Here is a 57,351-nt window from a genome sequence, read left to right on the forward strand (position 1 = left end):
TAAAGAAATCCCATCAGAAACCGGATATATGGCTGCACCTACCCGTTTTATTACTGAACTGAAGAAAGCATTGCATTCCGGGAGCGTCCATATACGCTGCCTCGGCCCGACCCGAAGCCTGAAGGGATAAGTCGAAGGAACCACGAAGTGGCGATTTTGGCGGCCAGAGCCCGGGAGTACAGAGGGCGGCGGCGACTGGCCGCCCCCTGTGCGCTCCCTGCGCCAGGAGAGACATAACGCGGAAGACATTTCGGGAGCGCAATGTGCTCTGTATTAATACAAAACTTTTCCCCGCAACTACTGATAATTAACGATAACCTGATTGGCAATCGCCCGCAGGGGCGGGTTTAACGGCCCGCGGGTCTGTACGGAATAGACAAAACGCAGCGGCCCTTCTGCCGCCTCGCTGGCCAACGCGTGGCTGGTGCCGCTGGCGCTGGTCAGCGGAATACAGCGATTCAGGCTACACAAATGCACCTGCAGACCCGCCGGCTCCGCTGACAGCAGACGATAGCGCCAGCTAACGGTCTCGATGCGCGCATTGCCGCCAGGCAGCGTATTGGGCGGCAGCAGCGCGGCGGAAGAATCACTCATCCCGCCCTGTTCAAGAGTGACGCCGGGCCCTTCGGCAATCCATGAGCCCGACGCCGCGCCGGCGGCAACCGGCAATAAAAGGCACAATAAAGGAAGAAAGCGCGTCATCAGGCCGCTCCAATGGTTGAGGTCATGCGAATCTGGCGATCGTCGTTGATCTCCAGGTTGGAAAGCACCGCCATCTGCGGCAGGCTACGACGCAGGAAACGCGCCAGCAGCGGGCGCAGCGCGTGGTTAACCAGCAGCACCGGCGGCGCGCTAAGCATCTCCTGGCGCTGCAGCACCTGCCGCGCCTGCTCCAGCAGGCGGTCGGCAAGGCCCGGTTCGAGACCACCGCCGCCCTGCAGCGCCTGTAGCAGCAGTCGTTCCAGTTGGGTATCCAGGCCGATAACCTGAATTTCGCCATTGCCGGGGAACCACTGCTGGGCAATCGCCCGCCCCAGCGCCACGCGCACGACGGTGGTCAGTTCGTAGGGATCGCTTTGCGTCGGCGCATGCTCCGCCAGCGTCTCGATAATGGTACGCATATCGCGGATCGATACCCGCTCGGCCAGCAGATTCTGCAACACCTTATGCAACGTGGTCAGCGACACCACGCCCGGTACGAAATCTTCGGTCAGCTTCGGCATCTCCTGCGACACGCGATCGAGCAGTTGCTGCGTCTCCTGGCGGCCAAACAGTTCGCTGGCGAACTGACCGATGAGATGGTTGAGATGGGTCGCCACCACCGTACTGGCCTCCACTACCGTATAGCCCTGGATTTGCGCCTGCTCGCGCAATGCGCTATCGATCCACACCGCCTCCAGACCGAAGGCCGGATCGATGGTTTTATCTCCCGCCAGTTCGCCGATAGCGTTGCCGGGGTTAATCGCCAGCCAGCGCCCCGGCTGCGCTTCGCCGCTGCCGATTTCCACTCCTTTCATCAGAATGCGGTAGCGGGCGGGCGCCAGTTCAAGGTTATCGCGAATATGCACCACCGGCGGCAGATAGCCCATCTCCTGGGCGAATTTCTTGCGGATCCCGCGGATACGCCCAAGCAGCTCGCCATTTTGCTGAAAATCGACCATCGGGATCAGCCGGTAGCCCACTTCCATGCCCAGCGGATCTTCCAACTGGACATCAGCCCAGCTGGCTTCCGCGGCCTGGGTATTCTCCTGCACGATGGGTTCGTCGGCGGCTTTCGGCGTCTGTTTTTCGCGCCCGCGCAGCCACCAGGCCAGCCCGAGCAGCGCGGCGGTAAACAGCAGGAAGACCAGGTTCGGCATCCCCGGCACCAGCCCCAGCAGCCCAAGTACCGCGGCACACAGCAGCATGACCTTTGGGTTATTGAATAACTGGCCGACCATCTGTTCGCCGACATCCTGATCGGTCGCCACCCGGGTCACGATGACCCCGGCGGCGGTAGAGATCACCAGCGCCGGGATTTGCGCCACCAGCCCGTCGCCGATGGTCAGCAAGGTGTAGCTTTCCGCCGCCGCGCCCAGCTCCATACCGTGCTGCACCACGCCGACCAGCAGTCCGCCGACCACGTTAATCACCATAATCATTAGCCCGGCGATGGCATCACCGCGGACAAATTTACTGGCGCCGTCCATCGAGCCGTAGAAATCGGCTTCCTGCGTGACTTCCGCGCGGCGTTTTTTCGCCTCTTCTTCACCGATAAGCCCGGCGTTCATGTCGGCATCGATCGCCATCTGTTTACCCGGCATGCCGTCGAGCACGAAACGCGCCCCCACCTCGGCGATACGCCCGGCACCTTTGGTGATAACCATGAAGTTGATCAACACGAGGATAATAAACACCACGATACCGATGGCGAAATTACCGCCGACCAGGAAGTGGCCGAAGGCCTCCACGACCCGTCCCGCGGCGGCGGCCCCGGTGTGCCCTTCCATCAAAATGATGCGCGTCGAGGCGACGTTGAGCGACAGGCGCAGCAGCGTCGAGAACAGCAGAATGGTTGGAAACGCGGCGAAGTCCAGCGTGCGCTGGGTAAACATCGCCACCAGCAGCACCATGATCGACAATGCGATATTGAAGGTGAAAAGCAGGTCGAGAATAAACGCCGGCAGCGGCAGCACCATCATCGACAAAATCAGCAGGATCAAGATTGGGCCGGCCAGCACCTGCCATTGTGTATCTTTAAAATTCCCCGGCAAACGCAGCAGGGAGGCCAAATTAGCCATCAGAGTCACTCTCTTTTGCAAAATCCAGTGCTTCCGGCACCGGTAAACGTTGAGGTTTTTTCGGGATCAAGCCGCCCTCGCGCCGCCAGCGGCGCAGTTGATAAACCCAGGCCAGCACTTCGGCGACCGCGGCATAGAGGGTGGCGGGAATATGCTGGCCGATCTCGCTATGGCGATAGAGCGCGCGGGCCAGCGGCGGCGCTTCGAGCATCGGGATACGGTGTTGCGCCCCCAGTTCGCGAATGCGCAGCGCAATCTCCCCCGCCCCTTTAGCCAGCACCTTCGGCGCGCTCATTTTTTTATCGTTGTACTGCAACGCCACGGCATAGTGGGTCGGGTTAGTGACGATCACGTCCGCTTTCGGCACATCGGCCATCATCCGCCGCTGGGCAATCGCCCGCTGCTGTTGGCGGATCCGCCCTTTAACGTGCGGGTCGCCTTCCTGGTCTTTGAATTCGTCGCGGATATCCTGTTTGGTCATCTTCAGCTTTTTGAGGTGGCTCCACAGCTGATAAAAAACGTCAAACGCCACCATCGGCGTCAACCCGAGCACCACCAGAAAACCGCAGTAGAGGATCATCTGCAGCGCATTGGCCAACGCGTCGAGCGGCTGTTGGGTCATCAGATGCAGCATCGCCGCCCAGTTGTGCCACAGGTACAGCCCGGTTACCCAGCCGACCAGCGTGGCTTTGAGGATCCCTTTTAACAACTCCGCCAGCACCTGAGTGGAGAACATACGTTTTAGGCCGGAAAGCGGATTCAGCCGTTTAAGATCGAATTTGAGCGACTTGGTGCTGAATAAAATGCCGCCAAGCAGCATTGGCGCGGCCAGCGCCACCAGCACCAGCCCGGCCATTACCGGCAGCAATGCCAGTACCGCCTGACGCAGCAGCATTCCTAGCTGGCGCAGCATTTGTTTGTCATTGCTGACCATTCCGTGGTCAAAGTGCAGGCCCTGCGTCAGCATCTCCGCCAGTTGGCGAGTGATATTGCTGCCGGACATCAGGATAATGGCGAGCCCGGCCACCAGCATCAGCACCGATGTCAGCTCGCGCGAGCGCGGGATCTGGCCCTCTTCACGCGCCTTCTCCAACCGGTGGGCGGTGGGGGCCTCGCTTTTTTCCAGATCGCTGTCTTCCGCCAAGCCTGCAGTTCCTGTGTCGGGAGGGTAAAGAATGGCGGTCAGCATGCCAAAAAATTGGCGAAGTCATTGGCGGAACAACGGCGAAAAAGAGGGGTTATTTCACGGATGAGGGAAAGGCGGCAGGGGCGCAGCAACTGCGCCCCGTGATATTCAGAAACCGAGACTATCGAGCAGATCGTCAACCTGCGCCTGGTTGGCGATAACGCCGACGCCGTTCTGATCAAGCTGCGGGCCGTTGAGCAGGCTATCGTTGGCCCGTTTCTCTTTCACCGGCGGTTCCGGCATGTTTTCCATCAGCACCATCAGCAGCTGTTTTTCAATTTCCTGCACCACGTCCATCATGCGCTTGATAACCTGACCGGTCAGGTCCTGGAAATCCTGAGCCATCATGATTTCCATCAGTTGGGCGTTGGTAAAGGATGTATGGCCCGGCACCTGATCCAGATACTCACGGGTATCGGTCACCAGCGCGCGCGCGTCGTCCAGTTCGATCGGATTGGCGAACCACTCATCCCAGCGCGATTTTAGCGCGCTGGCGCCGGACTCCAGTTCGGCCTGGCGCGGCTGCGCCGCCTCCACGCAGCTCAACGCCCGTTCCGCCGCCTGCGCCGTCATGGTGACAACGTAATCAAGGCGGTCGCGGGCATCCGGGATCGCCTCGGCCGCCTGGGCAATCGCCTGATCGAGCCCCAGCTCGCGCATGCTGTCGCGCAGCATGCGGGTGAGCTGGCCGATACGGGAGATTATCTCTCCCGCGGTCGCTGCATCGCTGGCAGGCATTGGAATCTCTCTCATCGCCCTCTCCTTACATGCCCAATTTTTCGAAAATCTTGTTGAGCTTTTCTTCCAGCGTCGCCGCCGTAAAAGGTTTCACCACATAACCGCTGGCGCCTGCCTGCGCGGCGGCAATAATATTTTCTTTTTTCGCTTCCGCCGTCACCATTAGTACCGGCATCGCCGCCAGCGCGGCATCGGCACGAATGGTCTGCAGCAGCTCCAGACCGTCGACGTTGGGCATGTTCCAGTCGGAGACCACGAAATCAAAGCTGCTGGCCCGCAGCTTATTTAGCGCGTCCGCGCCATCTTCCGCCTCTTCGACGTTGTTGAAGCCGAGCTCTTTAAGCAAATTTCTGATGATTCGACGCATGGTGGAAAAGTCGTCGACGACCAGAAAACGGAGATTCTTATCTGCCATTACTACCCCTGAACAGTGTCATTTTTAACTCACTTCACACCACGCCGCCGGGACTCCTGGCGGCGTGAATTTAAATTCGCAGCGCCTGGCCGCCGGCTATCTGCGCCAGCATGCGTTGGCTCATGCGCTCCAGTTCAACCACTTCGCTGACCCCGCCGCTGGCGATGGCCTCGCGCGGCATGCCGAACACCACGCAGCTCGCTTCGCTCTGCGCCAGGGTATAGGCCCCGGCGCGATGCATCTCCAGCATCCCCTGCGCGCCGTCGTTGCCCATGCCGGTGAGGATCACCCCCACCGCATTGCGCCCGGCGTGGCGGGCCACCGAGCGAAACAGCACATCCACCGAGGGACGATGGCGATTCACCGCCGGGCCGTCGTGCAGCTTGACCTGATAGTTAGCGCCGCTACGCGCCAGCTCCAGATGGCGATCCCCAGGCGCGATATAGGCGTGTCCCGGCAGCACGCGTTCGCCCTCTTCCGCCTCTTTCACCGTGATCTGGCATAGCTTATTCAGCCGTTCGGCGAACGAGCGGGTAAATCCCGGCGGCATATGCTGGGTGATCAGCAGCGCCGGGCTGGTGGCCGGCAACGGTTGAAGCACCTGACGAATCGCTTCGGTGCCGCCGGTGGAAGCGCCAATGGCGATCAGCTTCTCGCTGCTCAGCAGCGGTCCGTGGCTTAAAATAGCCGGCGGCTGGCCATTGGCGCGCTGCGGCAGCCGCGCCCGCGCGGCGGTGCGGATCTTTTCGCCGATCAGTTCGCTGTAGGCCAGCATGCCTTCGCGGATCCCGAGCTGCGGTTTGGTGACGAAATCCACCGCCCCCAACTCCAGCGCGCGCAGGGTAATTTCCGAACCTTTACCGGTCAGCGACGAAACCATCACCACCGGCATCGGCCGCAGGCGCATCAGCTTTTCGAGGAAATCGAGGCCGTCCATGCGCGGCATTTCGACGTCCAGCGTCAGCACCTGTGGGTTAAATTTTTTGATCAGATCCCGTGCGACCAGCGGGTCCGGGGCCACCGCCACCATCTCCATATCGGCGTGGCCGTTGACGATCTCGGTCATCAGCTGGCGCATCAGGGCCGAATCATCAACACATAACACTCTGATTTTACTCATCACTTCTCCTTGGTCAGCCCATACACGGTCTGTCCACGCAGGTAGAAATCCCGGCTGATCTGGCTGAAATTCTCGGAGTGACCGGCAAACAGCAGCCCCCCCGGTTTAAGCAAGGGGACAAAGCGGCGCAGGATGCGCTCCTGCGTCGGCTTATCGAAATAGATCATCACGTTGCGGCAAAAAATCGCGTCGAACGGCCCCGGCAGCGCCCACTCTGGCGCCAGCAGATTCAGCGGCTGGAAGTTGACCCGCGCCGCCAGCTCCTGACGCACGCGCACCAGCCCCTGATGCGGCCCGGTGCCACGCAGAAAATAGCGCTGCATCTGCCCGGCCGACAGGGTACGCAGATCTTCATGGCGATAAATCCCCGCTTCGGCTTTCTCCAGCACCTGGGTATCAATGTCGCTGGCCCAGACCTGGCAACCGCTGGCGCGCTCCCCCAGCGCATCGCCGAGCGTGATGGCAATGGAGTAAGGTTCTTCGCCTGTCGAAGCGGCGGTACTCCACACGCTATAGCCGCCCGGACGCGAGCGCGCATGCTCCGCCAGAATCGGAAAGTGGTGCGCCTCGCGAAAAAAGGCCGTCAGGTTGGTGGTCAGCGCATTGATAAACGCCTGCCACTCGGCGCTGTGCGGGTCGCTTTCCAGCAGCGCCAGGTAGTCGCCGAAATCATGAATGCCCAGCAGACGTAAGCGGCGCACCAGCCGGTTGTACACCATCTCGCGCTTATGCGCCGCCAGCACGATCCCGGCGCGCTGATAGATAAGCTGGCTGATGCGGCGAAAATGCGCGTCGGAGAGCGGCAGACGCTGGGCCATCTGCGCCAGCGCCGAGCCGCTTTCGCGCGGCGCGGTTGATGTTGTCTGCTTCATGCCGGCTCACCGGCAAAAAACGAGCGGTTTATGCGGTTTGACAATCCAGGGTCTCCTTTACCGTGGATGAGGTTTCCGGCGCGATGAAGTTGTCATCCGCCAGACGGAATACCGCCACTGCATCGGCGAGGGTAATCGCCTGCTCTTCCAGCGCAGCGGCGGCGGAAGCGGATTCCACCACCAGGGCGGCGTTCTGTTGCGTCACCTGATCCATCTGGGTTACCGCCTGCGTCACCTGCTCAATGCCGCGGCTCTGCTCATCGGAGGCGGAGGCGATTTCGCCCATGATGTCGGTGACCCGGGTTACCGAGCGCACGATGTCCTGCATAGTGGCGCCGGAATTTTCCACCAGCACCGAGCCGTGTTTGACGCGGCTAACGGATTCGTCGATCAGCAGCTTAATTTCTTTTGCCGCCTGGGCGCTGCGGCTGGCCAGGTTGCGCACCTCACCGGCCACCACCGCAAAGCCGCGCCCCTGCTCACCGGCGCGCGCCGCCTCCACCGCCGCGTTGAGCGCCAGAATATTGGTCTGGAAGGCGATGCCGTCGATGACGCTGGTAATCGCGCCGATTTTTTGCGAACTGTTGGCGATGTCGTGCATCGTGGTGACCACATCATCCGCCAGCTCGCCGCCTTTGGCGGCGGTTGAAGAAGCATCACGCGCCAGCTGCGATGCCTGGCGGGCGTTATCGGCATTCTGTTTTACCGTCGCCGTTAGCTGCTCCATACTGGCGGCGGTCTCTTCCAGCGAAGCCGCCTGCTGTTCGGTGCGCGAGGAGAGATCGTTGTTGCCTTCTGAAATCTCCTGCAGGCCGATAAGAATCGACTCCGCACCGTCGCGCACCGCGCCGACGGTACCAATCAGCGACTGTTGCATGCGCTGCAGGCTGGCAAATAGCTGGCTGATTTCGTTGCGGCCATAGACCGCAATCGGCGCCGAAAGATCGCCGCTGGCGATACGTTCAAAGTGGCCGCGAATAATATTCAGCGGCTGCACCAGCATGGTTCGCAGCCACCACATCGCGCTGAGGGTGACCACCAAGAGCATCAGCACCGCCCCGGCAACCAACCAGATTGACCAGCCGTAGGCCCGCTGGCTGGAGGCGCTGGCTTCATCGGTCGTCGCCTTCGCCAGCTGCAGATATTGCACAAAGTCGGCCTCGAAGCGGTCCTGTATTTTCTGCGTCGGCTGGTCCATAAAGGCCTGCAGGTTGCGATTTTCGAGGAACACGATCAGCTCGCGCAGCGCGCCGCGCAGATTCTCGTAGCTGTCGCGCGTGGCATCGGCCAACTGCTGCTCCTGCTCATCCACGCGAGGCGTGTCGAGGAACTGGTTAAAGTAGAGATCGGCTTTTTGCAGCGAGCTGCGGGCGCCGCCCATCAGCGCATCCACCTGCTCCTGCGGCACCTTCAGCGCCGCGCGGGTACCGGCGCGGTTAAGGGTATTTCGCGCCTGCAGCAGCGATACCCAGCTCAGGCTAAGCGCATCGCGCTGCTGGCTACTGACGGTAATACGTTCAAGATTGTGGTTGTCGGCGCGCAGCGCGACGTAAGAGAGCCCGGTGCTGATCAGTTGCATGATGCAAAAGGAGATCAGCAGCAGGAAAAGACTGGTAGAGATACGGATTCGGTTAAACATAGCAATCTCCTTGGTAGCCGGTCTCGGCCGGCTTACAACGGAAGAGAGGCCGCCGCGTGTAGGGATGCGGCGGCCGGTACCCGTTAGAACGTCTCCCAGTTATCCTGGTAGTCGCTGGCGCTGGTTTTTTTATGCGTAGCGATGGCGGCAGGCACGGTTTTATTGCTGACCGGCGCTTTATACTCTTCCTGCCCTTCCGACTTCAGACGGAAGACGGCAACCGACTGCGTCAGCAGGCTGGCCTGCTCTTCCAGCGCGGCGGCGGCGGAGGCCGACTCTTCCACCAGCGAGGCGTTCTGCTGGGTGACGCGATCCATTTCCGCTACCGCCTGGCCGACCTGGTCGATGCCGCGGCTCTGCTCATCGGAAGCAGAGGCGATTTCGCCCATGATGTCGGTCACGCGGGTGACCGCATTGACGATATCGCCCATGGTGTCGCCGGCGCTTTCCACCAGCACCGAGCCCATATCCACGCGGTTGACCGAGTCCTCGATCAGCGCTTTGATCTCTTTGGCCGCCTGGGCGCTGCGCTGCGCCAGGTTGCGGACTTCGCCCGCCACGACCGCGAAGCCGCGGCCCTGTTCACCGGCGCGCGCCGCTTCTACCGCGGCGTTAAGCGCCAGGATGTTGGTCTGGAAGGCGATACCATCGATAACGCCGGTGATATCGGCAATTTTCTGCGAGCTGCTGGCGATGTCGTGCATGGTTTCCACCACGTTGGCCACCACTTTGCCGCCCTTCTGCGCGGTTTCGGAGGCGCTCAGCGCCAGCTGGCTGGCCTGACGCGCGTTTTCGGCGTTCTGTTTCACCGTCGCCGTCAGCTGTTCCATACTGGCGGCGGTCTCTTCCAGCGATGCCGCCTGCTGTTCGGTGCGCGATGAGAGATCGTTATTCCCGGCGGCGATTTCCGACGCGCCGCTATAGATGGCATCCGCCCCCTGACGCACGCCGCTCACCGTTTCGATAAGCTCGTTCTGCATGTGCTTGAGGCTGGCGGCCAGCACGCCGATTTCATTACGGCTGGTCACCGGGATAGGCTGGGTCAGGTCGCCGGAGGCAATACGTTTGATGTGTTCAATCATGCGGTTCAGCGGGCGCACCAGGATATGGTGGATACCCATCCACACGCCGACGATCGCCGCCAGCACCACGATGATGACCACAATTAAGGTCCAGATCGCCGAGCTATAAGAGCTGTTGCTACCGTCAACGGCGATTTGGTACAGCTTGCCATTTTGCTGCAGATAGGCGTTATAAGTCTGCTCGAAATCGTCCTGGTATTTTTGCGTCGGCTGGTCGAAGAAGGCGTTGATTTTACCCTCGCCCAGCAGCTGGATAAGCTCCGACAGCGCGCCGTACAGGATGCCATACTGCTGCTTAAGCTTTTCCGTCGCCTGCGGATCCTGACGCGGGTCCTGCGGGATTTTTTCATAGGCGGCATAGTTGCGCTCGGCGCGGGCCAGCTCTTCTTTCGCTTTCGCCAGCAGCTCGTCGATAGTCGCGCCGCTGCCGATTTTGTTGGTATCCATCATGTAGCGGATCCCTGCGCGGTTCAGGGAGTTACGCGCCTGCAGCAGATCGACCCGGCTTTCACTTAGCAGCAACTGCTGCTGACGGATGGTTTGCAGGACGGTGAAGTTCTCTTTATCGCTTTTCAGCGACGAAAAAAACAGACCGCCCGAAATCAGCTGCAATGCGCCAAATAGCACCAGCACTAACAAGAGACTGGTGACGACCTTAATACGATTAAACATGTTTCCCCTTCCTGGAAGCCTGAACGGCCAGGCTTTACGTATGTGACTGAAAGGGTTATCGGCGCGCGGGAGGGGAACTTTATGCCAGGCGGGGACTATTTTTACCGGGCGCGACAGAGCGCGCCCCGTTGCTTAGTGGCTTTTGGCGACGTTATCGACCAGCGCCATCTCTTCGCTGCTGAGCAGCTTTTCGATATCGACGAGAATCAACATGCGTTCGCCGAGCGCGCCAAGACCGGTGAGATACTCGGTCGCCAGCGTTACCGCGAATTCCGGCGCCGGGCGGATCTGCTCAGCGGTGAGCGACAGCACGTCGGAGACGCCGTCGACCACGATCCCCACCACCCGCTGGCCGAAGTTAAGCACGATAACCACCGTGTTTTCATCATAAGAGACGCCCTGCTGGGCGAATTTTACCCGCAGGTCGATAATCGGCACGATCACCCCGCGCAGATTGGTGACGCCTTTGATGAAATCCGGGGTGTTGGCGATACGCGTCACCTGGTCATAGCCGCGGATCTCCTGCACTTTCAGAATATCGATGCCGTATTCTTCATTGCCGAGGGTAAAAATTAAAAACTCCTGACCTACCGTTTCGCCAGCCAGTTTGCTGACGGTTGCTAATCCTGCCATGGTCTGCACCTGTTAATTTTATGAGATGAGTCGTTACGCGGCCGCTGCGCTCAGCAGCTTTTCCCGGTTGAGCATTTGCAGCGCCGACACGTCGACGATCAGCGCCACGCTGCCGTCGCCGAGGATCGTCGCCGCGGAAATTCCCGGCACTTTGCGATAATTGCTTTCCAGGTTTTTTACCACTACCTGATGCTGGCCGATCAGCTGATCCACCAGTAGCGCATAGCGGCGGCCGGCGCTTTGCAGAATCACCACAATGCCCTGGGTGGCCTCGGTTTTCGCCCCGGCGACATCAAACACCCGGTATAGCTCCACCAGCGGCAGATACTCGCCGCGGACCTGCAGCATCCGCTCGCCGCCGGCCATCGGATGCAGGTCTTCAGCCTGCGGCTGCAGCGATTCCATGACCGCATTGAGCGGCAGAATAAAGACCTCTTCATTGACCTTGACCGACATGCCGTCGAGGATGGCGAGCGTTAGCGGCAACAAAATACGAATCGAGGTCCCTTTGCCCGCCCGGGAATGGATTTCTACGTGACCGCCCATCTCCTGAATATTCCGTTTCACGACGTCCATGCCGACGCCGCGGCCAGAGACGTCGGTCACCTGTTCCGCGGTCGAAAAGCCCGGCGCGAAAATGAGCATTCCGACCTCTTCATCACTCATGCTGTCGCTGACCGCCAGCCCCTGCGCCGCCGCTTTGGCGAGAATTTTTTCACGATTAAGCCCGGCGCCGTCATCGATCACTTCGATGCAGATATTGCCGCCCTGATGTTCAGCGGAAAGAATCAGATTGCCCACCTCGGACTTACCTGCCGCCAGACGGGTTTGCGGATCTTCAATACCGTGGTCGAGGCTATTGCGCACCAGGTGGGTCAACGGGTCGATAATGCGCTCGATCAGGCTCTTATCAAGTTCGGTAGAGCTGCCCTGTAGCGTCAGTTCCACCTGCTTATTGAGCTTGCCGGCCAGGTCGCGCACCAGCCGCGGGTAGCGGCTGAATACATATTCCATCGGCATCATGCGAATCGACATCACCGATTCCTGCAGGTCGCGGGCATTACGTTCCAGCTGGCTCATGCTGTTGAGCAGATCGCCATGGGTTACCGGATCCAGATTGCCAGAGCGCTGCGCCAGCATTGACTGGGTGATCACCAGTTCGCCGACGAGGTTAATCAACTGGTCAACTTTCTCTACCGCCACGCGAATGCTGGTCGATTCGCTGGCCTTCGCTCTCGGCGCTTTGGGCGGCTCGACGGCAGCAGGCTGCGGCTGGGCGACAGGCGGCGGCACAACTTCGGCCGACGCCAATGGCTTAGCGGCAGTCGTTGGCGGCGTGGTAAAGCTGATTTGTTCCGGCTCAAGGACGAAACAGAGCACCGCGCAGATGTCTTCTTCGCTGGCGGTGGTCAGCAGGGTCACCTCAAGGCTATTGTCAGTTTGCAGCGGATCCTGTACCTCGCCGAGATTGCCAAGCTCTTCCAGCATCAGCGGAATTTCATTGGCTTTTAGCCCGGTTAAGCTTACGCGCATACCGCCGGCGACGGCCGTCGGCGCAGGCTGAGCCACGACGGGCGGCGCGGCTGGCGCGTCCTGCTGCTGTGCTTCCAGCGCCAGCTGCCGCAGCGCCTGGCAGATATAGTCAAAGCTCTCAGCGTCAGGCTGCTGCGAGGTTTTATAGGCGTCCAGTTGCTCCTGCATAATATCTTTGGTTTCCAGAAACAGATTGATAATTTCGGTGCTCAAGCGCATCTCTTCGCGCCGGGCGCCGTCGAGCAGGTTCTCCAGCAGATGGGTGGTTTCCTGCAATACGGAAAAGCCAAACGTCGCCGCGCCGCCTTTGATCGAGTGCGCCGCGCGAAAAATCGCGTTCAGCGGTTCGATATCGGGGGCCTGCGGATCCAGCTCCAGCAGGTGTTGCTCCATGTCTGCCAGCAGCTCGTCTGCTTCATCAAAAAAAGTCTGATAAAAAGCGCTAATATCCATGCTCATGGGGTCACCTCTGGGTGTGAATCACGGTTAACCGGCGCGGGCGCGACCAGCTTTGGCAGCGCATCCGGCTGGCTAATCTCCAGCGCATTGCTTTCGCCATTTTCATGCTCAATGCTCTGCTGGGTCTCTTTGTTAAGCACCAGTACGGTAATGCGGCGGTTGATGGCATCATCAGCGCCGTGCTGTTTCAGGCTCATGGTCGCCGCCATACCGACCACCCGCAGCACCTTCCCTTCCGCCAGGCCGCCGGCAATCAGCTCGCGGCGCGAGGCGTTGGCGCGATCCGCCGACAGTTCCCAGTTACTGTAACCGCGTTCGCCGCTGGCGTAGGGGATGTCATCGGTGTGGCCGGAGAGGCTTATCTTGTTCGGCAAATCATTGAGGATTGGCGCTATCGCCCGCAGGATATCGCGCATATAGCTTTCCACCTGGGCGCTACCGGTTTTAAACATCGGGCGATTCTGGCTATCGATAATCTGAATGCGCAGGCCTTCGTCCATCATGTTGATCAGCAGATGCGGACGTAGCGCCTTCAGGCGCGGGTCTGACTCAATCAACTGATCGAGCTTGTCACGCAGTTTGTTAAGCCGTAGCTCTTCGGCGCGTTTATCCGCGGTATTAATCTGTTTGCTGACCAGCCCGACTTCACGGGTCGGGTCTTCGCCGCCGCCGGGGATCGGGCTGCTTTCCGAGCTGCTTTTATCGCCGCTGGTCAGCGCCACTTTCAGCGGCGTGCGAAAATATTCGGCAATCTGCGTCAGCTCCTGCGGGCTGGCGATCGCCAGCAGCCACATGACCAGGAAGAAAGCCATCATTGCCGTCATAAAATCGGCATAGGCAATCTTCCATGAACCGCCGTGATGGGCGGGCTGGTGCGATTTGCGTTTTCTGACCAGTACCACCGGGTGATTATGTTTCATGCTTCTTCGCTTTCCGTCGCCTGCGCGGCGGGCGCTTTCACCTGGCGCACGTGCTCTTCGAGCTCAACAAACGACGGGCGCTCGGTGGTATACAGCGTTTTGCGGCCGAATTCGACGGCGATTTGCGGCGCGTAGCCGTTGAGGCTGGAGAGCAATGTCACCTTGATGCACTGCATCATCTTGACCGTCTCGGCGCTTTTTTGCCGCAGCAGCGTCGACAGCGGCGAGATAAATCCATAGGCCAGCAGAATGCCGAGGAAAGTCCCCACCATCGCGTTGGCGATAAGCGCCCCGAGCTCTGCCGCCGGACGGTCCGCCGAGGCCAGCGCGTGCACCACCCCCATTACCGCCGCGACAATACCAAATGCCGGCAGAGAGTCGCCGACCATCGCCAGGCTGCCGGCGGGCACTTCGCTCTCCTGTTCGAAGGTTTCGATCTCTTCGTCCATCAGCGCTTCAATTTCAAAAGCATTCATGTTGCCGCTCACCATCAGGCGTAAATAATCGGTTATGAACTCCACCAGATGGTTATCGGCAAGGATGCGCGGATAATTAGCGAAAATTTCACTTTCCTGAGGATTGTCGATATCGAACTCAAGCGACAGCATTCCCTGTTGACGAGATTTAGCGAGCAGCAGGAACAGCAGCGCCATCAGATCCATATACAGCGCCTTGCTGTATTTGGAACGACGTACCATTTTGGGCAACGCCCGCAGCGTGGATTTGATGGCCTTTCCGTTGTTGCCGACGATAAACGCGCCGATGCCGGCGCCGCCGATAATCAGGAATTCCGCCGGTTGGTACAGCGCGCCCAGGTGGCCCCCCACCAGCAAATAGCCGCCAAATACCGCTCCCAGGACCACGAGATAACCCAATATCACTAGCACACGCATACCTCAAATTAACAATGTGGATGGCGGGCGAGGCAAACGCGCCCTGGCGTAAACCAGGCGGGGAATGGGGGGCGGCATGCCGCCCCTGCGTATTACACGTCGAAAATGGATTGCCGTAAGTCGTCGGAACGGCGACTTACATGACGCGTTTAGCCTGCTCGTCCAGCAGTTGAGAGGTTATATCGGCCAGTTGCGGAGAAAGTTTACGTCTTTTTACGGCGCGTGACGGCGGTTGGCATAACGTGCAGACGAAATCGTGCTGCGGATGGTGCGCGTGGGTGATGAATGAGCCGCCGCAGCTATTGCAGGCGGAGAGCTGCAGCATACCGCTATCAACAAAGCGCACCAGCGTCCAGGCGCGGGTCAACGCCAGTAGCGGCGCTTCGCCCGCCTCTTGCGGACACTGTTCGAGGTACAGGCGATAGGCTTTGATCACCGCTTCCACTCCGCTGCATTTGCCGCTCTTCAGCAGGAACAAATAGGCGTTGTAGAACATCGACGAATGAATATTCTGCTCCCAGGTCATAAACCAATCGGTCGAGAACGGCAGCATCCCTTTCGGCGGCGGGCTTCCGCGCAGCTCTTTGTAGAGTTTAATTAAGCGCCCGCGGCTGAGCTGAGTTTCACTCTCCAGCATCTGCAGACGCGCGCCGAGAGATATCAGCTCCATGGCGAGCTGAATATCCTTCGCTTCCTGAACAATACTTTTCTCAGCCATTATCAAACACTTTTCTTCGCCGCAGCGCCTTCTTTGGCGCGGAGCTCTTGCAGCAGGTGACTGGAAAGCAGGATACCGGTATGGATCTGCTGGAGGTCATCAACGCGCGACTCTTTGGTCAATTGCTCGATAGTCTGATGGTCGCTGAAGCGCAGATTACACACCAGCTGATTAGTTTCAGCCAGTTTCACCATCTGCGGTAACGTCAGCTGCGCCAGGGTATCAACCATGGTTTCGTCAATTCCCAAACGAAACATTGCGGATACTTTTTCATCGTTGATCAGCCGCTGTGCTAAAAATAAATACGACAGGTTGAAGTCATAAATATGCTTAAGTAATTCGGAGGTACCCATAATCCCTATCCCGATAAGCCATGTTAGAAAACATACACGGGGCGTGATACTTAATCGCCCGTGACCTCAGTCATTTCCCCAAGACGGCAATTAAAACGCTCACTCGCGATAGCTAAAAATTCAGCTAATCGTCAAATTCGCCCCACTGTTAATAGTTTGTTACAGGTGCAAACTGGAGTGGAGGATGTAAAGAATTTGCTTCTAGAGAGTTGAATTGCCATGAAACTATTTTTAGAAATTCTATAAGAATATTCTTAAGGCGGCGCAACTCTACTCCCGAATCATTAGCACACACAATTAAGTATGGGGAAATTTTGAATATAATGAGATATAGATCACAAAAACAAAAAATAATACCGGTAACAACACCCCATTTCGATCACTTTATAGCCAACATTCGATCATTTAACGATCACAAGTAAATGAATTATCTTAAAAAAAGTGTTATCAACCATTGCAATTAGTTTTTTCTGGCACATTTAGAACAAAAAAATAACATTATAAAAATTGAAGAATAAAAATCTGAACAAGCGTTAAATTCAACGTAAATCATTAGTTTTCACCGCAAAAAATAACCATGGTGTAATACAAGGATATTAGATCTAATACCCGGATGGCAGTGACGGAATGAGTATAAAAATTGAACAAAAACGACCTGGGTTAGCCTGTTTTTTCAGCTCAACCAATTGAGCAAGATGCGTTCAATTCACCCTATATCGCGACGCCTGACGCTATTTTTCCGCCCCTACTCGTGGCTGAACGCCTCCAGATATGGATAAATTTTTTATAACATTTACGGCCTGATGTATTACCCTAAATGGGTATTTTCCCCGGGTTATTTTTCTAACATTATTTTAACGAAACGGGCTTATTATCACGTGGTAATAATAAAAAATGAGAAGTAATTAACGGTGTCAAACCCTGGCATAAAGCCATCAGGAATATATTTTTTAGCCGCACCCTGACAGCAAGTTAATATTAATAAATAGATATATGAGGGTTTTTCATCCGACAATAAGCGCTCTATCGACCAGACTTCCCTCCCCCTTATTATTGGTAGGGAAAATGACAGTTCATTTGCCTATTTGTAGTAAAGGAAAAATAGCTAGCGCTAAGCGCGCAATATCGCGGCTGGATCACATTTTATCGTAGCCGATCGCATTTTCATCACTTCCGCGTTCCGTTGGGTTAGGGGTTATGTTTAAATTAGCTAAACCGGTTTAACAAAGTTTAGCAAGAAGGAATTTCAGTATGACAAGTAAAGTATGGGTACTCGGCGATGCGGTCGTCGACCTGCTGCCTGAGGGTGATGGCCGCTTATTACAATGTCCGGGCGGCGCACCGGCTAACGTCGCTGTCGGCGTCGCGCGGCTTGGCGGCAATAGCGGGTTCATCGGTCGGGTCGGCGATGACCCTTTTGGCCGCTTTATGCGCCAGACGCTACGACAAGAGAACGTGGATATCCGCCACCTTTCTTTAGACCCCACCCAACGCACCTCAACCGTCGTGGTCGCGTTGGATGAACACGGCGAACGCACCTTTACCTTTATGGTCCGTCCGAGCGCCGATCTTTTTCTACAACCAGACGATCTCCCCCCTTTCGCGGCCGGCCAGTGGCTGCACGTCTGCTCTATCGCCCTCAGCGCCGAGCCCAGCCGCAGCAGCGCCTTTATGGCAATGGAACAGATTAAACGCGCCGGCGGTAGCGTCAGCTTCGACCCGAATATCCGCAGCGATCTGTGGCAGGATCCCCTGTTGTTACGGCGTTGTCTCGAACAGGCGCTGGCATTGGCTGACGTAGTGAAACTATCGGAAGAGGAACTGGCCTTTATTAGCGGTGGCGATGATATCGCCAGCGGTATTGCGCGATTCCGCGAGCGCTTTCAGCCAAAACTGCTGTTGGTCACGCAAGGAAAAGCCGGGGTGCAAGCGCTGTTCCAGCAACAGCATATTCACTTCCCGGCCCGTCCGGTGGTCAGCGTTGATACCACCGGAGCCGGTGATGCCTTTGTTGCCGGGCTACTCGCCAGCCTCGCCGCTCACGGCTTCCCTGACGATGTCGCCGCGCTGGAGCCAATCGTCGCGCTGGCGCAAACCTGCGGCGCGCTGGCGACCACCGCCAAAGGCGCGATGACCGCCTTACCGTACCAGGCCGATGTGAACCGCCAGTTTTAACGATGCAGGCAGGCAAAATAATTAAAACGTTTTAGCAAAATTAGCAAAGCGGCGGTTCGGGGATTCGGACATCCCCAATTGCCCATGATGATGACAGACTTTGTAGAGGGTACTATGGATTTTCAACAGATTTCTCGCACGCTGCTGCCGCTGCTTGGCGGCAAAGAAAATATCGCCAGCTCCGCGCACTGCGCCACCCGCTTGCGTCTGGTACTGGTCGATGACGCGCTCGCCGACCAGCAGGCCATCGGCAAAATTGAGGGGGTAAAAGGCTGCTTTCGCAACGCCGGCCAGATGCAAATCATCTTCGGTACCGGCGTGGTCAATAAAGTGTATGCCGCCTTTATTCAGGCAGCCGGTATTAGCGAGTCGAGCAAATCCGAAGCCGCAGATCTGGCGGCGAAAAAACTGAATCCGTTCCAACGGATCGCCCGCCTGCTATCGAACATCTTTGTGCCCATTATCCCGGCTATCGTCGCCTCCGGCCTGCTGATGGGATTGTTGGGGATGGTGAAAACCTACGGCTGGGTCGACCCGGGCAACGCCATATACCTGATCCTCGATATTTGTAGTTCGGCCGCTTTTATTATTCTGCCAATCCTGATCGGGTTTACCGCCGCGCGTGAATTCGGCGGCAACCCTTATCTTGGCGCAACCCTCGGCGGTATTCTTACCCACCCGGCGCTGACCAACGCCTGGGGAGTGGCTTCGGGTTTCCACACCATGAATTTCTTCGGCCTCGAGGTGGCGATGATCGGTTATCAGGGGACGGTGTTCCCGGTGCTGCTGGCGGTGTGGTTTATGAGCCTGCTTGAGAAGCAACTGCGACGCCTGATTCCCGACGCGCTGGATCTGATCCTCACGCCGTTCCTGACGGTTATTATCTCCGGTTTTATCGCCCTGTTGATAATCGGTCCGGTCGGTCGTGCCCTCGGCGACGGCATCTCCTTTATTCTCAGCACGCTCATTGCCCACGCCGGTTGGCTGGCGGGACTCCTGTTTGGCGGGCTGTACTCGGTTATTGTTATCACCGGTATCCACCACAGCTTCCATGCTATCGAAGCCGGGCTGCTCGGCAACCCGTCGATCGGCGTCAATTTCCTGCTGCCTATCTGGGCAATGGCTAACATTGCCCAGGGCGGCGCCTGTCTGGCGGTGTGGTTTAAATCCAAAGATGTAAAAGTGAAAGCCATTGCCCTCCCCTCAGCCTTTTCGGCGATGCTTGGCATCACCGAAGCGGCGATATTCGGCATCAACCTGCGCTTCGTTAAGCCATTTATCGCCGCATTGATTGGCGGCGCGGCGGGTGGCGCCTGGGTGGTCTCCATGCACGTCTATATGACCGCCGTCGGCCTGACGGCCATCCCCGGCATGGCTATCGTGCAGGCCAGTTCCCTGCTTAACTACATCATCGGGCTGGCTATCGCGTTTGTGGTCGCCTTTATCGTTTCGCTGACGCTCAAATACAAAACGGATGCTGAATAATGACGCAGCCTTCTTTGTTACCGGCGGTCCTGCAGGCCGTCATGAACCACCAGCCGCGCGCGCGGCGGGATGACCACTATCCGCAGTGGCATCTGGCGCCGGTATGTGGGCTACTGAACGATCCAAACGGTTTTATCCACTTCAATGGCCGTTATCATCTGTTTTATCAGTGGAATCCCTTCGCCTGCGATCATCGCTATAAAGGCTGGGGACACTGGAGTTCAGCGGATCTACTGCACTGGCGGCACGAACCGATTGCCCTGCTGCCAGACGAGGAGTACGACCGTAACGGCTGTTACTCCGGCAGTGCGGTAGATAACAACGGCGTCCTGACGCTGTGCTACACCGGTAATGTGAAATTTAACGATGGCAGCCGTACCGCCTGGCAGTGTCTGGCGACGCAAAATCCCGACGGTACTTTTCGCAAGCAGGGCCCGGTGCTGGCGCTGCCAGCCGGCTATAGCGGACACGTGCGCGATCCCAAAGTCTGGCGCGACGGCGATCGCTGGTTGATGGTGCTGGGCGCGCGCGATCTGGCCGACCGCGGTAAGGTGCTGCTATTCAGCTCCGCTGATTTAATGCAGTGGAGCAGCCATGGCGAAATTGCCGGTAGCGGACTTAACGGCCTGAACGATGGCGGCTATATGTGGGAATGCCCGGATCTGTTCCCGCTCGGCGACCAGCATATTTTACTCAGTTGCCCACAGGGGCTACCGCGAGAAGCCCAGCGCTTCCTGAACACCTATCCGGCGGTCTGGATGCACGGGCATTTCGACAATGCTGACGCGACTTTTAGCCACGGCGCGCTCGAAGAGCTGGATAGCGGCTTCGAATTCTATGCGCCGCAAACCACCCTGGCGGAAGATGGTCGGCGCCTACTGGTTGGCTGGATGGGCGTTCCCGACGGAGAAGAGATGCAGCAACCTACGCGGGCCCACGGCTGGATCCATCAAATGACCTGCCTGCGGGAACTCAGCTGGCGCCACGGCACGCTGTATCAAAATCCCGTGCGCGAACTGGCGGCGCTGCGCGGCGAGGCGCAAGGCTGGCAGACCGAACCGCTGGCGCTGCAGCCGATGGAACTGGCCTTCGAGGTCATGCCAGGCGATGCGCTGAGGCTGGATTTTGCAGGCGCGCTGCAGCTTTCGCTGGACAGCCGCGGCGTACGCCTGGCCCGTCGAAGCCTGGTAGCTGATACTGTCGATTACCGTTACTGGCGCGGCGCGGCGCATAAACTGCAGATCCTCATCGATCGTTCCAGCGTCGAAATTTTTATTAATGATGGCGCCGGGGTGATGAGCAGCCGCTTCTTTGCCGATTATCCAGGAGAGCTGGTATTCAGCGGCGCGACGCCGGGGGCATTCTGCTGCTGGCCGCTGCGGCCATGCATGGTAGAATAAGCGTTTTGCTTTCAGGCCCCAGGCTCGTGATGAAACCCAAACGCATTACCATAAAAGATATCGCCGAACTGGCTGGCGTCTCTAAAGCCACCGCCAGCCTGGTCTTGAACGGTCGCGGCAAAGAGCTGCGCGTGGCGCAGGAGACGCGCGAACGGGTGCTGGCTATCGCCCGCGAGCAGCACTACCAGCCTAGCATTCACGCCCGTTCACTGCGCGATAGCCGCAGCCATACCATTGGTCTGGTGGTACCCGAGATCACTAACTATGGTTTTGCCGTTTTTTCTCACGAGCTGGAAACCCTGTGCCGCGAAGCCGGCGTACAGCTGCTTATCTCTTGCACCGATGAGAATCCCGGTCAGGAGAGCATGGTGGTCAATAATATGATTGCCCGTCAGGTCGATGGCCTGATTGTCGCCTCTTGTATGCACAGCGACGCCGACTATCTGAAGCTCAGCGAACAGCTGCCGGTGGTGCTGTTCGATCGCAATCCAAACGATAGCGCCCTGCCGTTGGTGATGACCGACTCACTGGCGCCGACGGCGGAACTTATCGCCCGTATCGCCGGGCAACACCCGGATGAGTTCTGGTTTCTCGGCGGGCAGCCGCGGCTCTCGCCTTCGCGCGATCGGCTGGCCGGATTTAGTCAGGGATTAGCCCAGGCAGGCGTTGAGTTGCGCCCGGAGTGGATCATCAACGGCAACTATCACCCAAGCTCAGGCTATGAGATGTTTGCCGCGCTGTGCGCCCGCCTCGGGCGGCCGCCTAAGGCGTTGTTTACCGCCGCCTGCGGCTTGCTGGAAGGGGTACTACGCTATATGAGCCAGCATAACCTGCTGGATTCCGGGATCCATTTAGCCAGCTTCGATGACCACTATCTGTATGATTCGCTATCGCTGCGCATCGACACCATCCAGCAGGACAACCGCCAGTTGGCCTGGCACTGCTACGATCTCATCAGTCAGCTGATTGATGGTAAAACGCCACAGCCGCTGCAGCGTTATCTGCCCGCCACATTGCAAATGCGTTATCAGCCCGCCAGATAATAACGGGCCTGGATCGTGGTTCAGGCCCGTGCTGTTAACGGTTAATTGTCATCAGAAAGGTTTCGTTGGCAGATATTTTCCATCGAACGTGATCACCGCGCGATGTCCGCCTTCCGGATCGCTGACCTTTTTCACATCCAGCTTAAAATTAATCGCGCTGATGATCCCGTCGCCGAATTTTTCATGAATGAGCGCTTTCAGGGTGGTGTCGTAGACCTGCAGCATTTCATAGAAGCGATACATCGTCGGGTCCGTTGGTACGCGGTCTTCAATAGAACCTCTGACCGGGATGGTTTGCAGCAGCAAAATATCATCGTCGCTGAGCTCCAGTTTTGCGCCTACCATTTTCGCGACTTCGGCAGGCAGCGGATGCTGGCCCAATAGCGCGGCCGTCACGAAGGCTTCTGATAAACCGGTGCCTTCAACAAGCTGTGCAAAGGAGAGATCCTTTTTGGCTTTAATCAGCAAAATTTTATTCGCTAACTCCAGACGAACTTCGCGGCTAACTTGAGACTGAATCATGGTGTTACCTCGTTATATCGTAGTGAAATGAAATGACTAACCGTAAACCGGCACCGCTCGGGTATCCGGATGACCGGCCAGCGAAATAAAAGCTCTGGCATTGCCGTCATAGGCGGCAATCTCTCCCGTTTCAATGTCATACACCCAGCCGTGTAGCGCCAGACGTCCTTCCTCAAGCGCCAGACGCACCGCCGGATGGGTTTGAATATTCGCCAACTGGGCAATCACGTTTTCATGCACCATCGCCGCGGTTTTGGCCTGCGGGTCGCGATGCTCGCGGGCATCGTTCACCACTTTTGCCGAATCCGCATATTGCAACCAGTGCTTAACGGCGGGGACATGATCCAGACAGCTACACTGCGCAATCGCCGTCATCGCCCCGCAATCGGAGTGACCGCAAATCACAATATCCGTGACCTTCAGGACGGCAACGGCATATTCCACCGATGCCGACACGCCGCCGGGCTCCGGACCGTAAGAAGGGACGATATTGCCGGCATTACGGATGACAAACAGATCGCCGGGTTCTCGCTGGGTAACCAACTCAGGAACCATCCGGCTATCGGAGCATGAAATAAACAGCGTACGGGGGCTCTGCCGGGAGGCTAAACTTTTAAACAGTTCAGCGCGTTCAGGAAATGCATCACGTTGAAATTTAAGAAAACCATCAATGATTTCTTTCATGATAATGTCTACCTCGCTGTGGAATGTCAGGGAGGTTACGCGCCGCGTGGCATAAAATAAAAGTCTTGTTTATAATCAAATTCATTCAAAAAACTTATGAGTTGAACGTGTGAATATTCGCTATGTCAGATATTTCCTCGCCGTCGCCGAACATCAGGGCTTTACCCGCGCGGCGGAAGCCCTGCACATTTCGCAGCCTGCGCTCTCACAGCAAATCAGGATGTTAGAAGAGAGCCTGGATGCGCAGCTTTTTGACCGCAGCGGCCGGCATATTCATCTTACGGACGCGGGAGAAGTGTTTTTGCAGTATGCCCGTCAGGCATTTCAACTGCTGGATGAGGGCCAACGGGCTATTCATGATGTCGAAGACCTCAGTCGCGGTTCTCTACGCATTGCCGTGACGCCCACCTTTACTTCCTATTTCGTCGTCCCATTAGTGGCGGAATTTCATGCGCGTTATCCGCATATCACGCTGGATATACAGGAGATGTCGCAGGAGAAAATGGAAGGCATGCTGCTGGAAAATGAGCTGGATATTGGTATTGCCTTTGCTGGCGGAATTGCGCCGGACATCGTTTCCACCCCATTGCTACAGGAGGTGCTGGCGCTAGTTGTCGCGGACCATCACCCGCTGGCCCGCGAAGACTCCCTTTCGTTGAGCCAGCTGGCCGCGGAGGAGTTTATTCTGCTTAATCATCATTTCGCCACCCGGTTGCAAATTGACCACTGCTTACAGCAAGCCGGTTTCCACCCGCAGGTGACCATTGAAATGCATTCGATCAACGCCATCCTCGATATCATCCAGCGAACCCAATTACTGTCCATTCTGCCGCTGAAGGTCGCCGCCCAGCGTACCGGCCTGACGACCCGATTGCTTAAAGAAGCGGCGCTTGAGAGAACCGCGGTGTTAATGCAGCGCAAAGGCGCCCGGCCAAAAGCTGCAGCGCGGATTTTCGCCGAAATGGCCCAGCAGCTGGCTGCCCGAATAGAAAGTTAAACGTACGATGGCGCGGCCAGCATCTGGCCCGCCTCCTCCCTTCTGCAACAATCTTACCGTAGCCAGTATGACCATTTGCGCAAAACAGATTTCCCGCGATTGGCATACTGAAATTGTTAACAATATGTATAATTTTATCTGCTAAGCGGTATTCATTATTCCGGCTTGAACGTCAGCATTATTTTCATCCTACCTTATTCCCCCTGACAAGGAATTGACAATGAGTGAACGCTCTCATGACCGAGGTAATAGCCTTGCGATGGTCATATATAATCTACTCAATCCGGTGCCCTACGGCTTTTTTATCGCCGGTCTCATCTTCGATATTATTTATCTCTACAGTACGAACGTGATGTGGGGAAAAAGCGCCAGCTGGCTTATTGCCCTTGGCCTTATTTTTGCCATCATTCCGCGATTGATTAATCTGGCGCAGGTGTGGTTTTTTACTCCTCGACGCCCGGCGGCAAAAATTGATTTCTGGCTAAACCTTATCGCTATTATTGCCGCGTTGGTAAACTGTTTTGTTCATAGCCGCGACGCCTGGGCGATTGCGCCGCAGAACGTAATCTATTCATCGATTACCGTTATCTGCCTGCTGGTCGCCAATATTATCAGCTCAGCCTGCCTGGCTAATAATAAGGGGATTCGCCATGAATAAATTACTACTGCCCCTGCCCGTTATGCTCGCCACGGCGCTTGCCCTGTCCGGATGCGATGAGAAAGCGAAACTTAGCCCGGATCAGCAGGTAGGGCCGGATCCCGTAATGCCGAAGGCCCAGGATTTCCTGTTGCCGCCGATGCAGGTTCCCCGCGGCGTGGGCTGGAAGAGAGATGGACAACCGGCGGTTGCCCAGGGGCTGAAAATAGAAAAAATAGCCGATGGATTCCTGCATCCCAGAATGGTCTATGTCCTGCCAAACGACGATGTACTGGTCGTTGAAAGCAACGGTCCTGGCGAGGAGCCGCTGACTACGCCGAAGCAGCTGATTGCCGGGATAGTGAAAAATCAGTCAGGCAAAGGTGGAAAAGGCGGGAATCGCATTACGCTATTGCGTAAAAACGCCAGCGGCTGGGAAAAACATATTTTCCTTGAACACCTGCACTCGCCTTTCGGTGTCCAGCTGATTGGCGATAATCTATACGTCGCCAATACCGGCAATATCATGCGTTATCACTACCAGCCGGGGGCGACACATATCAGCGATGCGGGGAGCGAGCTGGCTGACCTGCCCAGCACCGTCAATCACCACTGGACCAAAGCGTTACTGGCAAGCCCGGATGGTAAGAAGCTGTATGTGGGCGTCGGCTCGAACAGTAATATCACCGAGAATGGGCTGGATATCGAATATCGTCGCGCCACCGTTCTGGAGGTTGATACGGCAACCGGCGCAAGCCGTATCTTCGCCAGCGGTATCAGGAATCCTACCGGACTCGGCTGGGAACCGCAGACGGGCAAGCTTTGGGCCATTGCCAATGAGCGCGATGAGATCGGCGCCGACCTGGTGCCTGATTATTTAACTTCGGTGCAGGATGGCGGATTTTATGGCTGGCCGTGGAGCTATTTCGGACAGCATGTGGATCGCCGCGTACAGCCGCCGCGCCCGGACATGGTCGCCAAAGCGATCAAACCGGATTATGCCCTGAGCTCCCACGTTGCGCCGCTGGGAATGCTGTTTTATACCGGAAAAATGTTGCCGCAGACCTATCAGGGCGGCGTGTTTATCAGCGAACATGGCAGCTGGGACCGTTCGCCGCTGAATGGCTACAAAGTCAGCTTTGTCGCCTTTAAAGACGGCAAGCCGGTCGGTAAACCTGAGAGCGTGGTCACCGGCTTTGTCTCCCGCGATGAGAAAGAACTGTACGGCGCGCCGGTCGGACTCGCGCAGGATAACGAAGGAGCGTTAATCATTGCCGACGATGTCGGTAATACCGTCTGGCGCGTCAGCGCAAAATAAAATATAACTATCAATTATCCGGCTTCCCGCAGTCAGGGAAGCCTTTTTTATATCCTGAGAATCATTATCCATAGATATTGCCGGGAATAATTCGAGAAACAAAGTGATAAGCTGTGACATCAGGACCGCTATTGTAGTCGGCTACACCAGAACAGGTTGCTGAGAAACATTCATCATCAATGAGACGTAAAACAGATGAACCATTTATCCGCAATCAGAACCTTCGTCAGCGCCGCTGATCATCAAAGTTTCAGTGCCGCCGCCAAATTCTTAAATATCGAAGTATCCACCGTCTCTCGCCATATTTCCGAGCTGGAAGCGTATTTACAGGTGACGTTGTTTAACCGCTCTACCCGCGGATTAGCACTAACCGAAACCGGAGCATTTTTTTACTCGCACGCCCAACAACTGTTATTACAATGGGAGGAAACCCGCCAGTTAACTTCCGCACTGGATAAACAACCTTCCGGCCTGCTGCGGTTAAGCGTACCCAGTACCTTTGGCCGTCTGCACGTTATGCCTTTTGTTGATGAATTTCTTCGCCTGCACCCCAACATTTCGCTGGATATCAGTTTTAACGATGAAGTGCAGGACCTGATTGAAGCGCGCATCGACCTGAGTATTCGCATTGGCATTTTGCCTGACTCCTCGATTCATGCCCGTAAACTGGCTTCGCAGACGCGCTCAGCCTGGGCCAGCCCGCAGTGGATTGCGGAAAACCGCCCTTCTGCCACGCCGGGCGCCGACCAGCAGCAGATCAATATCGTGATGTTTTCTCGTCTGCATGGCGCCGGTTGGTATACACGTAAGACGGGTTCAGAAGATGAATGGCAGCGCATCCCGATTAACTACCGACTGAGCGTTAGCGATAGCGCCGCCATGCTTTATGCCTGCGTCAATCACACCGGGATTGCGATTTTACCGAACTGGCTATCGCAGCAGGCTGAAGAACAAGGGCTTATTCAACGCATCTTCCCGGAGTGGGAATTTAGTATGTTCCCCAGCGAAACCGCCATCTGGATGCTGTACCCACAAAACAGGAGAGTACCGCATAAAGTCCGAGCCTTTATCGACTTTATGGTTGAAAAGATTGGGATGCCGCCCTACTGGGAGGAGGCGATTCATTAATGACGAGAGAGGTTGAAGCAGGGATGTGCCGGAGGAACCCAAAGCAAAAAGGGGTTACCTTTCGGTAACCCCTTTTCATATTTGGCGGAAGCGTAGAGATTCGAACTCTAGAACCCTTTCGGGTCGCCGGTTTTCAAGACCGGTGCCTTCAACCGCTCGGCCACGCTTCCGGTATGGGGCGCACTATAAACACCTCTGCCGATGCTGTAAAGCATCATTTTGTTCAACTGCCTTAAAAACAAACAAATCCGTGTTATTCGTCTGAATTTCAGGCAGTTTGCGCAGAAATTCGGCGTTAAGAACGCCCTTTGACTCAATGTTTTATGATGTACATATCTTTGGTGTAGTAAAAGCCCAGCTTATCCGGCTCGAACCCGCCGACCCACGGCTTCACTAAATGGGTACGAACATAGTGATAAACAGGAATCGCGGGCACATCCTCAGCCAACAGATCCTCCGCTTGCTGATAGAATTTGCCTCGCGCGGCGGTATCCGCCGCCTTCGCCGCATCATGCAGCGCTTTATCATAGGCCGGGTTACTGTATTGGCTGGTGTTTTCGCTATCGCCGGTGCGGAAGTTATTCAGGAATGACGCCGCATCGTCATAATCGGCGATCCAGGCATAACGCACGGCATCAAAATTATGCGTATGCATGGTATCCAGCATCGTCTTCCACTCCTGGTTCTGCAGCTTCGCCTCTACGCCGAGATTTTTCTTCCACATTGAACTGGCGGCGATGGCAATGCGCTGGTGCGTCTCCGAGGTGTTATAAAGCAGGTTAAAGACCAGCGGATGACTTTCGTTAAAGCCCGCCTCGTTAAGCAGTTTTTTTGCCTCGGCAATGCGTTTGTCGCGCGGCCAGCTGGCGTAATCCGGTTGTTTCAGCGTGACGCCGCCAATATCGGGCTGGCTAATTAGCCATGCCGGACGCTGTCCCTGCCCCATCACCTTATCGGCGATGATATCTTTATCCAGCCCCATGTTGAGCGCCCGGCGCACTCTGGGGTCATTAAAGGGCGGTTTAGTGGTATTGAGTTCGTAATAGTAGGTCGCCAGCTGCGGAGAAACATTCAGCTGCGAGCCCATCGTTTTCTTCAGTAACGCAAACTGGTTCACCGGCACCGTATAAACAATATCTATCTCACCGGCTTTATAACGATTCACATCCGCCGCTTCGGAGGTAATCGGCAGATAGGTCACTTTATTAATTACCGTATGTTCATTATCCCAGTACTTAGGGTTGCGTTGCGCCACGATGCGCTCGTTGACGACCCACTTCGAAAGCGTATAAGGGCCGCTGGTGACAATATGTTCCGGTTTAGTCCATTTGTCACCAAAGCGCTCCACCAGCACCTTATCAATAGGCACCAGCGACGGGTGAGCAAGCATTGCGAGGAAGGCGGCGTTAGGCTGATCTAACGTGATCTGCAGCGTGGTATCGTCCAGCGCTTTTACGCCGAGAGTTTCCGGCGACTGTTTTCCCTCCGAGATATCGCGGGCGTTAACGATATGCATATTACCCGGATAGCTGGCGTACGGCGAAGCGGTGGTCGGCGTAACCAGCCGCTGCCAGCTCCAGACGATATCCTGCGCGGTAATCGCTGTCCCATCGGACCAGTTGATGCCAGGACGCAGATGGAAAGTCCAGACGAGATTATCTTTATTCTCCCACTTCAGCGCCAGCCGCGGCTGAATCTCGCCCTGCGGCGAAACGCTCACCAACCCTTCGAACAGATCGCTGATGATATTATACTCGACGTCGCTTTCGACCTTATGCGGGTCGAGCGAAGCGGGTTCATTACCGTTGTTCCTGACGAGCTCCTGTTTTGCTGCAAGTTCGGTACCCTGCGGGACCTGGGCGGCCATTGCCGTGGCCGCGCTGCCGAGTAAACCCAGGACCAATAATGCGTGTGTGATGTGGTTATATTGTTTTCGTTTCATTTCCCTTGCCTTTATGCTTCGTTGATACCCCTTCCACACTTAGTCGCTGGCTGGCATTAAGGCAATATTTTTCAGTGACCTATAAGATTCAGATCTGCTTTCCGTCGTTGAACGCATAAACATACTGTCTTAATCTATTTTACCAGAATAAAACGCTACCCCACCGGCACCGGGATCTGAGTAAAGATGGGTAAAAGCATTATGGCTTTCGGCTCGCTTTTCTTATGCTTCATAACTAATTACATCTGTCATAAGAGAGTGACTCATGGATCGTATAATTACCTCATCGCGTGACCGTTCATCGCTGCTCAGCACGCACAAAGTTCTGCGTAACACCTATTTTCTGCTCAGCCTGACGCTGGCGTTTTCGGCGATCACCGCCACCGCCAGCACTGTGCTGATGCTGCCGTCTCCGGGGCTCATCCTCACCCTGGTGGGCATGTATGGTCTGATGTTCCTGACCTACAAACTGGCTAATAAACCAAGCGGTATTCTGGCGGCCTTCGCCTTTACCGGCTTCCTCGGCTACATCCTGGGGCCAATGCTGAACGCTTATCTGTCCGCAGGCATGGGCGATTTGATCGGTCTGGCGCTGGGCGGCACCGCGCTGGTCTTCTTCTGCTGCTCGGCTTACGTATTAACGACGCGCAAAGACATGTCTTTCCTCGGCGGCATGCTGATGGCGGGCGTGGTGGTCGTCCTGATTGGTATGGTGGCGAACATCTTCCTGCAGCTGCCGGCTCTGCACCTGGCCATCAGCGCGGTGTTCATCCTTATCTCTTCCGGCGCGATTTTGTTTGAAACCAGCAACATCATCCGCGGCGGCGAGACCAACTACATTCGCGCCACCGTTAGCCTGTATGTTTCGCTGTACAATATCTTCGTCAGCCTGCTGAGCATCCTCGGCTTCGCCAGCAGAGACTAACCTTCTCTCCTGCAACACCAGGCCTCGCTTATGCGGGGCCTTATTTTTTGCTACACTGCGCGCAGTTTCCGCATTATGTGAAAAATCATGTTTATCTTTGAAGGCAGTGAAATAGAGACCGATAGCGAAGGCTATCTGAAAGAAACGACTCAGTGGAGTGAAGCGATGGCGGAAGTTATCGCCGCTCAGGAAGGGATCACCCTGTCCGTCGAACACTGGGAAGTGGTGCGCTTCGTGCGCGATTTTTATCTGGAGTTCAACACTTCGCCAGCTATCCGTATGCTGGTCAAAGCAATGGCGAATAAATTCGGTGAAGAGAAAGGCAACAGCCGCTACCTGTACCGATTATTCCCCAAAGGCCCGGCTAAACAGGCGACTAAAATCGCCGGTCTGCCGAAGCCCGTAAAATGCATTTAATAGAGAATAGCGAATTTTTGCCACTCTCTGGTGGGTTGATGGGGTTCGGTTAACACCCTGTCGACCCTTGCGCTACGCGGCCCGCCGGCCTTAAGCCAGGCAATCAGTTTCTCCACCTGCTCCACTTCCCCGCAGGCCAGCACTTCCACGCTGCCATCATCCAGATTTCGCGCATAACCTGTAAGCCCCAGCTGCAGCGCTTCACGCTGCGTTGAATAGCGGAATCCCACGCCCTGAACGACTCCGTGAACCCATGCCATCGTGCATACCTTCGCCATATTACCCCCTCTACTACGCTATCCTGTTGCAGAGAATAGCAAATTCTCTCCAGCATACTCACTTTTGCCTGACGCTAAAACATCCGCCCGGCGGCGGCAGGAATGGTGCTTGCCCCAGCCAGTTATGCTAATCTACGCGCCATTTTTCGGTGCCGACGCTCCGTCGCTTAAAGGTAGCCCCATGACAGATTCCATTATCCCACGCTTAGTATTAGCCAAAGGACGCGAGAAATCCCTGCTGCGTCGCCATCCATGGATTTTCTCCGGCGCCGTCGCCCGGATGGAAGGTAAAGCTCGTTCCGGCGAGACGATTGATATCGTTGATTCCCAAGGGAAATGGCTCGCTCGCGGCGCCTATTCGCCCTCCTCGCAGATCCGCGCCCGTGTCTGGAGTTTCGATCGTCATGAAGCTATCGATAATGCTTTTTTCGAGCGTCGCCTGCAGCAGGCGCAAACCTGGCGTCAATGGCTGGCCGAACGCGATGGTCTTGACAGCTATCGTTTAATCGCCGGGGAATCCGACGGCCTGCCTGGCGTGACAATCGATCGCTTTGGCGATTTCTTCGTCCTGCAGTTGTTGAGCGCCGGCGCCGAATATCAGCGTGCGGCCATTGTCAGCGCCCTGCAGACCCTGTTCCCGCAATGCTCGATTTACGATCGCAGCGATGTGGCGGTGCGTAAAAAAGAAGGGTTGGATCTGGCGCAGGGCCCGGTGGTAGGCGAACTGCCACCGGCGCTGCTGCCCATTACCGAGCACGGTATGCAGTTGCTGGTAGATATCCAGGGCGGCCATAAAACCGGCTACTATCTCGATCAGCGCGATAGCCGTCTGGCGACCCGCCGCTACGTCGCCGATAAGCGCGTCCTCAACTGCTTCTCTTATACCGGTGGATTCGCGGTTTCTGCGCTGATGGGCGGCTGCCGTCAGGTCACCAGCGTTGATACTTCACAGGAGGCGCTGGACGTCGCCCGGCAGAACGTTGAGCTCAATAAGCTGGATCTGTCCAAAGCCGAATTCGTGCGCGATGACGTATTCAAACTGCTGCGTAAATATCGCGATCAGGGGGAAAAATTCGATGTCATCGTCATGGATCCGCCAAAATTCGTAGAAAACAAAAGCCAACTGATGGGCGCCTGCCGCGGCTATAAAGACATCAACATGCTGGCGATCCAGCTGTTGAACCCCGGCGGCGTGCTGTTGACTTTCTCCTGTTCCGGCCTGATGACTACCGATTTATTTCAGAAAATCATCGCCGATGCCGCAATAGACGCCGGGCGTGATGTACAATTTATAGAGCAGTTCCGTCAGGCTGCCGATCACCCGGTGATCGCAACCTACCCGGAAGGACTGTATCTGAAAGGGTTTGCCTGTCGCGTCATGTAACTTGAAAAGCGGAACATCGCCCACACGTTATTCTCATGACTCAAGAACATTTGAAGATGATGGATACAGTGGGCGCCAGCGTTTCCCGGGAGGTGACTATGATTGCCAGCAAATTCGGTATCGGCCAACAGGTTCGCCATACGCTACTCGGCTACCTTGGCGTAATCGTTGATATCGATCCAGAGTATTCGCTTGACGAGCCCGCCGCGGATGAAATCGGCGCCAACGATGAACTGCGCGCGGCCCCCTGGTATCATGTTGTGATGGAAGATGAGGACGGCCAGCCGGTCCACACCTACCTCGCGGAAGCGCAGCTCAGTAGCGAAACCAGCGATGAACATCCCGAACAGCCCTCGATGGACGAACTGGCGCAGACTATCCGTAAACAGCTGCAGGCGCCGCGGCTGCGGAACTGACTGGCCTTTGTTCCCGATGCTTTGTTAAAAACCCCGTTAACACGGGGTTTTTTATTTTACTTCGCTAGCCCAAGCCGCGGAATTTCAATCGCAGGGCAGCGGTCCATGACCACATTTAACCCCGCTTCACGCGCCATAACCGCTGCCTGTTCATTAATAACGCCAAGCTGCATCCACAACGTCTTCGCTCCGATGGCGACGGCCTCTTGCGCCACGCCCCACGCCGCTTCGGAATTGCGGAACACATCGACCATATCGACCTTTTCAGGTACCTCCGCCAGGGTGGCATAGCCTTGTTGACCGAGCAGCGTTTTGCCCGCCACCTTGGGCGAAACAGGAATGACATGATAGCCCTGTTCCAACAGATATCTCATTACCCGATAGCTCGGGCGATCGGGCTTGTCGCTGGCGCCTACCAGCGCAATCGTCCGCGTCGCGGTTAGAATGCCGGCAATATCGTTCTCTTTCATCATAATCCTCCTGCTCTTTAGCCCTAGTGTAAGCTAATACGGGTAAAGCAGCCATCCAGACTAACTCACAGATACAGCAAAAATTTTCTCCCCAACGCTTGCAGCATCAGTCACTTCCAGTAATCTGTCTGCAAGTTAATATAAGTGGAACCCCATTATGGAACTGACAACACGCACCTTGCCCGCACGCAAACATATCGCGCTGGTAGCACACGATCACTGCAAAGATCTGCTGATGAAATGGGTCGAACGTCACCAGGCGCTACTGGCTCAGCACCAGCTCTATGCAACCGGGACCACCGGCAACCTGGTCTCACGCACCACCGGGCTGGAAGTGAAAGCGATGCTGAGCGGCCCGATGGGCGGCGACCAGCAGGTGGGCGCGCTGATTTCTGAAGGGAAAATTGATGTGCTGATCTTCTTCTGGGATCCGCTGAATGCGGTGCCCCACGATCCTGACGTCAAAGCGCTCCTGCGTCTGGCGACGGTGTGGAATATCCCGGTTGCCACGAATGCCGCCACCGCTGACTTTATTATTCAGTCGCCGGATTTCAACCAGCCTATCGATATTCTCATCCCTGATTACCAGCGTTACCTTGCCGAGCGCCTGAAGTAATTCCCACGGCGGCCAGACGGCCGCCGATGATCAGGGCTTTCGCGCCACCGGCACGCCCAACTCCTGCAAGATCTCAACAAACGGCGATGGTCGTTCTTTATTGAACAGCAGCCAGACCCGCAGGCGGGCGCGGGTTATCGCCACATACAGTAGCCTACGCTCTTCAGCATCAGGGAAATCTTCCGGCTGTGGGAGCAATGCCTGTTCCATCACCGACTCTCTTGCCGGCGCCGGGAAGGCGTCATCACCCTCCTGCAAGCCCAACACAATAACAAAGTCAGCCTGCTGGCCTTTGCTGGCATGAATTGTCATAAAATCTAGCTGCAGATGCGGCCAGCGGGTCGCGGCTTTTTCCAGCGCGGCGGGTTTCAGATGGTGATAGCGCGCCAGCAGCAAAATCCGCTGTTGCGGTTTAACGTAGCCGCTCAACTTGTCGAGCAGATCGTCGAGTTTATCGTCGGGCAGCAGGGTCACCGCTTTCTTATCGCCAGCGGTCAGACTATTCAGCGGTTTAGCCAACTGATGCGGGTTTTGCTGAATAAAACCGTTGGCGATCTCGCCGATACGACCATTAAATCGATAGGTGGTATCCAGCGCGCAACAGTCCCCTTCGCCAAAGTAGTGGTTAAATGCCGTGGTTAAAGAGAGCTGCGCGCCGCTAAAGCGATAGATAGCCTGCCAGTCGTCACCCACCGCAAATAACGTGGTCTGTTTATTTTGCCGGCGCAGCGCCGCCAGCAATTCAGCGCGCTGTGGAGAGATATCCTGAAATTCATCCACCAGAATATGTTTCCAGGGGCTCACAAAACGGCCTTTATCCAGTATGTTAACGGCCTGGTGAATAAGCCCGGAGAAATCAACGGCATTCTCCTCTTTCAACGCCGTTTTCCAGGCTTTCAGTAGCGGGGCCATCAGTTTCACACGCTTATTAAAGAGGTCGCGTACTTCTTCAGGCGCGCTGGCGATCATCTCCGCCTGCGAGCCGCCATGCATACGCATCAAACTAACCCAGCGGTCAAGACGGCCGGCCAGGCGACGCAGCAGCGCGCGATCCTGCCAGAAATCGCCTTCGTCAATCTGCCACTCCATCTCATCCATCAACCACTGACGCCAGCCTTTAGCCTGCGCTTTTTTCTCCTGACACTGCTGCTGCCAGGCCTTCAACAAAAGCTTTTGCCGGGCGGCGGTATCGTTTTCCAGCTTACTGATCGCCGGAACCTTCTTACTACCCTGCTGAATAATATGTAACGCCAGTGAATGAAAGGTCCGCGCAGCAATCTCGTCGGTTCCCAATCGCTCCTGAATACGTTCATCCATTTCCTGAGCAGCCTGACGGCCAAACGCCAGGAGCAGGATCTGATCGGCTGCCGCCTCGCCGCGATTTAACAACCACCCTGCACGGGCGACCAGCACCGAGGTTTTTCCGCTACCGGCGCCGGCAAGCACCAGCAACGAACGCTCGCCGTTAACCACCGCCCGCGCCTGCGCCGGGTTGAGCGGTGAAGACTCGACCTTATCGAAGAAAGCGCGATACTGTTCCAGCATGGCTTCGGTATAGGCTTGATTATGCGCCAGGCGAGCCTCGTCGATATCGCTAAGCCAGCATTGACACTGGCGCCACAGTTCGCGGCAGTTATCAAATTCATCCAGACGGCTCTCAGGGAAAGGCAGTCCGGTTAAGGCCCGGCGTATCTTCGCCTGAACATCGGCGACCTGCTGGCGGGTCAGCCACTTACCTTCGGCGCTGGCGCGTTCAATTTCACTTAACTGTTGGCGCAGTAATTGCGCGGCAATTTCACTCATCTCCGCGCTCCACTGCTGCCAGAGATTATTGAGATGATGATAGAAATGTTGCGTCTCGGCCCACTCGGTACCATGCAAACGCACAACTTTGCTTTCAGGCAGTGCGAACTCCAGCTCGCCCCACACCAGGCCACGCTTACATTGAACTGACAATAACTGATTGAAAGGTATAAGATACTCATGACGATCGCCGGAGACTTTAACCCCGGCATTCAGCAACTGCACCCGATCATAAGGATGCTGCGCCATGCGTTTGCCCAATGTTGTCGCTTTAAGTTCCATATATCGCCAAATTTCAATCAGTTTGAATGTTTTTAAGTTTAACCGCCCGCGAGCAGGTGCTCCAGCGCAAAAAAACGTTACAATTGTCGGGTCTTATTATCCATAGGGTTAACCAGAGGGTTTATGCGTACCATTCTGAATATTTTAAACTTTGTTCTTGGCGGTTTCGCCACCACGCTCGGTTGGCTACTGGCGACGCTGGTCAGTATTGTTTTGATTTTCACGTTACCGCTGACCCGTTCATGTTGGGAAATCACCAGGTTATCGCTTTTCCCCTACGGTAATGAAGCCATTCATGTTGATGAACTGGAACCTGAAGCAAAAAACAGCTTACTGAACGCGGGCGGCACTATTTTGAATATTTTGTGGTTCATGTTCTTTGGCTGGTGGCTGTGCCTGATGCATATCTTCAGCGGTATCGCCCAGTGCCTGACCATCATTGGTATCCCTGTCGGGATCGCCAACTTTAAAATTGCCGCTATTGCGCTTTGGCCAGTAGGACGCCGCGTGGTCTCCGTTGAAACGGCTCGCGCCGCACGCGAAGCCAACGCCCGCCGCCGCTTTCAGTAATTGTACGGATCACTGTTATGTTAAGCCCCCTGCTCCGCCGTTATACATGGAATAGCGCCTGGTTATATAACGCCAGGATTTTTATTGCGCTTTGTGGCACCACGGTTGCGCCGTGGTGGATTGGCGAAGTCAAACTCACGATCCCGTTAACGCTCGGGGTGGTAGCCGCGGCGTTGACCGACCTCGACGATCGCCTCACCGGGCGGCTACGTAATCTCGCCATTACGCTGGTCTGCTTCTTTATTGCTTCCGCATCGGTGGAATTACTGTTTCCGTGGCCGTGGCTGTTTGCTATAGGCTTAACCCTGTCCACGACGGGCTTTATCTTGCTCGGCGGTCTGGGTCAACGCTATGCCACCATTGCTTTCGGCGCCTTACTGATCGCTATCTACACCATGTTAGGGGTCACTCTGTATAACAGTTGGTACCTGCAGCCGCTCTTTTTGCTGGCTGGCGCCATCTGGTACAACGTATTAACACTCGCCGGTCATCTTATTTTCCCCATTCGTCCGCTGCAGGATAACCTTGCGCGCAGCTATGAACAGCTGGCGCAGTATCTTGAACTTAAATCACGGTTGTTCGATCCGGATATCGAAGATGAAAGTCAGGCGCCGTTGTACGATCTGGCGCTCGCCAACGGCAAACTGGTTGCGATGCTGAACCAAACGAAAGCGTCTTTACTGACGCGCCTACGCGGCGACCGCGGGCAACGCGGTACTCGTCGTACCCTACAGTACTATTTCGTCGCTCAGGACATTCATGAGCGTGCCAGCTCGTCGCATATTCAGTATCAGACACTTCGCGACCATTTCCGCTACAGCGATGTGATGTTCCGTTTCCAGCGGATGCTGTCGATGCAGGCGCAGGCATGTCAGAAACTCTCCCGCGCCATCCTCTTACGCGTTCCGTATCAGCATGATGCGCATTTTGAACGCGCCTTTATGCATCTTGACGCGGCGCTGGATCGCGTTCGCGCCAGCGGCGCGCCTCAAGATCAGGTCAAAGCGCTGGGTTTTCTACTCAATAACCTACGCGCCATAGATGCGCAATTGGCAACCATCGAATCGGTGCAAACCAGCGTGCTGGCCAGCAACCATCCCGAAAACCTGCTTGCAGACGATCGCCCCAGCGGCTTTAGCGATATCTGGCTACGGCTGCGCAGCAATATGACACCGGAATCGGCGCTTTTCCGCCATGCGGTGCGCATGTCACTGGTGCTGTGCGCGGGCTATGCCTTCATTCAGTTTACCGGCCTCAACCACGGTTACTGGATTCTGCTGACCAGCCTGTTTGTTTGCCAGCCGAACTATAACGCTACCCGGCATCGCCTGGCGTTAAGGATCATCGGGACATTGGTAGGGGTCGCTATCGGGTTACCGGTGCTGCTGCTGGTTCCCTCGGTCGAAGGCCAGCTATTGCTCATTGTACTAACCGGTGTGCTGTTTTTCGCCTTTCGCAACGTCCAGTATGCGCATGCCACTATGTTTATCACGCTGCTGGTACTGCTGTGCTTTAACCTGTTGGGCGAGGGATTCGAAGTCGCTTTACCGCGTATCCTCGATACATTAATCGGCTGCGCTATCGCGTGGGCGGCAGTGACCTTTATCTGGCCAGACTGGAACTTCCGTAATTTACCTCGGGTACTTGATCAGGCTATCAACGCTAACTGCCGTTATCTGGACGCTATTCTTGAGCAGTACCATCAGGGGCGCGACAACCGTCTTGAGTATCGCGTCGCCCGACGTAATGCACATAACCGGGATAGCGAGCTGGCATCAGTGGTATCCAATTTATCCACAGAGCCAAAAGCCGACAACACAATGCGTGAAACCGCATTCCGCCTGCTGTGCCTTAACCATACGTTTACCAGCTATATTTCCGCGTTGGGGGCGCACAGGGAGAAACTGACGACGCCGGAAATACTGGCGTTACTCGATGATGCCGTCTGCTACGTCGATGATGCGCTGCATCATTCTCCCGCAGACGAACAGCGCGTTCAGCAGGCGCTCAGCAACCTGCAATCACGTATTCAACACCTGGAACCGCGAGCCGACAGCAAAGAACCATTGGTCCTGCAGCAGATTGGGCTACTGCTCGCACTGCTGCCGGAAATATGTCGCCTGCAGCGCCGGATTGCCGGTCAACCAGAATAATCCTCCACGCCGTACCCTTGCGTATTAGCCCACTCCCGTAGCTCCTGGCGCCGCTGCGCCGGGAGCGCGGCGGAATGGGTGCCGGCAATCGCGCCCGCCAGGGACTCAAGGACATTGATTGATATTCCTTTATTATGCTCCCTCAATTTTAACCAGCTTTTTTCCGCACCAATTGTACGCAGCATTTTCACATCGGTTATTCCGGCATGAATCAACATCAATTCCATGTGGAAACTGATATTAGGCAAATCTTTTAGCCTGCCAGAATCACGCTGATGCTGCTTTTCGCTACGCGCCGTATGCAAAGACAGCTCCGAGAGGTGAAACAGCATTTTACTGTCCTGCCATAATGCTTCATCTATACGGTAATATTTTAGCGCTACCGGCCGACCATTTTTGCGCATAGTTAACATTGGGCTATGATGCTCGACCCGATATTCTGCGCTTTGCTAACACACTCTAAGATAGATTTCGCCTTCGGCCACCATGGCAAACACGGTATTGTCTATCGCCAGACTGTAACCGCCAAATAGAGGCCGGCTACTGATTTTGCCTAAGGGAGAAAGGCACTCCTGAAACTGGAGGAACCGTAATTTTGATAGTTTCTTCATGATCATTCCTTTAGTAATCATGCATATAAAAGTAATTTTTATTAACGGATCCGTTATTGAAGAAAATAAGTGAGTTCGTTTTGTGCAGCAAGATGAATTTTGGCTTCATTTCAACCAGCTCGCCGTTTTGCGAGGCGCTTTCAGGAAAAAGTTATTCTGCAAATCGTGTTGCAGAGACTCGCTGAATACTTAAGCAATGTTAATTGATAAACAGCATATCGGCCCCATCGACATCATGCCTGGTAGCCGTGAAGCAAAGATAAATAGAGGGAAATATCTCCTGCGGCTTCAGCATGGAGACAGTGAATTCATATAAACAAGTCGCCGCGGCTCTGATTCATAGCCGGGTAGAGTGCATAAAATATATGCAAAAGTGGGAAAATGAGGTTGACGTTAACCCCTGGTGGATATACTGTATATGCATACAGTAACTCACAGGCGAGATAGACTATGTTTACTTCAGCTCACGCAAATCGTTCACCACTGACTTCGGCTTCAGTACGTCGCCCTTCGCACAGCGTCGTCGAACATTCAGCCACTGGGCTGATTAGTGAAATCGTCTATCGCGAAGATCAACCCATGATGACGCAGCTTTTGTTGCTACCTTTATTACAACAGTTGGGCCAGCAGTCGCGCTGGCAACTGTGGCTCACGCCGCAGCAGAAGCTGAGTAAAGAATGGGTACAATCATCCGGTCTGCCGCTATCAAAAGTGATGCAAATTAACCAGATGTCGCCCTGCAACACTCTGGAATCGATGATTCGCGCTTTACGTACCGGGAATTATAGCGTGGTTATTGGCTGGCTGACGGATGAACTTACTGAACAAGAGCATGAACGCCTGGCGCTCGCCGCAGAAGAAGGTCATGCGATGGGCTTTATCATGCGCCCGGTGAGAAATACAAGCCAGCCTGGGAGACAATTAAGTGGGCTAAAAATTCACTCAAATTTATATCATTGAGTGAAATTAGGATTAATCCTGGAATTTTTTTTGCCTCATCAAAAACCATTCTCGTAAAGTGGTTAATTTCACAGAGATCCCGGTGTGGTGCGGTTTCGCGACTTTTTACCGTGTTCACAAATTAACCATATTTGTTAAATATTGTGTATACAACCCTTTTTTTTCATATGCCTGACCGAGTTCACACTTGTAAGTTTCTAACTAAGTTGTAGACTTTACATCGCCAGGGGTGATCGGCTTACGCTGCATGTATCAGCATAGTTAACAACGAGTCACGCCCCCGGTGAAGGATTTAACCGTGAGGTCTTATGTACCATCATGGCGAATTTTGGATGATAATGAGGCGCAAAAAATGAAAAAGACAGCTATCGCGATTGCAGTGGCACTGGCTGGCTTCGCTACCGTAGCGCAGGCCGCTCCGAAAGATAACACCTGGTATGCAGGTGGTAAACTGGGTTGGTCCCAGTTCCATGACACCGGCTGGTACAACAGCAACCTGAACAACAATGGCCCGACCCACGAAAGCCAGCTGGGCGCTGGTGCGTTCGGTGGTTATCAGGTTAACCCGTACCTCGGTTTCGAAATGGGTTACGACTGGCTGGGCCGTATGCCTTACAAAGGCGACAAAGTTAACGGCGCATTCAAAGCTCAGGGCGTTCAGCTGACCGCTAAACTGGGTTACCCGATCACTGACGATCTGGACATCTACACCCGTCTGGGCGGCATGGTATGGCGCGCTGACTCCAGCAACAGCATCGCTGGCGACAACCACGACACCGGCGTTTCCCCAGTATTCGCTGGCGGCGTTGAGTGGGCAATGACCCGTGACATCGCTACCCGTCTGGAATACCAGTGGGTTAACAACATCGGCGACGCAGGCACTGTAGGCGTTCGTCCGGACAACGGCATGCTGAGCGTTGGTGTTTCCTACCGTTTCGGTCAGGAAGACAATGCACCGGTTGTAGCTCCGGCTCCGGCTCCGGCTCCAGAAGTCACCACCAAGACCTTCACCCTGAAGTCTGACGTACTGTTCAACTTCAACAAAGCAACTCTGAAACCAGAAGGTCAGCAGGCTCTGGATCAGCTGTACACCCAGCTGAGCAACATGGACCCGAAAGACGGTTCTGCAGTTGTTCTGGGTTACACCGACCGCATCGGTTCCGAGCAGTACAACCAGAAACTGTCTGAGAAACGTGCTCAGTCCGTTGTTGACTACCTCGTAGCTAAAGGCATCCCGGCTAACAAGATCTCTGCTCGCGGTATGGGCGAATCTGATCCGGTTACCGGCAACACCTGTGACAACGTGAAAGCTCGCGCTGCACTGATCGACTGCCTGGCTCCGGATCGTCGCGTAGCGATCGAAGTTAAAGGTTACAAAGACGTAGTAACTCAGCCGCAGGCTTAAGTTTTCTACGATAAAAAACCCCGCTGATGCGGGGTTTTTTTTGGCCTGATTTTGAGCTCAAAGGAAAAATCACAAGCAACGTCGCGACAATACTTATTCTTTTCCTAAGAGCACCTGCAGATCGTGCTTCAGGCTCGACATCTTGCTGGCATATTTTTCTTTATGCTCGGCGTCTTCAATCAGCTGTACGATGGTTTCTGATAATGTCTTTCCTCGCCGTTGGGCAAGCCCGGCCAGGCGTTGCCAGACAACGAACTCCAGATCGATGGACTTTTTCCGCGTATGCTGATGCTCGGCGTTAAAATGACGCTTGCGTCGTGCGCGAATAGTCTGCTTCATCCGGTTAGCCAGCTCCGGATTCATATGCTGATCGATCCAGGTATTCACCAGAACAGGTTCATTTTCGAGCGTCAGCAAGACATCGACCGCGGCTTGCGCAGCGCTGGCTTCAATGTAGCGGGTAATCAGCTCACCTTCCCGGTGCTTCTTTACCAGATATTTCCATTTCCAGCCGCTTTCAAGGTTTTCCAGTTGTTGATATTTCATTGCGATCTCAATGTGACCGTGTAACTCATTTCAGGATATCAGTTTTTTCTGGATGTGCTGAGAATAAATCATCTTTCGTGATGTGGACGATTCCATTATCAGCGGGATAAACGCAATCCTCCGTGTGCTCAGACGCGGCATCGGGTATAATCGCTCGTTTTACATCTGACTAAAAAACAGCGACTTTGACCATTACGAAACTTACCCGAAACGACCTCGCTCCTGATACGGAAAGTTATCAGGCGCTGTTTACCCAGGTCAATCTCGCCGAGGCAGAGGCATCCCTCGCCGGCGATCTACAGCCCCGTTTATTTTATGCGCTGGAACAGCTTCTGATCACGCCAGCCATTTCATCTTTTATGCTGGTAAAGGCGCCGGAAGAACCGGAATATCTGCATTGGGTAGCCGAAGCCGCCCGCAGCCTGCAGCAATCCACAACAGCGCTCTTCGGTGTACGCTATCAGGTCAACGGCGGCAACGTAACCATGTCGCCAGCCCAAAGCGCGGAAGACAATTTTGCCAGCAGCGGTCCGGTTGAATCCGCAGACTGGATTGAAGCGGAACAGCTCTTTGGCTGCGTACGCCAGTTTAACGGCGAAATTTCGCTGCAACCGGGCCTGGTGCATCGCGCGAACGGCGGCGTCCTGTTGCTCTCCCTGCGCGCGCTGCTGGCCCAGCCGCTGCTGTGGATGCGCCTGAAGAACATGGTGACCCGTCAGCGCTTTGACTGGCTGTCTATTGACGAATCCCGCCCTCTTCCCGTTAGCATTCCCTCCATGCCGCTGAACCTGAGGATCATTCTGATCGGCGAGCGCGATGCGCTGGCTGATTTCCAGGAGATGGAACCGGAACTCGCCTCGCAGGCCATTTATAGCGAGTATGAAGACAACCTGCAGATAGCCGATGCCGAGACCCTGAAACTCTGGTGTCAGTGGGTCTGGCAAAATGCTCGCCAGCTTTCGCTACCGGGGCCGGCGGCAGACGCATGGCCGCTGCTGATTGCAGAAGGCGCTCGAGACACCGGCGATCAGGAGACGCTTCCGCTTTCCCCTCTCTGGATTAGCCGCCAGCTGCGTGAAGCGGCAGCCTTCTGCGAAGGCGAATGGATTAGCGGCGCGGAGATGCAAACCATGCTTGAGCGCCGTGAATGGCGTGAAGGCTATCTTGCCGAGCGGATGCGCGATGAAATTCTTCTCGATCAGATCATGATTGATACCGAAGGCGAATGCATCGGTCAGATCAACGCCCTGTCGGTAATCGAATTTCCAGGCCACCCGCGCGCCTTTGGCGAACCTTCGCGTATCAGCTGCGTAGTGCATATCGGCGACGGCGAATTCATTGATGTAGAACGCAAAGCTGAACTCGGCGGCAATATTCACGCCAAAGGCATGATGATCATGCAGGCGTTTATCATGTCCGAGCTTGAACTTGAACAGCAGCTGCCGTTTAGCGCATCGCTGACCTTCGAACAGTCCTACAGCGAAGTGGATGGCGATAGCGCCTCAATGGCCGAGCTGTGCGCTCTCATCAGCGCGCTGGCCAATGTGCCGATTAACCAGAGTATTGCGATTACCGGTTCGGTCGATCAGTTCGGTCGCGTCCAGCCGGTCGGCGGTCTGAACGAAAAGATTGAAGGTTTCTTCACCATCTGCCAGCAGCGCGGATTAACAGGCAAGCAAGGCGTCATTATCCCGTCTGCCAACGTCCGTCATCTGAGCCTCGCCCAGGAACTTCGCCAGGCCGTGGCTGATGAGCAGTTCTTTATCTGGGCCATTGACGACGTTACCGAAGCCCTGCCGCTTCTCACCCAGCTGCAATGGGATGGCGAAGGACAAACGCTACGACAAACTATTCAGGAACGGATTGCGCAGGCGATGCAACAAGAGACTCGCCATCGTTTTCCATGGCCGCTACGCTGGTTAGGCGGATCAAATTCGAACTGATCGGACTTGTTCAGCTTACACGTGTTAGCTATCCTGCGTCCCGAACTCAAAATAAGGCTTACTGAAAACATGGTAGATAAACGCGAATCCTATACAAAAGAAGATCTTCTTGCCTCTGGTCGTGGTGAACTGTTTGGCGCGAAAGGCCCGCAACTGCCGGCGCCAAGCATGCTGATGATGGACCGCGTCGTCAAGATGACCGAAACCGGCGGCAACTACGACAAAGGTTACGTTGAAGCTGAGCTCGACATCAACCCTGACCTGTGGTTCTTCGGTTGTCACTTCATCGGCGACCCGGTAATGCCTGGCTGCCTGGGTCTGGACGCAATGTGGCAACTGGTTGGCTTCTATCTGGGCTGGCTGGGCGGCGAAGGGAAAGGCCGCGCGCTGGGCGTAGGCGAAGTGAAATTTACCGGTCAGATTCTGCCGACGGCGAAAAAAGTCACCTATCGTATCCACTTCAAACGCATTGTAAACCGTCGCCTGATCATGGGCCTGGCGGATGGCGAAGTGCTGGTTGATGGTCGTCTGATCTACTCTGCAACTGACCTGAAAGTCGGTCTGTTCCAGGATACTTCCGCGTTCTGATTTACCTTCCGTACTTATCCTGAAGTACAAAAGGTCCTGAAGTACAAAAGGCGAAGCCTTCGCAGAGCGAAGGCTTCTTTTTTAAAGAGACAGTCAGGCAGTTTGCACCCTGTCCTCCATGGCTTCTCGCCAACCTCCTAGCCAATGGGACCTCTGATTAAGGGTCTGGTAGGGACACATTTCTTTCGATCTGCCGGTAATGCCGGCCTGATATCCACGCTGATGTGCCCGTTCCAGGCGATCTCGTTTTTGTCTCTTCATGCCTCGTTTCCCTCATTATTTGATCTGGTGGAAAAGAAAACAGTGGTCACTAAATATGCAACCACGTATAACCTTTACCGCGAAACGCAGGCAGCGTCAATGCGCAAAATTCACGCCAGTGTCATATTTGTGAGCTATATGAAAGTTCATTTGTACAAAAATCGTGAGCCAGCACAACTATCAACCTGACGCGGCAAATAAAAAAGCCGCGGCGATTTTTCAGGTCGCGGCGGCTTGTATTGTATTAATTTTACTTATGGCAGGCGGTTCAGTTCACTCGCAATCGCGGTGGCTTCCTGGCTCCAGGCCTGCGCCAGGGTCTTAACCATCGCGTCGTAGCCATCCTGCTGTTGCTTAAGTTCAATATTGAACGGACGCTTAATTAACTGCCCCTGATGCTTAAGCAGCCATTCACCGCTAACGATGACCCGGCCGTCGTAGCGACCGTGGAAACCGCTTACGGAGACGTTAAGCGTATCCTGCTCGCTGCCTAACGGCTGCGATGCCACCACCCAACCCGGCAGTTGGTTACTCAGATTCGCCACCAGCGTGGTACGTAACTGCTGGTCCAGCGGGCTGGCCCACAGATTGTTATTAGCAATCACATACTGCACATCGGTCGTCTGATAAACCACGCCATTGCCGGCCAGATAATCAGGGATACTGACCTGCTCAACCCACAGCAAATTCTTGCTCTGGTTGACGGCGCTTTGCGCGCCGCTCTTTGCTACCGGTAATTGATAGTAAGTTTTACTCTCACCACCGCTGCTGCAGGCCGTCAGTACGCATACCGCTGCCGCCACTAACCACTTTTTCATTGTTTCGCTCCCTTCGGCTGCGGATCTTTTTTATCCTTGGCCTCAAATACCAGCGCATTGCTCTTGTCGTTGAGGGTTTTCAGTACCGGCTGCAGTTCACGAAGCACCTGATCCAACCGCTGCATATCCGCAACCATCTTATTGTAGGCTGCCGAGCCCGGTTGGAAGCCCTGCATACTGCGATTCAACTCGCGCAACGTGCTCTGCATATCGGCAGGAAGCTGCTGCATCGACTGGCTTGAAGTGATCTTATTCAAGTTGTCGAGCGTAGTCTGGACACGCTGCATGGTTTTCTGGCTCTGCGCCAGGGTACTGGTCGCCTGCTCCAGCAGTGGGTTAATCGGCAGGTTGTTAATCTTATCAAGCGCATCCATCAGACGCTGCTGGATCTGCGCCAGACCGCCGCTGACGGTTGGAATGATCGGATAGCCGCCGAACTCCTGAATCTTGCCGCGCGGAGGCGCTTTCGGATAGAAGTCGAGATCGATATACAGCGCCCCGGTGACCAGGTTGCCGGTTTTCAGCGAACCGCGCAGGCCGCGGTTGATCAGATCGTCAATATGCGCGCGAATGTTAGGGTCGCCGCCCAGCTGGTTGATTAGACGTTCCGGCTCAATACGCACTTCTACCGGGATACGATAATCATCGTTCAGGCTCTGTTTCAAACCGGGGATAAAGAACGGTACTTTGCCGACGGTACCAAGGCGAATACCGCGGAATTCAACCGGCGCTCCCGGCTGCAGACCACGCACCGAATCTTTAAAGAACAGGACGTAATCGATATGCTGGGTGAACACCGAATCCTGGATACTCTTCTGATCGTCAAACAGGTGGTATTCCGTTTTATTCGCCACCGGCTCGCCGAGATCCAATCCTTCCGGAATATCAAAGCTTACACCGCCGCCAAACAGCGTCGACAGCGATCCCATCTCAACGCGCATTCCCGCAGAGGTAAGATCAACCGCAATACCGCTATCTTTCCAGAAGCGAACGTTAGTGGTCACCAGACGGTCGTTCGGCGCGTTGATAAACAGCTGATAAGTGATGCGACGCTTCTGCGTATCAAAGGTGCTGGTTTCAACCGAACCAACGCGATAGCCGCGGAACAGCACCGGATCGCCAGGCGAGAGTTGCCCGGCTTTGCTACTTTCCAGCAAAACACGGATACCTTTGGCATCCGGTGAAGCCAGCGGCGGCGAATCCAACAGCGGATACTGCGGCGCCACAGAGCCTTCTTTACCCGGCTGTAATTCGATATAGGCGCCGGAAAGCAAGGTGCCGAGGCCGCTGATCCCCTCGCGCCCCACCTGCGGTTTCACCACCCAGAACACCGAGTCTTTATGCAGTAGCTTCTGCATGCCCGAGTTCAGACGCGCTTTAATTTCTACGTGTTTCAGGTCATCAGTCAGGATAGCGCTTTCCACCACCCCGACATCAACGCTGCGGCTCTTGATACGCGTTTTACCCCCTTCAATGCCTTCGGCGTTGGTGGTAATAAGCGTCACCTCCGGCCCCTGATGGCTGTAGTGGTAAAACAGTATCCATGCGCCGATGAGCACAGTCACAATCGGAAAGATCCAGACCGGTGACCAGTTCTTCACCTTCTGCACTTTCGCTTCTCCGCTCTTATTTTCCATGCTGTTGCATTTCCTCATGGCTTGGATCTGGTTCACGGTCCCACAATAGACGTGGGTCAAACATCATGGCCGAGAACATGGTCATGACAACGACCAGCGCGAACATCACCGCGCCTATCGCCGGATAGATATTCATCAAGCCTCCCATGCGCACCAGCGCCGAGAGTACCGCGATGACAAAAACGTCGATCATTGACCAACGGCCAACAAATTCAACCACTTCATAAATCAGGTGCATACGCTCTGAATCACGCGCGCCGTTTCCGTTCGCGCTCCAGCACAGCCAGCCGATAGCGATCATTTTTAACGTCGGCACCATGATACTGGCGATAAAGATAACCAGCGCGACCGGGTAAGAGCCCTCGCTCCACAGCAGAACGACGCCCGCCATGATTGTCGACGGCATTTTATCGCCCAGCAGATCGGTAATCATAATCGGCAGAATATTGGCGGGTAAATAGAGCACAAACGACGTCATCAGCAGCGCCAGCGTCCACTGCAGGCTGTTTTTACGCCGCGGGGTACCTTTGGTGTGACAGCGCGGACACTCTTTCTCATCCGCTGGCAGCACTGCCGTGCAGCACGAGCAGGAGCGCAGACCCTGACGCAGCCCCGGCACGCCAGGGCGCAGCGGCTGCTTAATGACCGGCATTGGCGCAATATCGTCCCACAGCCAGCGGCGATCGACGCACTGAAATGCCCGCAACTGCAGCAGGCAGAACAGACACCAGGGAACAAAGCTCAGTCCAACGCCGATATCACCGTAGGCCATGAGTTTAACGAAGCTGACCAGCACCCCGGCGAGGAAAATCTCGGCCATCCCCCAGCTTTTGAGGTGAAACAAAATCCGCGCCAGAAACGCCTTTAAGCGTGAAGGCATATGAACGCGATTGACCAACAATAAGATGGTCACCAGACAAAACGCCGGGACCAGTTGGACAAACAGTAAAAAGAACGTACCAAGGCTGGCGTAATCCTCGGTGAACAGCACGTTTGGTATTTCCAGCAGCTCAATTTCGCTGCTGATCCCGCCGACTTTCATATAAACAAAAGGGAACAGGTTTGCCAGTAGCAGCATGAACAGCGCCACCAGCGCATAGGCCGTGGGACGCTGCCGCGGCGCGTCCCACGATGTGGTGAGCGTGGTGCCGCAGCGTGGGCATGCGGCTTTCTGGCGATGCTCCAGCGGCGGCAAAGCCACCAGCAGATCACATTGTGGGCACAATATGTGCCGCGCAGCATGATGATGATCGCACATGAACACTCCTCAGCTTAAGCGCCGTTTTTGAGTCCTTCGAGATATTCCCAGCGTTCAAAGGCCGCTTCCAGGGCCTGTTCCGCTTCCGCTAACTGCGCCAGCACCTGCTGGGTCTGGTCATGCGGCTGGCCGAAGAACGAAGGATCGGCAACTTTTTCCTGCAGCGTCTGCAGTTGAGTTTCCAGATCTTCCAGCTTCTGCGGCAGCTGTTCCAGTTCGCGCTGCAGGTTATAGCTTAGTTTGCTGGCGGCACGTTTGACACTTTCTGCTTTCGGTTGAGCGACTTCCGCTGGTTTTTTTACAATCGTCTGTTTATTCGCCAGCGACTGCGCTTGCTGTCCGCGCGCGTCGTGATAACCGCCGATATATTGGCCGATACGGCCGCCGCCCTCGAAGATCCAGCACTCGGTCACGGTGTTGTCGACAAACTGACGATCGTGGCTCACCAGCATCACGGTGCCCTGGTAGCCATCGATCAGCTCTTCCAGCAGCTCCAGCGTTTCGACATCAAGGTCGTTAGTCGGTTCATCGAGGATCAATAAGTTACTGGGTTTCAGGAACAAGCGCGCGAGCAGCAGGCGGTTACGCTCCCCGCCGGACAACGCGCGTACCGGAGTCATCGCCCGTTTTGGATGGAACAGGAAGTCCTGCAGATAGCCCAACACGTGACGCGGCTTACCGTTAACCATCACCTCTTGCTTACCTTCCGCAAGGTTATCCATCACCGTCCGATCCGGATCCAGCTCCGCGCGGTGCTGGTCGAAGTAGGCGACTTCCAGCTTGGTACCGACGTGAATACGCCCGCTATCGGCCTGTAGCTGGCCGAGCATCAGCTTCAGCAACGTGGTTTTACCGCAGCCGTTCGGGCCAATCAGCGCAATCTTGTCGCCACGCTGGATTTGTGCGGAGAAATCTTTGACCAGCACTTTGCCGTCAACCTGATAGTTGACGTTTTCCATCTCAAAGACGATTTTGCCGGAGCGAGAAGCCTCCTCGACCTGCATCTTCGCGCTGCCCATCACTTCACGGCGCTCTCCGCGTTCGCGACGCATCGCCTTCAGCGCGCGGACGCGGCCTTCGTTGCGGGTACGGCGTGCTTTAATCCCCTGACGGATCCACACCTCCTCCTGCGCCAGCTTGCGGTCGAATTCAGCATTCTGTAACTCTTCGACGCGCAGCGCTTCTTCTTTATCCAGCAGATACTGATCGTAATTGCCCGGATAGGTCACCAGCTTGCCGCGATCGAGGTCGACGATGCGCGTTGCCATATTGCGGATGAAAGAACGGTCGTGCGAAATAAAGATGATGGTGCCTTTAAAGGATTTGAGGAACCCTTCCAGCCAGTCGATAGTTTCGATATCGAGGTGGTTAGTCGGTTCATCCAGCAGCAGCACGCGCGGCCCGCTGACCAGCGCGCGACCCAGCGCCGCTTTACGCAGCCAGCCGCCGGAGAGCGACGCCAGCTGCGCGTCGGCGTTAAGGCCAAGCTGCTCGATCACTTCATTAATACGGCTATCTAACTGCCACAGCCCCAGGTTATCCAGCTGTTCCTGCAGGCGGGCCAGTTCATTTAAATTTTTATCGCTCGGATCGGTCATCACCTGATGCGAAACATCATGGTAGGCCTTCAGGTACGCCGCCTGCTCGGCAATACCTTCCGCGACAAAATCGTACACCGTACCGGCGACATTACGCGGAGGATCCTGCTGCAGACGCGCGACGATCAGATCCTGTTCATAAATAATACGCCCATCGTCCAGACCCTGCTCGCGGTTGAGGATTTTCATCAGGGTCGATTTGCCGGCGCCGTTACGCCCTACCAGGCAGACGCGTTCGTTATCTTCGATATGCAGTTCAGCGTTATCCAGCAGCGGCGCATCGCTGAACGAAAGCCAGGCGCCGTGCATACTAATCAGTGACATTCTTTATTCCTTTCAGGCCGCGGTAATCAGCCAGCAGTTGTGGATCTGACGGTTGCGGGCAAAATCCTGCGACAGCGTTTTTTGCGAAATTTCTTGCGCCTTCAGGCCAAGCGCCGCCAGCCCGTCATGATCCATACGGAAACCGCGTTTGTTATTCGAGAACATAATCGTGCCGCCTTTACGCAGCAGACGTTTTAAATCGGTCATCAGACGGATATGGTCGCGCTGCACGTCAAAGGCATCTTCCATACGTTTGGAGTTGGAGAAGGTCGGCGGATCGATAAAGATCAGATCGAACTGCTCGGTACTTTCCCGCAGCCAACCCAGCACGTCCGCCTGCATCAGGCGATGCGCGCGGCCGGTTAAGCCGTTCAGACGCAGGTTGCGTTCCGCCCACTCCAGATAGGTGCGCGACATATCGACGGTCGTGGTGGAGCGCGCGCCGCCGAGACCGGCGTGGACGCTGGCGCTGCCGGTATAGGAGAACAGGTTGAGGAAATCCTTACCCTTGCTCATCTGGCCCAGCATACGACGGGCAATACGGTGGTCGAGGAACAGACCGGTGTCGAGATAGTCGGTAAGGTTAACCCACAGACGCGCGTTATACTCCTGTACCTCGATAAAGTCGCCCTTCTCCGCCATCTTCTGGTACTGATTTTTACCCTTCTGCCGCTCGCGGGTCTTCAGCACCAGCTTATTCGGCGCGATCCCTAACACCGCGATAGTCGCGGCGATAATATCGAACAGACGCTGGCGCGCTTTGTGCGCATCGACGGTTTTCGGCGGCGCATACTCCTGCACCACCACCCACTCGCCGTAGCGGTCAATAGCCACGTTGTATTCCGGCAAATCGGCATCGTACAGGCGATAGCATTCAATGCCTTCCTGACGCGCCCACTTTTCAAACTTCTTCAGGTTTTTACGTAAGCGGTTGGCGAAATCTTCCGCCAGCATCGCCGGCTTGCCGCCTTCGCTTTCCGCCAGATGATAGTTCTTCTGTACGCAGTCCAGCGGGCCGTTTTTGGCTTTAAACTGTTTATCGGCACGCAGTTGCAGGCAGCTCAGCAATTCCGGCGAGGCGCTGAAGACCGACAGGTTCCAGCCGCCAAACTGGTTTTTCATAATCCGCCCCAGCAGGCTGTGCAGGGCAATCAGCGCCGGTTCGCTTTCCAGGCGCTCGCCGTACGGCGGGTTGCTGATAACGGTGCCGTACGGGCCTTTCGGCAGCGGATTATTGAGCTGCGCGACGTCTTTCACTTCAAAATTGATGAGCTCGCCAATTCCGGCGCGACGGGCGTTGCGGCGCGCGCGTTCAATCACGCGCTCGTCGACGTCTGAGCCGTAGAAGCGCGATTCATAAACGGCCAGCCCCTGGCGAGCGCGCGTTTGCGCCTCGGCTTTCACCTCTTTCCAGATAGCGTCATCGTGTTGCGCCCATCCGCCGAAGCCCCAGTGGCCGCGGTGCAGGCCCGGCGCGCGATCGGTCGCCAGCATCGCCGCTTCAATCAGCAACGTGCCGGAACCGCACATCGGATCGAGCAGCGGCGTTCCCGCCACCCAGCCGGAGCGCATGACGATTGCCGCCGCGAGGTTTTCTTTGATCGGCGCCATGCCGGTACCGTCACGGTACCCGCGCAGATGCAGGCCTTCGCCGCTCAGATCCAGCGAGATATGCGCCGTCTCTTTGTTAAGCCAGACGTTGATACGCAGATCGGGGTTTTCACGATCGACATTCGGACGCGGCAGGTTTTTACGCGTGAAGCTATCGACGATAGCGTCTTTGACTTTCAATGCGCCATACTGACTGTTGCGGATCTCCTCGTTGAGGCCGCTAAAATGCACCGCAAAGGTGGCGTCAGTGGTAAAGATCTCCGTCCACGGAATCGATTGAACCCCCAGGTAGAGATCCAGATCGCTATACACGCTGCACTCACCCAGCGGCAGCATGATGCGCGAGGCCAGCCGGCTCCACATCAGGCTTTGATACAGCAGTCGCGTATCTCCCTGAAAATGAACCCCGCCCTGGACAACCTGGCACTCCGTGGCGCCAAGTCCTTCCAGTTCAGTTTTTAACAGCTCTTCAAGACCACGAGCCGTGCTGGCAAACAGAGATTTCATATCGTCACTTTTACTTAAAGAAAATTGGTGCGCATTATAGCCAATATGTGCCCTATGTCATAAAGTTAAAGGCTTATTTTTGAACCCAGGGGCAGCGTATGGTAACGCTATCGAAACTTTTTATTCATCCCGTCAAATCCATGCGCGGAATTGGCGTCACCCATGCCTTTGCCGATATTAGCGGCATGGCCTTCGACCGCATCTTTATGCTGACCGAAACCGACGGTACGTTTATTACCGCGCGTCAGTTTCCGCAGATGGTAAAATTCCTGCCTTCTCCGCTTCACGACGGCCTGCATTTGACCGCGCCGGATGGCAGCAGCGCGCTGGTGCGCTTTGATGATTTCGCTCCCCAGGGCGAGCCGACGGAGGTCTGGGGCAACCATTTCACCGCCTTGATCGCGCCAGCCGCCATCAACCAGTGGCTCAGCGGCTTCTTCAACCGCGACGTCCAACTGCGCTGGCTCGGGCCGCAGCTAACGCGGCGAGTAAAACGTCACGACGCGGTGCCGCTCTCCTTCGCCGACGGTTATCCCTACCTGCTCGCCAACGAGGCCTCGCTTCGCGACCTGCAGCAGCGGTGCCCTGCCAGCGTAAGCATAGAACAATTTCGCCCTAATCTGGTGGTCACCGGCGCGGCGGCGTGGGATGAAGATAGCTGGAAAGTCATTCGCATCGGCGAGGTAGTATTTGACGTCGCCAAACCCTGCAGCCGCTGCATTTTCACCACCGTCAGCCCGGAACGTGGGCAAAAGCATCCGTCCGGCGAACCGCTGGAGACGTTAAAGCGTTTTCGTACCGCGCAGGATAATGGCGATGTCGATTTTGGCCAGAATCTGATCGCCCGCAACAGCGGCGTGATCCGCGTGGGTGATGAAGTGGAAGTGCTGACCCGTGGTCCGGCTAAAGCCTATGGCGCCGGCGATAGCGACGATACCCTGGCGGCGGATACGCAGCCAAAAGCGACGGTTGAGATTGAGTGGCAAGGGCAACAGTTTACCGGCAATAACCAGCAGGTACTGCTGGAGCAACTGGAACAACAGGGTATTCGTATCCCTTATTCCTGCCGCGCCGGGATCTGCGGCAGCTGTCGTATCCGCCTCGAAGAGGGAGAAGTGAGTCCGTTAAAGAAAAATGCGGTCGCCGCGGATGGCACCATTTTATGCTGCAGCTGCGTACCGAAAACCGCGCTGCGCCTGGCGCCTTAAACCGCCTGTCCGAGGCTGTAGCTGGCCGCGCTCTGCGCCGGCTGCAGCCTGTCATTCATAATTTTTATCACATCGCCTAACTGCATCACCCGGCCAGCCAGAGTTAGTCCAGGCTGCGCCAGCAGGCAAAGCGTGGCGTTTTCACCCGGTTCGACCACCAGCAAATTGACCTGCTCGCCGGTATCGCTGATCCACACGCTGGCAGCGTCGCCGCTGGCGGGTTGCCAGTTCTGCTGATGCGTGGTGAAATGCCAGCTCTTCGGCATCTGCGGTTTTAGAAAACGGATCGCGGTTAAGGCATTTAATACTAATTCGGCACGCTGCTCTTTGTTTAATTCAATTTCGCGGCATTTTTCTTCAAAAGAAAAATAAAGCGCCGCGTCATCGACGCAGAATCCCGACGGTGCGAAAGCGTCAGGCGTTAACATGCGCCGGGCAAAACGTGAGCGAAATAACATACCATTGGCCAGATCGAGCATCATGCGGTCATGCTCTTCGTCGTAATACCAACGCCAGTTATCGTCAGGTTTAATCCGCATTTCTACCCCCGTCCTCTTCCACTTCCTTCTGCAAAGCAATGGCATCCTGCTACAGAATAATTTCTAAAATTAAGAAAAGACTAAAATGTCTAAATAAGCAACAATGAAGGAATATAAAACAACCAGGGCCGGAAATAAAGCCCTGGGGAAGATTCAGAGACGGAAAAGATTAGATGTGTGTAACAATTTCTTTAATCAGCGGCGGGCCTTTAAAAATAAACCCGGAATAAATCTGCACCAGCGTGGCGCCAGCAGCCAGCTTTTCACGAGCGGCAATCACCGAGTCAATACCGCCAACTCCGATAATTGGCAAACGACCATTTAATTCCGTCGCCAGCATACGAATAATTTCGGTGCTTTTTAATTGTAATGGACGACCACTCAACCCACCGGTTTCATCACAATGCTTCATCCCCTGGACCAGTGAACGATCGAGGGTGGTATTGGTAGCAATGACGCCATCAATATTATGGCGAACTAAGCTGTCGGCCACCTGGATCAATTCCTCGACGGAAAGATCCGGGGCGATCTTCACCGCCACAGGAACATATTTTTGATGTTTCTGTTGAAGTTCGAGCTGCTTATTTTTAATACCGCCGAGTAAATCATCCAGCGCTTCACCATATTGTAGAGTACGTAGCCCTGGGGTATTCGGCGAGGAGATATTAATGGCGATATATCCAGCGTATGGATAGACTTTTTCCATACAAATCAGATAATCATCTTTACCCTGCTCAACCGGGGTATCTTTATTTTTACCGATATTAATCCCCAGTACGCCGTCAAAATGCGCTTTTTTCACATTCTCGACCAGGTTATCAACACCGTGGTTATTAAAGCCCATGCGGTTGATCAAACCTTCGGCATCGACGAGACGGAAGATCCTCGGCTTGTCATTGCCCGGCTGTGGACGCGGGGTTACGGTACCAATTTCAATTGAGCCGAAGCCCATCGCACCGAGCGCATCAATGCACTCGCCGTTTTTATCAAGCCCGGCCGCCAGCCCCAGCGGATTCTTGAAAGTGAGCCCCATGCAGGTAACGGGTTTCGACGGTACTTTTTGCCGAACCAGTATTTCCAGCGGCGTGCCGGTTACGCGGCGTAATTGTTGGAAGGTTACTTCATGAGCGCGCTCAGGATCGAGCTGAAAAAGAGCTTTACGAACGAAGGGATAGTACATGAACTCTCCTGGATTCCCGGTGTGCAAACCGGGGGCGTATTATGTTCGATCCGCGCCCGAAAGGGAATTGACCTGCGACAAAAAATCACGTGTCCAACGCAAACGTTTACTTCTCTACCGCCTGTTATGCGCATTTTGGCAATTTAACGCCGGAAAAATCATTTAGGGAAATAAACGCCCTCTGTCACACTGCCATAAAATGTTATCAATTATAGATAAATGCAAACATTTGGTTATAAGGAGAGAGTATGCGCGTTATTACACTCGCGGGCAGTCCCCGCTACCCTTCTCGCTCAAGCGCATTGCTGGAGTACACCAGAGAGAAACTTGCCGCAGCCGACATCGAAGTCTATCACTGGCATTTACAGAATTTTGATCCCGAAGATCTGCTTTACGCCCGCTTCGATAACCCCGCTCTGCATACCTTAAATGAACAACTGGCCGGCGCCGATGGCCTGATTATCGCCACCCCCGTCTATAAAGCCTCTTTTTCCGGCGCGCTGAAGACGCTGCTCGACCTGCTGCCGGAACGCGCTCTGGAAGGCAAAATTGTCCTGCCGCTGGCGACAGGCGGCACCATCGCCCATATGCTGGCGGTCGATTACGCTCTGAAACCGGTGCTTAATGCCCTGAAAGCGCAGGAAATCTTACATGGCGTTTTCGCCGATGATAGCCAGGTCACCGATTATCAACACAAGCCGCAGTTCACACCGAATCTGCAAAACCGTCTCGACCAGGCGCTGGAGACCTTCTGGCAGGCGCTGAATCGGCGCAACAGCCGTATCTCCGGACTAAAGACATTACAGGGGGTTGAGCATGCTTAATCCTCTGCGTGCCCTGACCCTCGGCGGGCTACTCATGCTTTCCTTTATTACGCATGCGGCCCCGCAGGCGCCGGAAGCGTTACGCATCGGCTACCAGAAAGGCAGCGTCAGTATGGTGCTGGCGAAGAGCCATCAACTGCTGGAGCAGCGCTATCCGCAAACGAAGATTTCATGGGTCGAGTTTCCCGCCGGACCGCAAATGCTGGAAGCGCTGAACGTCGGCAGTATTGATATCGGCAGTACTGGCGATATTCCACCGATTTTCGCTCAGGCTGCCGGCGCCGATCTGGTCTATATCGGCGCGGAACCTGCGAAACCGAAAGCGGAAGTGATTCTGGTCGCCGATAACAGCCCAATCAAAAGCGTGGCAGAACTGAAAGGACGTAAGGTGGCGTTCCAGAAGGGCTCCAGCTCGCACAATCTGCTGCTGCGCGCTCTGCAGCAGGCAGGCCTGAAATTCAGCGATATCCAGCCGGTATATCTTGCCCCCGCCGATGCCCGCGCCGCATTTCAGCAGGGTAATGTCGACGCCTGGGCTATCTGGGATCCCTATTACTCTGCGGCGCTGCTGCAAGGCGGGGTACGGGTACTGAAAGATGGTAGCGACCTGAAGCAGACCGGTTCGTTCTATCTTGCCGCCCGCCCTTATGCCGAAAAGAACGGCGCCTTTATCGAAGGCGTGTTGGCGACCTTTAGCCAGGCGGATGCCCTGACCATCAGCCATCGCCAGGAAAGTATTGCCCTGCTGGCTAAAACGATGGGGCTACCCGAAGCGGTAATCGCCAGCTATCTCGACCATCGTCCGCCAACCGCGATATCCCCGGTAAGCGCTGAAACGGCTGCTCGTCAACAGCAAACCGCCGATCTGTTCTATG

General features: G+C 55.5%; 52 protein-coding genes, 1 tRNA gene and 1 pseudogene (1 of these 54 only partly in view). 22 read left to right on the plus strand and 32 right to left on the minus strand.

The window, feature by feature from the left end:
* Positions 1-297 precede the first annotated feature (297 nt).
* The 15 genes from AC22LX_RS20330 to flhD form a co-directional block, all read right to left on the minus strand.
* Entirely contained in the window at positions 298-702 is a 405-nt protein-coding gene (locus tag AC22LX_RS20330; RefSeq protein ID WP_487334177.1) for a flagellar protein FlhE, read from the minus strand.
* Positions 702-2,780, minus strand: coding sequence for a flagellar biosynthesis protein FlhA (gene flhA / locus AC22LX_RS20335; RefSeq protein WP_487334178.1), 2,079 nt, complete (start codon positions 2,778-2,780; stop codon positions 702-704). The genes AC22LX_RS20330 and flhA overlap by 1 nt, the downstream gene beginning before the upstream one ends.
* On the minus strand, positions 2,773-3,924 hold the full coding sequence (flhB, locus tag AC22LX_RS20340; protein WP_045397784.1) for a flagellar biosynthesis protein FlhB: 1,152 nt from the start codon (positions 3,922-3,924) through the stop codon (positions 2,773-2,775). The genes flhA and flhB overlap by 8 nt, the downstream gene beginning before the upstream one ends.
* A 150-nt stretch (positions 3,925-4,074) precedes the next feature.
* Positions 4,075-4,719 carry a protein phosphatase CheZ gene (gene cheZ / locus AC22LX_RS20345; protein ID WP_015367337.1) on the minus strand — a complete coding sequence of 215 codons (645 nt, stop codon included), beginning with the start codon at positions 4,717-4,719 and terminating at the stop codon, positions 4,075-4,077.
* Positions 4,720-4,729: 10 nt separating this feature from the next.
* On the minus strand, positions 4,730-5,119 hold the full coding sequence (gene cheY, locus AC22LX_RS20350; RefSeq protein ID WP_015367338.1) for a chemotaxis response regulator CheY: 390 nt from the start codon (positions 5,117-5,119) through the stop codon (positions 4,730-4,732).
* Positions 5,120-5,189: 70 nt separating this feature from the next.
* Positions 5,190-6,239 carry a protein-glutamate methylesterase/protein-glutamine glutaminase gene (locus tag AC22LX_RS20355; protein WP_045397782.1) on the minus strand — a complete coding sequence of 350 codons (1,050 nt, stop codon included), beginning with the start codon at positions 6,237-6,239 and terminating at the stop codon, positions 5,190-5,192.
* The gene (gene cheR / locus AC22LX_RS20360; protein WP_045397778.1) at positions 6,239-7,111 is read right to left on the minus strand and encodes a protein-glutamate O-methyltransferase CheR; all 873 of its coding nucleotides are present in this window, start codon (positions 7,109-7,111) and stop codon (positions 6,239-6,241) included. The genes AC22LX_RS20355 and cheR overlap by 1 nt, the downstream gene beginning before the upstream one ends.
* 28 nt (positions 7,112-7,139) lie before the next feature.
* A complete protein-coding gene (locus AC22LX_RS20365; RefSeq protein ID WP_045397774.1) occupies positions 7,140-8,750 on the minus strand; it encodes a methyl-accepting chemotaxis protein in 1,611 nt (536 codons plus the stop codon).
* 83 nt (positions 8,751-8,833) lie between these two features.
* Positions 8,834-10,504 (minus strand): methyl-accepting chemotaxis protein, encoded by a 1,671-nt coding sequence (locus AC22LX_RS20370; RefSeq protein ID WP_045397771.1) that lies wholly within the window; start codon positions 10,502-10,504, stop codon positions 8,834-8,836.
* A 132-nt stretch (positions 10,505-10,636) separates the two neighbouring features.
* Positions 10,637-11,137 (minus strand): chemotaxis protein CheW, encoded by a 501-nt coding sequence (gene cheW / locus AC22LX_RS20375; RefSeq protein ID WP_015367343.1) that lies wholly within the window; start codon positions 11,135-11,137, stop codon positions 10,637-10,639.
* Between the two features lie 33 nt (positions 11,138-11,170).
* Positions 11,171-13,129: a chemotaxis protein CheA gene (cheA, locus tag AC22LX_RS20380; protein ID WP_045397768.1), complete on the minus strand. Its 1,959-nt coding sequence runs from the start codon at positions 13,127-13,129 to the stop codon at positions 11,171-11,173.
* The gene (gene motB, locus AC22LX_RS20385) at positions 13,126-14,049 is read right to left on the minus strand and encodes a flagellar motor protein MotB (RefSeq protein WP_042892855.1); all 924 of its coding nucleotides are present in this window, start codon (positions 14,047-14,049) and stop codon (positions 13,126-13,128) included. Before motB ends, cheA begins: the two co-directional genes overlap by 4 nt.
* Positions 14,046-14,936, minus strand: a complete 891-nt coding sequence (gene motA / locus AC22LX_RS20390; RefSeq protein ID WP_015704927.1) for a flagellar motor stator protein MotA — start codon at positions 14,934-14,936, stop codon at positions 14,046-14,048. Before motA ends, motB begins: the two co-directional genes overlap by 4 nt.
* Before the next feature lie 142 nt (positions 14,937-15,078).
* The gene (flhC, locus tag AC22LX_RS20395) at positions 15,079-15,660 is read right to left on the minus strand and encodes a flagellar transcriptional regulator FlhC (protein WP_045397765.1); all 582 of its coding nucleotides are present in this window, start codon (positions 15,658-15,660) and stop codon (positions 15,079-15,081) included.
* Positions 15,661-15,662: 2 nt separating this feature from the next.
* Complete coding sequence (flhD, locus tag AC22LX_RS20400; protein WP_015367348.1) at positions 15,663-16,013, minus strand: flagellar transcriptional regulator FlhD; 351 nt, start codon at positions 16,011-16,013, stop codon at positions 15,663-15,665.
* 1,251 nt (positions 16,014-17,264) lie between these two features.
* Between flhD and AC22LX_RS20405 the strand changes: the two genes are divergently transcribed.
* From AC22LX_RS20405 to AC22LX_RS20420, 4 genes are all read left to right on the plus strand, one after another.
* Positions 17,265-18,188, plus strand: a complete 924-nt coding sequence (locus tag AC22LX_RS20405; protein ID WP_045397763.1) for an aminoimidazole riboside kinase — start codon at positions 17,265-17,267, stop codon at positions 18,186-18,188.
* Between the two features lie 114 nt (positions 18,189-18,302).
* Entirely contained in the window at positions 18,303-19,673 is a 1,371-nt protein-coding gene (locus AC22LX_RS20410; protein WP_063447799.1) for a sucrose-specific PTS transporter subunit IIBC, read from the plus strand.
* Positions 19,673-21,073: a sucrose-6-phosphate hydrolase gene (locus AC22LX_RS20415; RefSeq protein ID WP_213292655.1), complete on the plus strand. Its 1,401-nt coding sequence runs from the start codon at positions 19,673-19,675 to the stop codon at positions 21,071-21,073. Before AC22LX_RS20410 ends, AC22LX_RS20415 begins: the two co-directional genes overlap by 1 nt.
* Before the next feature lie 29 nt (positions 21,074-21,102).
* Positions 21,103-22,116 carry a LacI family DNA-binding transcriptional regulator gene (locus AC22LX_RS20420; protein WP_045397754.1) on the plus strand — a complete coding sequence of 338 codons (1,014 nt, stop codon included), beginning with the start codon at positions 21,103-21,105 and terminating at the stop codon, positions 22,114-22,116.
* Positions 22,117-22,167: 51 nt separating this feature from the next.
* On the opposite strand, the gene cynS is transcribed toward AC22LX_RS20420, so the two are convergent.
* Positions 22,168-22,638, minus strand: a complete 471-nt coding sequence (gene cynS / locus AC22LX_RS20425; RefSeq protein ID WP_045397751.1) for a cyanase — start codon at positions 22,636-22,638, stop codon at positions 22,168-22,170.
* Positions 22,639-22,674: 36 nt separating this feature from the next.
* Positions 22,675-23,322, minus strand: a complete 648-nt coding sequence (locus AC22LX_RS20430) for a carbonic anhydrase (RefSeq protein WP_045397749.1) — start codon at positions 23,320-23,322, stop codon at positions 22,675-22,677.
* Between the two features lie 109 nt (positions 23,323-23,431).
* Here AC22LX_RS20430 and cynR point away from each other — a divergent pair, with 109 nt between their 5' ends.
* The 4 genes from cynR (at position 23,432) to AC22LX_RS20450 (ending at position 27,402) form a co-directional block, all read left to right on the plus strand.
* On the plus strand, positions 23,432-24,319 hold the full coding sequence (gene cynR / locus AC22LX_RS20435; protein ID WP_213292656.1) for a transcriptional regulator CynR: 888 nt from the start codon (positions 23,432-23,434) through the stop codon (positions 24,317-24,319).
* A gap of 220 nt (positions 24,320-24,539) precedes the next feature.
* The gene (locus AC22LX_RS20440) at positions 24,540-24,977 is read left to right on the plus strand and encodes a DUF2231 domain-containing protein (protein WP_213292657.1); all 438 of its coding nucleotides are present in this window, start codon (positions 24,540-24,542) and stop codon (positions 24,975-24,977) included.
* Positions 24,970-26,274 (plus strand): PQQ-dependent sugar dehydrogenase, encoded by a 1,305-nt coding sequence (locus AC22LX_RS20445; protein WP_213292658.1) that lies wholly within the window; start codon positions 24,970-24,972, stop codon positions 26,272-26,274. Before AC22LX_RS20440 ends, AC22LX_RS20445 begins: the two co-directional genes overlap by 8 nt.
* Before the next feature lie 195 nt (positions 26,275-26,469).
* On the plus strand, positions 26,470-27,402 hold the full coding sequence (locus AC22LX_RS20450) for a LysR family transcriptional regulator (RefSeq protein ID WP_487334179.1): 933 nt from the start codon (positions 26,470-26,472) through the stop codon (positions 27,400-27,402).
* Between the two features lie 82 nt (positions 27,403-27,484).
* Here the strand turns inward: AC22LX_RS20450 and AC22LX_RS20455 are convergent.
* Both AC22LX_RS20455 and AC22LX_RS20460 read right to left on the minus strand, forming a co-directional pair.
* Positions 27,485-27,572: transfer RNA gene (locus AC22LX_RS20455), tRNA-Ser, on the minus strand.
* A 143-nt stretch (positions 27,573-27,715) separates the two neighbouring features.
* Positions 27,716-29,344 (minus strand): ABC transporter substrate-binding protein, encoded by a 1,629-nt coding sequence (locus tag AC22LX_RS20460; RefSeq protein WP_063414329.1) that lies wholly within the window; start codon positions 29,342-29,344, stop codon positions 27,716-27,718.
* Between the two features lie 265 nt (positions 29,345-29,609).
* Here AC22LX_RS20460 and yccA point away from each other — a divergent pair, with 265 nt between their 5' ends.
* Together yccA and tusE are read left to right on the plus strand one after the other, a co-directional pair.
* Complete coding sequence (gene yccA / locus AC22LX_RS20465) at positions 29,610-30,269, plus strand: FtsH protease modulator YccA (RefSeq protein ID WP_015704916.1); 660 nt, start codon at positions 29,610-29,612, stop codon at positions 30,267-30,269.
* An 87-nt stretch (positions 30,270-30,356) separates the two neighbouring features.
* Positions 30,357-30,686 (plus strand): sulfurtransferase TusE, encoded by a 330-nt coding sequence (tusE, locus tag AC22LX_RS20470; protein ID WP_045360166.1) that lies wholly within the window; start codon positions 30,357-30,359, stop codon positions 30,684-30,686.
* Here the strand turns inward: tusE and yccX are convergent.
* On the minus strand, positions 30,683-30,964 hold the full coding sequence (yccX, locus tag AC22LX_RS20475) for an acylphosphatase (RefSeq protein ID WP_047065499.1): 282 nt from the start codon (positions 30,962-30,964) through the stop codon (positions 30,683-30,685). The two genes, tusE and yccX, sit on opposite strands and share 4 nt — an antisense overlap.
* Before the next feature lie 181 nt (positions 30,965-31,145).
* Between yccX and rlmI the strand changes: the two genes are divergently transcribed.
* On the plus strand, positions 31,146-32,348 hold the full coding sequence (gene rlmI / locus AC22LX_RS20480) for a 23S rRNA (cytosine(1962)-C(5))-methyltransferase RlmI (RefSeq protein ID WP_015367414.1): 1,203 nt from the start codon (positions 31,146-31,148) through the stop codon (positions 32,346-32,348).
* Between the two features lie 98 nt (positions 32,349-32,446).
* Positions 32,447-32,764: a heat shock protein HspQ gene (gene hspQ / locus AC22LX_RS20485; protein WP_487334180.1), complete on the plus strand. Its 318-nt coding sequence runs from the start codon at positions 32,447-32,449 to the stop codon at positions 32,762-32,764.
* A 56-nt stretch (positions 32,765-32,820) separates the two neighbouring features.
* Here hspQ and AC22LX_RS20490 read toward each other — a convergent pair whose 3' ends face one another.
* Complete coding sequence (locus AC22LX_RS20490) at positions 32,821-33,234, minus strand: CoA-binding protein (RefSeq protein ID WP_032714178.1); 414 nt, start codon at positions 33,232-33,234, stop codon at positions 32,821-32,823.
* Positions 33,235-33,391: 157 nt separating this feature from the next.
* Between AC22LX_RS20490 and mgsA the strand changes: the two genes are divergently transcribed.
* Positions 33,392-33,850, plus strand: a complete 459-nt coding sequence (mgsA, locus tag AC22LX_RS20495; RefSeq protein ID WP_045395636.1) for a methylglyoxal synthase — start codon at positions 33,392-33,394, stop codon at positions 33,848-33,850.
* A 30-nt stretch (positions 33,851-33,880) separates the two neighbouring features.
* On the opposite strand, the gene helD is transcribed toward mgsA, so the two are convergent.
* Positions 33,881-35,935, minus strand: a complete 2,055-nt coding sequence (gene helD, locus AC22LX_RS20500; RefSeq protein WP_047077855.1) for a DNA helicase IV — start codon at positions 35,933-35,935, stop codon at positions 33,881-33,883.
* A 123-nt stretch (positions 35,936-36,058) separates the two neighbouring features.
* On the opposite strand from helD, the gene AC22LX_RS20505 reads away from it, so the two are divergent.
* Both AC22LX_RS20505 and yccS read left to right on the plus strand, forming a co-directional pair.
* Positions 36,059-36,505 carry a YccF domain-containing protein gene (locus tag AC22LX_RS20505; RefSeq protein WP_045395640.1) on the plus strand — a complete coding sequence of 149 codons (447 nt, stop codon included), beginning with the start codon at positions 36,059-36,061 and terminating at the stop codon, positions 36,503-36,505.
* A gap of 17 nt (positions 36,506-36,522) precedes the next feature.
* Entirely contained in the window at positions 36,523-38,658 is a 2,136-nt protein-coding gene (yccS, locus tag AC22LX_RS20510; protein ID WP_047045644.1) for a YccS family putative transporter, read from the plus strand.
* On the opposite strand, the pseudogene AC22LX_RS20515 reads toward yccS, so the two are convergent.
* Positions 38,646-39,269 (minus strand): annotated as a pseudogene (locus AC22LX_RS20515) (TfoX/Sxy family DNA transformation protein). The gene yccS and the pseudogene AC22LX_RS20515 overlap by 13 nt on opposite strands.
* A 450-nt stretch (positions 39,270-39,719) precedes the next feature.
* On the opposite strand from AC22LX_RS20515, the gene sulA reads away from it, so the two are divergent.
* Positions 39,720-40,229, plus strand: coding sequence for an SOS-induced cell division inhibitor SulA (gene sulA / locus AC22LX_RS20520; protein ID WP_020079240.1), 510 nt, complete (start codon positions 39,720-39,722; stop codon positions 40,227-40,229).
* Positions 40,230-40,581: 352 nt separating this feature from the next.
* On the plus strand, positions 40,582-41,634 hold the full coding sequence (gene ompA / locus AC22LX_RS20525) for a porin OmpA (protein WP_080473199.1): 1,053 nt from the start codon (positions 40,582-40,584) through the stop codon (positions 41,632-41,634).
* A gap of 93 nt (positions 41,635-41,727) precedes the next feature.
* On the opposite strand, the gene matP is transcribed toward ompA, so the two are convergent.
* Positions 41,728-42,180: a macrodomain Ter protein MatP gene (gene matP / locus AC22LX_RS20530; protein WP_015367432.1), complete on the minus strand. Its 453-nt coding sequence runs from the start codon at positions 42,178-42,180 to the stop codon at positions 41,728-41,730.
* A 185-nt stretch (positions 42,181-42,365) separates the two neighbouring features.
* On the opposite strand from matP, the gene AC22LX_RS20535 reads away from it, so the two are divergent.
* Together AC22LX_RS20535 and fabA are read left to right on the plus strand one after the other, a co-directional pair.
* Positions 42,366-44,123, plus strand: coding sequence for an AAA family ATPase (locus tag AC22LX_RS20535; protein WP_487334181.1), 1,758 nt, complete (start codon positions 42,366-42,368; stop codon positions 44,121-44,123).
* 69 nt (positions 44,124-44,192) lie between these two features.
* Positions 44,193-44,711, plus strand: coding sequence for a bifunctional 3-hydroxydecanoyl-ACP dehydratase/trans-2-decenoyl-ACP isomerase (fabA, locus tag AC22LX_RS20540; protein ID WP_015704907.1), 519 nt, complete (start codon positions 44,193-44,195; stop codon positions 44,709-44,711).
* 93 nt (positions 44,712-44,804) lie between these two features.
* On the opposite strand, the gene rmf is transcribed toward fabA, so the two are convergent.
* The 6 genes from rmf to rlmKL all read right to left on the minus strand — a co-directional run bounded on the left by rmf (position 44,805) and on the right by rlmKL (position 52,725).
* Positions 44,805-44,972 (minus strand): ribosome modulation factor, encoded by a 168-nt coding sequence (rmf, locus tag AC22LX_RS20545; protein ID WP_015704906.1) that lies wholly within the window; start codon positions 44,970-44,972, stop codon positions 44,805-44,807.
* A 254-nt stretch (positions 44,973-45,226) separates the two neighbouring features.
* A complete protein-coding gene (gene pqiC, locus AC22LX_RS20550; RefSeq protein WP_015367436.1) occupies positions 45,227-45,790 on the minus strand; it encodes a membrane integrity-associated transporter subunit PqiC in 564 nt (187 codons plus the stop codon).
* The gene (pqiB, locus tag AC22LX_RS20555; protein WP_042892880.1) at positions 45,787-47,427 is read right to left on the minus strand and encodes an intermembrane transport protein PqiB; all 1,641 of its coding nucleotides are present in this window, start codon (positions 47,425-47,427) and stop codon (positions 45,787-45,789) included. The genes pqiC and pqiB overlap by 4 nt, the downstream gene beginning before the upstream one ends.
* On the minus strand, positions 47,417-48,685 hold the full coding sequence (gene pqiA, locus AC22LX_RS20560) for a membrane integrity-associated transporter subunit PqiA (protein ID WP_032711301.1): 1,269 nt from the start codon (positions 48,683-48,685) through the stop codon (positions 47,417-47,419). Before pqiA ends, pqiB begins: the two co-directional genes overlap by 11 nt.
* A gap of 14 nt (positions 48,686-48,699) precedes the next feature.
* Positions 48,700-50,607 (minus strand): ABC transporter ATP-binding protein, encoded by a 1,908-nt coding sequence (locus tag AC22LX_RS20565; RefSeq protein WP_045395648.1) that lies wholly within the window; start codon positions 50,605-50,607, stop codon positions 48,700-48,702.
* Positions 50,608-50,619: 12 nt separating this feature from the next.
* Complete coding sequence (gene rlmKL / locus AC22LX_RS20570) at positions 50,620-52,725, minus strand: bifunctional 23S rRNA (guanine(2069)-N(7))-methyltransferase RlmK/23S rRNA (guanine(2445)-N(2))-methyltransferase RlmL (RefSeq protein ID WP_047050527.1); 2,106 nt, start codon at positions 52,723-52,725, stop codon at positions 50,620-50,622.
* 98 nt (positions 52,726-52,823) lie between these two features.
* Here rlmKL and AC22LX_RS20575 point away from each other — a divergent pair, with 98 nt between their 5' ends.
* Complete coding sequence (locus AC22LX_RS20575) at positions 52,824-53,933, plus strand: YcbX family protein (protein ID WP_045395655.1); 1,110 nt, start codon at positions 52,824-52,826, stop codon at positions 53,931-53,933.
* Here the strand turns inward: AC22LX_RS20575 and zapC are convergent.
* On the minus strand, positions 53,930-54,472 hold the full coding sequence (gene zapC / locus AC22LX_RS20580) for a cell division protein ZapC (RefSeq protein ID WP_045395659.1): 543 nt from the start codon (positions 54,470-54,472) through the stop codon (positions 53,930-53,932). The two genes, AC22LX_RS20575 and zapC, sit on opposite strands and share 4 nt — an antisense overlap.
* Before the next feature lie 169 nt (positions 54,473-54,641).
* Positions 54,642-55,652, minus strand: coding sequence for a quinone-dependent dihydroorotate dehydrogenase (gene pyrD, locus AC22LX_RS20585; RefSeq protein WP_020079247.1), 1,011 nt, complete (start codon positions 55,650-55,652; stop codon positions 54,642-54,644).
* A 248-nt stretch (positions 55,653-55,900) separates the two neighbouring features.
* On the opposite strand from pyrD, the gene ssuE reads away from it, so the two are divergent.
* Positions 55,901-56,476 carry an NADPH-dependent FMN reductase gene (ssuE, locus tag AC22LX_RS20590; RefSeq protein WP_045395662.1) on the plus strand — a complete coding sequence of 192 codons (576 nt, stop codon included), beginning with the start codon at positions 55,901-55,903 and terminating at the stop codon, positions 56,474-56,476.
* Positions 56,469-57,351 carry the 5' portion of a sulfonate ABC transporter substrate-binding protein gene (locus AC22LX_RS20595; RefSeq protein ID WP_045395665.1) on the plus strand. The gene runs 80 nt beyond the window's last position, so the window shows 883 of its 963 coding nt (coding positions 1-883); the start codon lies at positions 56,469-56,471; the stop codon falls past the right edge of the window. Before ssuE ends, AC22LX_RS20595 begins: the two co-directional genes overlap by 8 nt.

It is taken from the genome of Klebsiella sp. PK01, from assembly GCF_057624675.1.

Excerpts from the sequence above, each read along its gene's own strand:
- flhD (WP_015367348.1), bottom strand. The coding sequence starts at position 16,013 with ATGGGTACCTCCGAATTACTTAAGCATATTTATGACTTCAACCTGTCG.
- cheR (WP_045397778.1), bottom strand. The coding sequence starts at position 7,111 with ATGAAGCAGACAACATCAACCGCGCCGCGCGAAAGCGGCTCGGCGCTG.
- AC22LX_RS20430 (WP_045397749.1), bottom strand. The coding sequence starts at position 23,322 with ATGAAAGAAATCATTGATGGTTTTCTTAAATTTCAACGTGATGCATTT.
- pyrD (WP_020079247.1), bottom strand. The coding sequence starts at position 55,652 with ATGTACTATCCCTTCGTTCGTAAAGCTCTTTTTCAGCTCGATCCTGAG.
- AC22LX_RS20410 (WP_063447799.1), top strand. The coding sequence starts at position 18,303 with ATGGATTTTCAACAGATTTCTCGCACGCTGCTGCCGCTGCTTGGCGGC.
- AC22LX_RS20415 (WP_213292655.1), top strand. The coding sequence starts at position 19,673 with ATGACGCAGCCTTCTTTGTTACCGGCGGTCCTGCAGGCCGTCATGAAC.
- rlmKL (WP_047050527.1), bottom strand. The coding sequence starts at position 52,725 with ATGAAATCTCTGTTTGCCAGCACGGCTCGTGGTCTTGAAGAGCTGTTA.
- AC22LX_RS20330 (WP_487334177.1), bottom strand. The coding sequence starts at position 702 with ATGACGCGCTTTCTTCCTTTATTGTGCCTTTTATTGCCGGTTGCCGCC.
- fabA (WP_015704907.1), top strand. The coding sequence starts at position 44,193 with ATGGTAGATAAACGCGAATCCTATACAAAAGAAGATCTTCTTGCCTCT.
- AC22LX_RS20460 (WP_063414329.1), bottom strand. The coding sequence starts at position 29,344 with ATGAAACGAAAACAATATAACCACATCACACACGCATTATTGGTCCTG.
- AC22LX_RS20420 (WP_045397754.1), top strand. The coding sequence starts at position 21,103 with ATGAAACCCAAACGCATTACCATAAAAGATATCGCCGAACTGGCTGGC.
- pqiC (WP_015367436.1), bottom strand. The coding sequence starts at position 45,790 with ATGAAAAAGTGGTTAGTGGCGGCAGCGGTATGCGTACTGACGGCCTGC.
- rmf (WP_015704906.1), bottom strand. The coding sequence starts at position 44,972 with ATGAAGAGACAAAAACGAGATCGCCTGGAACGGGCACATCAGCGTGGA.
- cynS (WP_045397751.1), bottom strand. The coding sequence starts at position 22,638 with ATGATTCAGTCTCAAGTTAGCCGCGAAGTTCGTCTGGAGTTAGCGAAT.
- AC22LX_RS20505 (WP_045395640.1), top strand. The coding sequence starts at position 36,059 with ATGCGTACCATTCTGAATATTTTAAACTTTGTTCTTGGCGGTTTCGCC.
- tusE (WP_045360166.1), top strand. The coding sequence starts at position 30,357 with ATGTTTATCTTTGAAGGCAGTGAAATAGAGACCGATAGCGAAGGCTAT.
- cheW (WP_015367343.1), bottom strand. The coding sequence starts at position 11,137 with ATGGCAGGATTAGCAACCGTCAGCAAACTGGCTGGCGAAACGGTAGGT.
- AC22LX_RS20490 (WP_032714178.1), bottom strand. The coding sequence starts at position 33,234 with ATGAAAGAGAACGATATTGCCGGCATTCTAACCGCGACGCGGACGATT.
- AC22LX_RS20365 (WP_045397774.1), bottom strand. The coding sequence starts at position 8,750 with ATGTTTAACCGAATCCGTATCTCTACCAGTCTTTTCCTGCTGCTGATC.
- yccX (WP_047065499.1), bottom strand. The coding sequence starts at position 30,964 with ATGGCGAAGGTATGCACGATGGCATGGGTTCACGGAGTCGTTCAGGGC.
- yccA (WP_015704916.1), top strand. The coding sequence starts at position 29,610 with ATGGATCGTATAATTACCTCATCGCGTGACCGTTCATCGCTGCTCAGC.
- pqiB (WP_042892880.1), bottom strand. The coding sequence starts at position 47,427 with ATGGAAAATAAGAGCGGAGAAGCGAAAGTGCAGAAGGTGAAGAACTGG.
- AC22LX_RS20565 (WP_045395648.1), bottom strand. The coding sequence starts at position 50,607 with ATGTCACTGATTAGTATGCACGGCGCCTGGCTTTCGTTCAGCGATGCG.
- flhA (WP_487334178.1), bottom strand. The coding sequence starts at position 2,780 with ATGGCTAATTTGGCCTCCCTGCTGCGTTTGCCGGGGAATTTTAAAGAT.
- cheA (WP_045397768.1), bottom strand. The coding sequence starts at position 13,129 with ATGAGCATGGATATTAGCGCTTTTTATCAGACTTTTTTTGATGAAGCA.
- ssuE (WP_045395662.1), top strand. The coding sequence starts at position 55,901 with ATGCGCGTTATTACACTCGCGGGCAGTCCCCGCTACCCTTCTCGCTCA.
- yccS (WP_047045644.1), top strand. The coding sequence starts at position 36,523 with ATGTTAAGCCCCCTGCTCCGCCGTTATACATGGAATAGCGCCTGGTTA.
- AC22LX_RS20355 (WP_045397782.1), bottom strand. The coding sequence starts at position 6,239 with ATGAGTAAAATCAGAGTGTTATGTGTTGATGATTCGGCCCTGATGCGC.
- rlmI (WP_015367414.1), top strand. The coding sequence starts at position 31,146 with ATGACAGATTCCATTATCCCACGCTTAGTATTAGCCAAAGGACGCGAG.
- pqiA (WP_032711301.1), bottom strand. The coding sequence starts at position 48,685 with ATGTGCGATCATCATCATGCTGCGCGGCACATATTGTGCCCACAATGT.
- AC22LX_RS20575 (WP_045395655.1), top strand. The coding sequence starts at position 52,824 with ATGGTAACGCTATCGAAACTTTTTATTCATCCCGTCAAATCCATGCGC.
- AC22LX_RS20450 (WP_487334179.1), top strand. The coding sequence starts at position 26,470 with ATGAACCATTTATCCGCAATCAGAACCTTCGTCAGCGCCGCTGATCAT.
- AC22LX_RS20405 (WP_045397763.1), top strand. The coding sequence starts at position 17,265 with ATGACAAGTAAAGTATGGGTACTCGGCGATGCGGTCGTCGACCTGCTG.
- AC22LX_RS20370 (WP_045397771.1), bottom strand. The coding sequence starts at position 10,504 with ATGTTTAATCGTATTAAGGTCGTCACCAGTCTCTTGTTAGTGCTGGTG.
- hspQ (WP_487334180.1), top strand. The coding sequence starts at position 32,447 with ATGATTGCCAGCAAATTCGGTATCGGCCAACAGGTTCGCCATACGCTA.
- cheY (WP_015367338.1), bottom strand. The coding sequence starts at position 5,119 with ATGGCAGATAAGAATCTCCGTTTTCTGGTCGTCGACGACTTTTCCACC.
- AC22LX_RS20445 (WP_213292658.1), top strand. The coding sequence starts at position 24,970 with ATGAATAAATTACTACTGCCCCTGCCCGTTATGCTCGCCACGGCGCTT.
- sulA (WP_020079240.1), top strand. The coding sequence starts at position 39,720 with ATGTTTACTTCAGCTCACGCAAATCGTTCACCACTGACTTCGGCTTCA.
- motB (WP_042892855.1), bottom strand. The coding sequence starts at position 14,049 with ATGAAACATAATCACCCGGTGGTACTGGTCAGAAAACGCAAATCGCAC.
- ompA (WP_080473199.1), top strand. The coding sequence starts at position 40,582 with ATGAAAAAGACAGCTATCGCGATTGCAGTGGCACTGGCTGGCTTCGCT.
- AC22LX_RS20440 (WP_213292657.1), top strand. The coding sequence starts at position 24,540 with ATGAGTGAACGCTCTCATGACCGAGGTAATAGCCTTGCGATGGTCATA.
- cheZ (WP_015367337.1), bottom strand. The coding sequence starts at position 4,719 with ATGAGAGAGATTCCAATGCCTGCCAGCGATGCAGCGACCGCGGGAGAG.
- mgsA (WP_045395636.1), top strand. The coding sequence starts at position 33,392 with ATGGAACTGACAACACGCACCTTGCCCGCACGCAAACATATCGCGCTG.
- matP (WP_015367432.1), bottom strand. The coding sequence starts at position 42,180 with ATGAAATATCAACAACTGGAAAACCTTGAAAGCGGCTGGAAATGGAAA.
- helD (WP_047077855.1), bottom strand. The coding sequence starts at position 35,935 with ATGGAACTTAAAGCGACAACATTGGGCAAACGCATGGCGCAGCATCCT.
- zapC (WP_045395659.1), bottom strand. The coding sequence starts at position 54,472 with ATGCGGATTAAACCTGACGATAACTGGCGTTGGTATTACGACGAAGAG.
- flhC (WP_045397765.1), bottom strand. The coding sequence starts at position 15,660 with ATGGCTGAGAAAAGTATTGTTCAGGAAGCGAAGGATATTCAGCTCGCC.